This window comes from Flammeovirga sp. EKP202, assembly GCF_014534745.1.
GTDB lineage: Bacteria > Bacteroidota > Bacteroidia > Cytophagales > Flammeovirgaceae > Flammeovirga.
Genome location: NZ_JACVVP010000059.1, coordinates 1 through 45,077, shown reverse-complemented (window position 1 = coordinate 45,077; position 45,077 = coordinate 1). Strand labels below are relative to the sequence as shown.

The window sequence follows — 45,077 nt, the reverse complement described above, 5'->3', positions numbered from 1 at the left end:
ATATCTCTGATAAGTTACTAAATCCAGTGGATAGAGATCAAAATTTTCTAACTACACGTTTTTTGTCATGTACTTAGGTGTAAGTTAGAAAAAACAATCACTCTCAAAGTGATTTAAAGATATATAAGAAAAGAGTAATAGTTAGTTTTTGGGTTATGAAAAGAGTTTGAGGTTTCCTCGAACTCTTTTTTTATATAAATCTTTTTACAGTGCCTTAACGACTTGTCATCACACTCTCTGTCTTTTCATATGAAATCATTTACATATTGTTACAGCAATATGACAAAACAATGAATAAATATTCATTTTTTAATAAATCTTAGAAATAGTATTTATCTTTAATTTTATAGTTAATAGGAAAATTTATTTTATTAATTTGCAGGAAATAAGATATAATGAAGATTTCTTTAATATGAAATCATTTTTAAACTATCATTTGTAACCACCACTATGTCAGCTGAACAAGCAATAACAGAATATCGTCCATTATTGTATGCCGTAGCCTATAGGATACTTGGAGTAGCCAGCGATGCTGAGGATATGGTGCAAGACACTTTTATCAAAATTCTTAAGGTTGATCTATCAAAGATTGCTGACATTAAGAATTATCTAATCAAGACTATCACTAATACGTGTTTAAATCATCTTGAAGCATTAAAAAGAAAAAAAGAACACCTAGTTGATAATTGGGCCAACATTACCCATAATTTCCATTTTGATCCCATCGAGAGTTGGTCATCAGACAAAGCCACTGAAATTTCTGAAGGTTTAAAAAATATGATGAAAAAATTAAATGATGCTGAATTAGGAGTATACCTAATGAAGGAAGCGTTTAATTTGAACTATAATGAGATTACAGAAATCGCAAGAAAAAAAGCGGATCATTGTAGGCAACTTTTCCATAGATCAAAACAGAAATTAGAGGAAGGAAAAGATAAATTTAATGTTGATCCAGAAAGACATTTTCAGATTTACAAAAAGTTCCAACAGGCCAATAAAGACGGTGAAGTGAGAAATCTTGTCGATTTTATTTTTGGAAATAAGAAAAAGTAATAAAAGTTGAAAAAAATATCGTTAATAAGTTCTACTGAGTCAAATGAATTAACAACTTGTTAAAGATCAAACATTAAAAGTATTTTTTTCAAGACAACAAAAGCATTACATTCATAATAAGGGGATTACAGAATAATATATCTGTGATCCCTTTATTTTTTTAGGTAAACTACTGAAATAAAGGTTTTTAATACACTTATATTTGGTTGTAATTTGGGTAAAATTGCCAACAAATAATGATATTTATCATTCCACAAGACAAACTATGTAAGTACGTTTGCAATGTAGTTATTGAGAAGGGCAAACAAGTTTAGCCATCATCATTATCTACCCAACTTTTGAAGAATTATTTATTCAATTTTAATATTTAAATAAAATTATGGCAATTAAAGTAGGTATCAACGGTTTCGGCCGTATCGGACGTTTCGTATTTCGTGCTTCAGTAGAAAGAGAAGATATCGAGGTAGTAGGAATTAATGACCTTATCGACGTTGAGTACATGGCTTATATGTTAAAGTATGATTCAACTCACGGACGTTTTAACGGTACTGTTGAAATTGTTGACGGTAACTTAGTTGTTAACGGTAAAACTGTTCGTGTAACTGCTGAAAGAAACCCTGAAGATTTGAAGTGGGACGCAGTAGGTGCTGAAGTAGTTGTTGAATCAACTGGTTTATTCTTAACTGACGAAACTGCACGTAAGCACATCACTGCTGGTGCTAAGAAAGTTGTTATGTCTGCTCCTTCTAAAGACGCAACTCCAATGTTCGTTATGGGTGTAAACAACAAAGAATATGCTGGTCAAGATATCGTATCTAACGCTTCTTGTACTACTAACTGTTTAGCTCCTATCGCTAAAGTTCTTAACGACAAGTGGGGTATCAAAGACGGTTTAATGACTACAGTTCACGCTACAACTGCTACTCAAAAAACTGTTGACGGTCCTTCAATGAAAGACTGGAGAGGTGGCCGTGGTGCTGGTCAAAACATCATCCCTTCTTCTACAGGTGCAGCGAAAGCAGTAGGTAAAGTTATTCCTGAATTAAACGGAAAACTTACTGGTATGGCATTCCGTGTTCCAACTCCAGACGTTTCTGTAGTTGACTTAACTGTAAACTTAGAGAAGCCAGCTACATACGCTGAAATCTGTGCTGAAATGAAAGCAGCTTCAGAAGGTGAATTAGCAGGTGTTCTTGGTTACACTGAGGATATGGTTGTTTCTAACGACTTCATCGGTGAAGTACAAACTTCAGTATTTGACGCTAACGCTGGTATCGCTTTAACTGATACTTTCGTGAAAGTTGTTTCTTGGTATGACAACGAGATCGGATACTCTAACAAAGTTCTTGACCTTGTAGCTCACATCTACAACGCATAGTTTGTAGAGTAGACACAAGTCTAAATATAAAGGGCAAATCTTCGGATTTGCCCTTTTTTATTATCACATTTGTAGAGATTTTTTGATTCAATTTTTCCTACAAATGCACAAATACCTTTTTATCCTTTTAACCTTTTTTTCTCATTCAATAGTAGCCCAAGAATGTGAAAACGAACTTCTCAAAAAGAACTGGAAATATAGAGTAAACCTAAGTACATTCATCAGTCAAAAAGAGGGAATCGACATCAACCCTAACAAAATATACTATGACTTTATGAGAATGCCTATTGGCGTACCCTTCAACTATATTGACTTTATTCAAATCAAAGATTTTCAATACAAAGAAATTAATGGTGATCAACTCCTCTACCCTGCCTACGAAGCTTACTTGGAAATGAAACAAGCCGCTTTCCAAAACAATATTCACATCAATATAAGATCCTCTTACAGAAATAAGAGAACACAACAAATTGTATTCAATAAACATGGAGAAAGTAGAGCTGAAAGGCCTGGATATTCCGAACATCACCTTTTGACAACAATAGATATAAGGTATGCTGGAGAAAACACAAAACTGTTTCTATGGCTTCTCAACCACGCTTTTGAGTATGGATGGGTGCCTACCTATTATTTCAGAATAGAGAAAAATATTCGACAGGAAGCTTGGCATTGGAGGTTCGTAGGACAAGAAGCTGCCCAATGGTTTAGATGTACATGGCAAAAAGAAATCAATGCTGAAATCAACAGGCTAAGCCATACTTTCGGCAAAATATAGTTAATAATGTAAATATATTTTTTGATAAATATTTATTGTATTACTTTCAACACTAATTAAACGTACTTATCACAATTCAAAAACGTAAATTATTATGTTTAAAAAACTAGCTTCTGATGTCATGGGGTTGAGTGACATTGGTAAAATCATCGATCCTGTTGACTATGACAAAGTAGACTCAGATGACTACATCATGCATGAAGATGGAGAAAAAATCTTTTTCTTGATTAAGTCGAAAACAGATGAATACTGTTTTACTAACACAGCTTTGATACATCTTGATGGTACTTCTGCAATTAATACTCGAAGAACCCTTTATAGATATCCTTATAAGAAATATTTCTTTTCAGGAGTAAAACTCGAAACTGCTGGAAATATTGATCTAGACGTTGAAATTAAATTTCACCTTGGAGATAGTGCCTTCAGTATCGATGTAGATCGCAAACAAATCGAAAAACTTAAAGATCTTTATAAAAGTCTGATTAAAATTGCTTCGCTACAGGAAAGCGATTTTAATGCATTCACTCAATCACAAGAGAGTGTAACATTGGCAATGGAAACTTTAAAAGGTACGTTAGGAAGCAATACTAATGCTGATGAATTCGAGAAATTAAATGATTATATCTTCTCATGGAAAACTAGTAAATACAAGGAATTCCACAGAGATGACTATTCGGAAGTTTTTGATTTATACATCAACAACTAAACCAACGAAAACGGCCAATGATTACTCATTGGCCGTTTTTTATTAAGCTCTATATTAAAGTGCTTTTGTAAAGCATCTTTTTCTTTTATGTTGGATATGATCGTAGTTTTTCCAGTTTTGGATCGCTTTCTGATTTGTCTCGAACATTCCTGTTGTTTCTAAATACTTAATACCATTTTCTTGCATCGTTTTCTGCAATTCACCAACAAGCATCACCCCACCACCAAGACGTTGTAATTTAGGGTGAACAGCTGTTAGAAGAAAATCACAAGTATCGTTTTTCTTTAACGCTTGCATGATGTGATACCAACCAAAAGGCCAAATACTTCCATTTGCTTTCTGAAGTGCTTTCGACAATGAAGGCATTCCAATTACAAAACCCATCATTTCATCATCCTCAGACATTAATACTTTTACATATTTAGGGGATAATAACTTCAAGAATTTCTTTTTATAGTATTCTACCATTTCATGATCAAAAGAAATAACACTATAAAGATCCTTAAAAGATTCACCTAATAAATTAAAAATATCATCAGCGTAGCTCACTAATTCATCAGAACTATTGAAAGAAATAATTTTGGTCTTCGTTCTTCTCATCAAAAGAGCAGCACCTTTTTTACCTTTTTCAATAACTTCCTCATCAAGGGTTAATCTAAATTCGATCCAGTCGACTAATTTATCATAACCTAATGCCTCTAAATGCTCTTTATAATAAGGTAAGTGATATTCTGAAGCTACCGATGGTAAATGCTCGTGCCCTTCAATCATCATCCCTTGATGATCAAGGTTCGTAAAACCTAATGGTCCAACAATACCTGTCATCCCTTTATCTTTACCCCACTTTTCAGCTGTTTCTAATAATTTTTGAACAACTTCTCTATCGTTGATAAACTCTAATCTCGTGAAACGAACATTAGACTCGTCTGCTTTTTCATTATATTTTGAATTAATGATCGCACCTATCCTACCTACACACTTACCATCCTTATAGGCTAACCAATATTGAGTGTCACAAAACTTTTCAAACGGGTTGTTTTCGTCAAAAATGGAAAGTTCATCTTTTTTGATTGGCGGTACCCAAAATTCACTTCCTTTGTAAAGCTCAAATTGAATATCTACAAATTTCTTTTGATCTTTTCTAGTTACTACTTCACGTATCTCAATACTCATGATCTATATTTATTCCTATCGTTCGTTTTGTTGATTCATTTTTAGACGTGCAATATAAAAACCATTTTATTGAATCGGTTAAAAATATGATAGAAAAGTTATTTTCTTGGAAAAAATTAAGGTTAAAATTTACAAATAGAGAACACCTTAAAGAAGAAATAAAAAGGTCACACTCCCTAGGTGGAAATGTGACCTTTTTGTGGTGAATGAAGATTTCAATTATTGAACCATCATATCAGAAATAATCAATGTTACTTCTTTCAAATATTCATCTTTTTTGATGATCTCTTCCCACTTCTCAGCAGATTTAGCGATAACTGAATCGGGTTTTGAAGTTGGGTAATGATCTTTCATCACTGTCACTTCAAACTCATCATGAGTAGTTGTTGCTTCTCTTAATTTCTTCGATTCTTCATCTAATCTCTTTTGCTCAATTTTGAACTCTTCAAGATTCAATGTGTAATATTTCTTTTCATCTTGTTTCTTCAAACGCAATGCATTTTCTTCCACCATTTTAAATACATCATTGTTTGCAACTCTTTGCTCCGATTTTGCTTTTAAATCAGCAATTGGAAGTTGTTGAGGCCACATTGAGTATTTAGAAGGCTCTACCTCATCCCAAGGTAACACATAAGGAAGATCTTCCTCACCTACCTCTAAGTATGCATAAGTATCAGGTAGTTTAATATCAGGTGCCACTCCTCTTACTTGAGTTGCTCCACCATTAATTCTATAGAATTTTTGAATTGTCAGTTTCAATGAACCCAATGGCTTGTATTCATTCAAACGAGACATTCTATCTAAATCAATAAAGCGTTGTACAGTTCCTTTACCGAAAGAGTTAGAACCTACAATAACTGCTCTTCCGTGATCTTGTAAGGCAGCAGAAACAATTTCTGAAGCTGAAGCAGACATTCTATTGATCATTACTACCAATGGACCATCGTACTCAATATTATTTGTTTCAGGTTTTAAAGTTTTAGAACCTGAAATTTTACTCTTCACTTGTACCACTGGGCTTCTACCTACAAAATGACCCACCATTTCAACAGCATCACCAAGTGACCCTCCTCCATTATTTCTTAGGTCAAGAACAATACCGTCAACATTTTGAGCTTTTAGTTTTTTGATTTCTTGGTAAACATCTTTTCCACTTGACCTACCGTTTCGGTCTTGGAAATCTACATAGAAACTTGGTAAATGGATCAAACCAATTTTCTTACCTGATTGCTTATCTTCAATAACTGCTGATTTAGCATAAGATTCTTCAATCACTACAACATCTCTGATAATTGGAATAACAACAATTCTACCATCAGTCTTTCTTACCGTCAAACGAACTTCAGTACCTTTTGGTCCTTTAATTAACTTAATAGCATTTTTTAATGACATACCAGAAATATCCACTGGGTCATCTTCACCTTGAGCTACTTTAAGGATGAAATCATTCGCTTCTAAATCACCTTGTTTCCATGAAGCACTACCCGTGATAACACTTACCACTTTCACTTCTCCGCCAGTTTGTTGTAATCTTGCTCCAATACCTTCAAAATGACCTGAGATCTCGGTATCAAACTGTTCTTTTCTTTCTGGTGGGAAATATTCTGTATGTGGACCATAAATAGAGATCATTGAGTTGATATACAAAGCATAATGATCTTCTTCATCTTGCTTTCTCATGTAATCAAACACATCCTTATAATTGGTCAATACTTTTTCTCTTACGTCTGCTTCAATCTCTTCATAACTCATTGGAGTATAATCTTCTCCTTTCTTTTCAGCATCTTCCTTCTTTGATTCTTCAGTTTTCAACTTCGAATTCATTCTTAAAAGTGCTGCATACTTCAATGACTTTCTCCAACGATCGTATCTTTCCTTTTCATTTTTTGGAAAGTTCATTTCATCTCTATCAAAAAGAATTTCTTCTTTCTTTTTAAAATCAAATGGTTTAGAAAGTATATCCGCAGTAATCTCTTCTACCTCTTGTCTTCTTTGATTAAAAATAGAAACTGAAAGTTCGTATAATTCAGTATTGTAATTATTTTTAATTTCGTCGTCTAATTTATCTTTAGATTTATTGAACTTATTAATATCACTTTTTAGGAAATATCGTTTGTTCGGGTCTAAATTTTTCAAATATTGATCATAAGCCTTTTCACTAAAATCGTCATCTATTTCCACACTGTTATAGTGCATCTGTTTTAAGGCTGTAAATAATAGACTTCTTTTTATTGCGTTTTTATCGCTATCCTCTGGAGCTTCTATCCTTGCTAATAATGAAAACCCAAATAATCCCAACCCAACTAAAAGTACAGGTAAAATGAGTGCTTTTTTTCTGTTTATCATCCTAAATTATTCTCGTTATTTTATTTCTTTAAAATGGGTATATTTTTCAAACTATAAATCTAATCAACTTGACGTTTATATTTTTTTAAAATTTCTAAAAAACTTTTAGAATCTCTGTAACCAACAAAAACTTTTTCTTTCCCCTCAGGATGTATAACTATTATAGCAGGGTAACTGTTTACATCATGTGACAAAGCAAAGGACTCATTGGTATAATTCTTTCCTTTAAATTGAAATGAACCATCTTTCTCCGGATTAAGCTTTACGGCATGGTAGTTTTCTGATACGTAGTCCACCACATCACTATTTTGAAAAGTTTTCTTATCTAAAATTTTACACCAACCACACCAATCAGTGTACACATCGATAAATATTGGTTTTCCATCTTTTACTGAAGAAGCAATGGCCTCCTCTGCTGATTTCCAACTTATTTCATCTTTGACTTTCAAAGTCTTAAATGAATAACTAAAAACTACAGCGAATCCTATTAAAAGAATAAATGATATCTTGTTCATATTAATTAACGGAGATGATTATGAAATATATGAAGAAAATTTTAATCAACGTTATTTTTTATTTATTTCTTTATATTGTTTTAATTTTAAAGCACATTTAGAAATTGTTTAAAACCTTTAATCTAATACACAATTTTAACTCATTTAGTAGGTGAGAGTATCCATTTTATTCACTATAAAACATCTATTCTTACAATATTTATGTTCAAGATCTCTACTTTTGCATAATCTCCTATTGAGGTAGTATTTAACTATTAATTAGGTTCTAAAACATCTTCAATTTTATTTTAAATATCTCAATCATTTTTTATGATGAAAACCAAAAAAACAAATTTAATCTTTCTTATTCTGTTCCTTTTTTCTACGTTTTCACTTTTTGCACAAGATTCGACTTCTGTTAATACTCCCCCTAAAAAGTGGAAACATGGTTTACAGGTAGGTCTCAACTTTTCAAATGTAGGGCTTGTTAATTGGTCAGGTGGTGGCGAAAGCTCCTATTCTTTTGGAGGTCTCTTGAACTACAAAACGATTCGAGAAACCGATAAAGCAATCACTCGCCTTTATACAGACTTGGCTTTTGGTCTCATTAATCAGTCCAATAGCAGATTTCCATTTAAGAAAACAGATGACCAACTAAATCTTGGTGCAGATTACAGCTACAAATGGCATAAAAAAGTGCTAATTACCGCTGCGGGTGACTTTAGAACACAATTCGCAAAAGGTTATAAGTATGAAAATGATGCAAATGGCGTAGAGCAAGAAATACAAATTTCAGACTTTCTCGCTCCTGGTTATTTAAACCTCAATGTTGGTATTACCTATACTCCTGTTAAATATGCTTATATCACTTATTCTCCTGTAGCCAATCGTATGACTTTTGTGAGAGATACTATCTTTTCTGAAATGTATGGTTTAGATGCTGGCCAACAATTCCGAGATCAGCTAGGTATGAATGTAAAAGTTGGTTTCAATAAGGAGATTGTGAAAAACGTCACTCTTAAATCAATTTACAACATGTTTGCTCAATATGACCGCTTATCTGAATGGGTTGTCAACTGGGATTTAACCATTGATATGAAAGTCAACAAATTTATGAATGTGAACTTTACAAGTCAGTTAATCTATGACCCAGATGTGATTGTAACCAGAAATGATGGTACAGAAGGTCAGGCAGTACAGTTTAAACATGCTTTAAATATTGGTTTAGTATATCGACTTGGTATCTCTAAGGAATAATTTACTCTTATTATTATATGAAGAAATTATACTTTATAGAAAATTTCATCTTTTGATGATGAATTGAATTTAGCTCTAAATAATACTAAAAAAGGGATATCATCTGTAGTGATATCCCTTTTTGGATTATTATTAGCCTCATACAGATATCTTCTTGAATAGACTACTCATTGTTAGCCTCATTATATTCCGAAACAATATCCTGTTGATCCTTTGGTCCAGTCATCATGAAAGTCAATAATCCTATTGCAAATAATATGGGCATTGAGATAAGAATAATGCCAATGAATAATTCCATAGTAGTAATACGATAGTTCAAGTGTATATCGTAATTATAACACTTAATTTAAAGTAATACAAACAGCTATAAAATTAATCACAATTGGTATAAGTATACGTTTCATTTATTGATGTTATTATACCTGGAGCAAAGTTAAAAGTCATACTTCCTGTCTTAGGATAATTATTCCCATTCATAGTGTACGTCATATCTTCATCAAAATCAGCTTCTACATATTGAGACCTTTCATAACTTTCTGTTTGATAGTTATAGATACTTAATCGATAAAATTGAGACATACTTGGACTTAATTTTGATGCATTACCGAAAAACATTCCGTCTTCTTCAAAAGAGGTTTCAAAAAGAGAGATTATGAAGAAAATTAATCCTTGATATGGATTCTTCATTGTACCATTATATTGAAAATCATTAATGAGCTCCTTTGTTCCATTTGCTGCAGTTAAGCTAAATTCAACGATATTTCCTAAATTATCATATGTCATTTCATAATGAGAAATTGTAGAAATTTCTCCACCTTGATCTTCCTTGTTATAAACGTATTTTAATCGGTTTTGATCATCATACTCCATTACGAATTCAATTTGTCCTCCTGAACTTGCCTCTGCAAACAAGATGTAAGGTCTTCCATCGACATTTCTAACCCCCAATAGTTCTTGGCCATTATTCTGCACTGAAACTAATTCAGTTCCAGAATATTCAAAATCATAAACAATAAAACCTGATTGTTCTTGACGTTGTCCTGCAGTATCAATGAAACTGAAGTTTACATCATCGCGGTAAGTTTTTAGCAATTCACTTTCATAAGTATAAGTTTCAGTATTCTCATATCTCAGAAAATTAATATTAGCACTATCAATTGATTCAACATAGGAATAGGATCCTAGTTTACAATCGGCAGCTACCGGCAATGTATTGTAAATGGGTCCGCTACTTTCCTCATCAGAACATGAGAACAATGCTATAAATGGGACTAATAGGAATAAGGTTCTTAATTTAATCATAGTAGCATTAAGTTTAAACATTAGTTAAAATTTATGATAACTAATATTAACGATTTTAAAATTAAATTGTAAATAATTGTTACCAAAAAAGTTCCAAAACCGATTTTTTTCACAAAAGACCCTTTAAAAAGTACTATTTACATTTGTACTTGATCAAGATACGTTAAATCTAAGCCGTTATAACTTTTTGTTATTTAATTATAATTTTTGATAATAACATACCCTTTTTACCATAGTTTTTCACCTTTGAAATCCCTTTGCTATTGTTTTTTGTAAATACAAGATGCAAATTTGTAAAACATATCATCACTAAGAATGTTGATATGATTGAAATAGTAAACAAACAAAGATGTCAAATCAGCTTTGATGTTAGCGAACCACTAACCGATTGACTCTTTTTTAAAATAGAAAAACAATATGGCGATTATTATCACAGACGAGTGTATCAACTGTGGGGCGTGTGAACCAGAATGTCCAAATACAGCAATTTACGAAGGTGGAGTAAATTGGTCTTGGGGTGAAGGTACTGAACTTACTTCAATTGAAATGGAAGATGGCACTTCTATCGATGGAGATGAGGAGCAAGAGCCTGTATCGGATGAATTCTACTACATCGTTCCAGACAAATGTACAGAATGTATCGGTTTCCATGAGGAGCCACAATGTGCAGCTGTTTGTCCTGTAGACTGCTGTGTTGATGACCCAGACTACAGAGAAACTGAAGACGAATTATTAGCCAAAAAAGAATGGCTTCATGACGAATAAGAATTTCACTTTTTCTTATTCATTGCAATAAATTAAGGGTTTCATAATTCAAACTATGAAACCCTTTATTTATACATTATTCTTCAACTTCTTCGTCAAACCAACTGCTATACATTACATAGTTATTTGCCGTTCTTTCGAATACAGCCTTTAATTTATCATCTAACGGCTTAATTTTCTTCGCTGGAATTCCTGCATAAAGATAGCCTGACTCCAATCGAGCATTTTGTAGCACAACTGCTCCTGCTGCAATCAAAACATTTTCTTCCACTACTGCATCATCCATTACGATAGCACCCATTCCTACCAATACGTTATCATGAATTGTACAACCGTGCACTAAGGCATTATGACCAATTGATACATTATTACCTAAAGTAGTAGCCGAAGTTTGATAGGTAGCATGAATCACTGCTCCATCTTGGATATTACATTTATTACCGATAGTGATTTTATTTACATCACCTCTTACAACAGCACTAAACCACACACTACACTCCTCACCCATTATCACATCTCCTACTACTGTTGAATTTTCTGCTAGAAAACAGCTCTCAGGAACTACTGGAGCTACGCCTTTTACTTTTTTTATTAATGCCATGTTTATTTGTTTTTACTACTTAAAGGTATAAGTCTGCAATTTGTCGAACAATGTTTAAAATCACTCATGTTAACAGACATATATTCTCAGCAATATTTAATAATATGTACAAAGACAAAATTCTTCAGAATTAATTTTGGATTGGACCTTATTCTGATTTTCTATTTAGAATCCTATTCGTGATTCTTTTTATGGAATAAATACAATCAAATTTTTAATATGAAGCCCCTAATTGTCTTCAATGCTTACTTTTTTCAAAAAGAAAGCGAAATGTTGTGAAGTATTTAGTTTTTGTTGGAGTATTTTTTTGTTAATTTCGCACATTAAATTAATGACAAAAATTTAGACTAGTCAGACATTAAATATGGCAAGAATTCTAACAGGAGTACAAAGCTCTGGAAGACAACATTTAGGAAATGTTTTAGGTGCAATCCAACCTGCAATTGAACTTTCAAAGTCAGACGATAATGAAGCTTTCTTCTTTATTGCTGATTTGCACTCGATGACAACCATCAAAGATGCAGAAGAAAGAAAGAACAACGTGTATGCTACTGCAGCTGCATGGCTGGCTTTGGGTTTTGACACTAAGAAAAATATTTTCTATAGACAATCGAAGATTCCTCAGGTTTGTGAGTTAACGTGGTATATGAGCTGCTTAACACCTTTCCCGATGTTAGCTAATGCGCATTCATTTAAGGATAAATCTGACAAGTTATCTGATGTCAATGCAGGCTTATTCACTTACCCTGTCTTGATGGCTTGTGACATCGTGTTGTACGATGCTGATAAAGTACCAGTGGGTAAAGATCAGAAACAACATCTTGAAATTACAAGAGATATCTGTTCTGCTTTCAACCGTCAATACGGTGAAACTTTCGCTATGCCTGAGGCTGTGATCAATGAAGAGATCATGACAATTCCTGGTACAGATGGAAGTAAAATGAGTAAGTCTTATGGTAATGTCATCGACATTTTCTTACCAAAAGGACAACTGAAAAAGCAAGTGATGAAAATCCAAACAGATTCATTACCATTAGAAGATCCAAAAGATCCTGATACTTGTAATGTCTTTGCATTGTATAAATTAATTGCTTCTGAAGAGCAAATTGAAGAGATGAGAAATAACTACACAGGTGGTAACTATGGCTACGGTCATGCTAAAACTGCTTTATTGAACCTTATCTTGGAAAAATACGCTGAAGCAAGAGAGAAGTTTGACTACTATATGTCAAACCTTGATGAGTTAGAAAAAGAACTTAGCATTGGAGAGGAAAAAGCAAGAGCAATTGCTTTGAAGAAGATGGAAGAAGTTCGTCAAAAAGTTGGTTTCTAAAAATAGAAAAAGAAGATAATGAAATTTATTGCATCCACGTCTACCATTCTGAAGCAAATTCAGATGTTGAATGGTGTTATTCCCAATAACCCCTCTATGCCTATTCTTGAAAATTTCTTATTTGAAATTCAAGGTGGGTTATTAAGAATTACTGCATCAGACATGCAGACCACAATTATTTCTGAAGTAAACGTTGAGGCGAACTCTGACGGTAACGTTGCTATCCCAGCTAAAATGTTGACGGATACATTAAAGAACTTACCAGAACAACCTGTGACTTTTACAATTGATTTTGAAACTTATACTATTGAAATCAGTTCAGATAACGGTCGTTACAAATTAGCGGGTGAAAATGCGGAGGATTACCCTACTAATCCTGATCTTCAAATGTCGAATACTTTGTCCATGACAAGTGAGGCATTAGCTGATGCGATTGGGTATACTTTATTCGCGACAAGTAATGATGACATGAAGCCTAACATGAACGGTGTATTCTTCAATTTAACTGAAGAACACTCTGATTTTGTGGCTACAGATTCTCATAGATTAGTAAGATACAGAAGAAACGATATTCAAGTAAATGGTGTAATGTCTCCTATTATCATGGGTAAAAAGGCATTAACGCAATTGAAAAATATCCTCCCTTCAGAATCTCTTGATATCACTTTAGAGTTCAATGAGCAATACGCTGTGTTTACTTTCGGTAGCATGAAGTTGATTGCTCGTTTAATTGATGAGCGTTTCCCTGATTATGAAAACGTGATTCCATTAAACAACTCTAACCATATCACTTTGGATCGTCAAGCGTTATTAGGTTGTTTGAAGCGTATTGTTATTTATGCTAACAAAACTACTAACCAAGTACGTTTTAAAATCCAAGACAATGAGTTATTCGTTTCTGCTGAAGATTTAGATTTCTCTAATGAAGCAAAAGAGCGTTTATTCTGTGAGCATGATGGTGAAGATTTAGAAATTGGTTTCAACGCTAAATTCTTAATTGAAATCTTAAACAACATCGCTTCTGATCGTATTACATTACAATTGTCTGAGCCAGGTATGGCAGGATTGATTGTCCCTGAAGATCAAGATGAGAACGAAAATATTTTAATGCTTGTGATGCCAATCATGCTTCACAATTTCTCTTACTAATTTGTTGTAAGAAAGCATTAAGCAGCTGCACAATTAAAATCGAAAGTTTTGGATTTCAATTGTGCAACTGCTTGAAAACAAAAAATCCTCTTTTCGATTTGAAAAGAGGATTTTTTTATATCTAATTAAAAATTAGTGTTTTTCGTAAACGATTTCAGGCTCTTTGATCTCTACAATATTTTGATCATTTACCTTCACTAATTCTATATCTTTTAGCTCATTGACTAAAGCAGGATCGTATTTCGCTTCTACTCTAACGTAGTTTTCTGTAAAACCAAACATTTTTCCTTCTTCAATGTCGTGCTCAAATAAAACAGTTCTTTGTGTTCCAATTTGAGATTCGTAGAATGCTCTTTTCTTCTTGTCAGACAAGATTCTCAACATCTTCGAACGTTTTGCTCTTTCCGCTTTAGGAACTACACCATCCATGTGAACTGCATCAGTATTTGGCCTTTCAGAATAAGTAAATACATGAAGGTAAGCCACATCCAATTCGTTCAAGAAATTATAAGTATCCAAGAAGTCTTCTTCTGTTTCACCAGGGAAACCAATAATTACATCAACACCAATACAAGCATCAGGCATTTGAGATTTGATTTCCGTGATACGTGATTTGTATAAATCCGTTCTGTATCTACGTCTCATCAATTCCAACATCTTGTCAGAACCCGACTGCAATGGAATATGGAAGTGTGGTACAAACTTATCCGATTGACCACAGAATTCAATGATTTCCTCGTCCAATAAGTTAGGCTCGATTGATGAAATTCTAAATCTTTCAATCCCCTCCACTTTGTCTAACTCTTTTAAAAGATCAATCAATCTCTCCTGACGTCTACCATCAATGATACCAAAGTCACCGATGTTCACACCTGTCAATACCACTTCTTTTGTATCAGTAGCAGCAATTTCTTCGGCATTTTTAATGATATCAGCAATGGTTGCACTTCTAGACTTACCTCTTGCTAGAGGAATTGTACAGAATGAACATTTATAGTTACAGCCATCTTGTACTTTCAAGAATGTTCTAGTTCTATCATTCATAGAATATCCAGAAACAAACTCTTTCGTCTCCTTAATTTCAGTTGCTAAAACTTTTGGAGCATCGTCTTTCACAAAACCATCTAAAAGCTCCAAGAGTCTAAATTTCTCTGCAGCACCTAATACGGCATCCACTCCTTCTAACTCCGAAATTTCTTTTGGCTTTAATTGTGCATAGCAACCAATAATCGCTACGTAAGAATTAGGAGCAATCTTTTTTGCTTCACGCACAATCTTCTGACACTTTTTATCTGCATTATCAGTAACAGAACAAGTGTTTATAATATATATATCGGGTGTATCCGAAAATTCAACTTTTTTGTAGCCTTTTTCCTCAAACTGACGACCTATAGTAGATGTCTCCGAGAAGTTCAGCTTGCAACCAAGCGTGTAAAACGCAACTTTTCTCATATTAACAGACTGTTAATCACCTATAAGCAACCCATTTGAGCTACTTTAGATTAATTTTGGCTTGTACTTATTTTTTTAAAGGTTACAAAAGTACGGAGAATGTTACTGATTTGGAAATTAATAGACGAACGTATGTTAATTCAAATTAAAATAATTCAATGTCAAATATTTAATACTAAATATGATAGAAATTAGGGAGAGTGTTAATAATAATTTTCAGACTTTATTAAATTTGGAAACTTTATGCCTTGCGAAGTGTGTTTACAAGCAAAAATCACTGTCATAGAGATTTTTGAAGCATGCATATACTCTAATAGTCCTATGTTATAAATTTCGGAATGAAGAATTACTTACTAATACTACTTCTTTTTTTATTTTTTTGTCATACACCTTGTTTTGCACAAGAGGAAACGTTTCAATACCGTTATAAATTAGATTTAAATAAAGTAGAAAATGATAAGGTTGAGGTTAAATTAACGATAAACACCTCACCAAATAGCTCTATTTTTCAATTTCCTGCTATAGTTCCAGGAACTTATAAAGTGTATGACTTTGGAAGATTCATATCCAATTTAAAAGCATTTAATAAAGAGGGAGAACTTTTGGAAGTCCAAAAACTCAACGACAATCAATACAAAATCATTGATATTACCCAACTCGCCACTATTCAATACACCGTGGATGACACTTGGGATACAACAATGCCCAATAAGGTTTTCGAACCTGCAGGAACCAATATTGAAGAACCTGATGTTTTTGTCATCAATAATCATGGCTTTTTTGGGTACTTTGATGGGTTAGAAAAAAGCCCTTTCCATATTGAAATCAAAAAACCTCAGCATCTATTTGGAGGAAGTGCACTTTTTAAAACCGAAAGTGATTCTATAACTGATCATTTTGATGTGATTAATTATCATAGATTGGTCGACAATCCTATTATTTATACAGAAGCAGATACGGTAACTTTGAATATTGGTGCTACCAAAGTATTTGTAAGTATTTATTCCCCTAATAAAAAACTCAATGCTGAATTAGTAGGTCAAAAGCTAATTGATGTTTTAGAGGCTCAAAAAGTCTTCTTAAAAAATCAAATGCCTACAGATCATTATTCATTTCTCATCTACTTGACAGACAAACCGAGCAACTCAGGTGCTATGGGGGCACTGGAACATTGGAATTGCTCCTTTTACTTTCTTCCTGAAGAAAATCCTGCTATACTCTTACCCGTTATACAAGAGATTGCTGCACATGAGTTTTTCCATATCATCACTCCTTTGAGTATTCATTCGGAAGAAATAGCAGACTTCGATTATCTTGACCCAAAAATGTCCAAGCATTTATGGCTTTATGAAGGAGTCACCGAATACTTTGCAGGACTAGCTTTAGTACAAAATGATGTGATTGACGAAGAGGCTTATCTGGACGCACTTAGAGGAAAAATCTTAACGGCTAAGTCAACTTATGAAGATGATCTAGCCTTCACTGAATTAAGTTTAAAATGCCTTGATGAACACAGTAGTCAATACGGAAATGTATATCAAAAAGGAGCTTTAATTGGCATGGCCTTAGACTTGATCTTAATTGAAAACAGCAAGGGTAAATATAATTTAAGAGATTTAATGTTGGAGCTCAGTAGCACGTTTGGATCAGACCGTGCTTTCAAAGATGATCAATTATTTCATATCATTGATAGCATATCTGGTATTCCGGAAGCTACTGCATTTTTAAATCAATATGTGGCCTCATCAGGTCCATTTCCTTATACTGAAACTTTTGAAAAAGTAAGTATTAAATACCTTCCGGAGGAAATAAGTACTTTTGGTACTTTTGGAAACATTGGTATTTCTATCAATGACAACGATGAAATATTTGTAGAAGACACCGTTGACATGGACGATTTTGGTAAGCAAATGGGCTATCAAATTGGCGATGTGCTTTTGAAAATGAATAATACTCCCATTACTATGGAAAATATTGGGGATTTAATGAATAATTACATTAATCACCCTGAAAAATTTCCTAAATTGAAACTCCAAATAAGAAGAAATGGGAAAACTATAAATTTGAAGTCAAAAACACATATTTTAGAAGAAAAGGAGTATGATGTCTTTTATAAAGAAGAAAATCCGACCAAAGAACAACAACTTTTATATAGACAGTGGCTTCAAAAATAATTTTTTAGTAAGTACTTAACCAAAAGTAATTCACAAGTTATTCTTTCCAGAAATTTCGAACATGAAAAGGACTCATCCTACTGACCTCACTTTTTATGTTAGAAACCTTCACCACATAACAAAGAATGAATGTCAATTAGTTTTGTATTCGTATTTTTAAAACAACTAAAGACAAGAAATACAGAGAATGAATTTGAATTTACGTAACCCTTTAGTGGTCTTTGATTTAGAAACTACAGGTACTAATGTTACAAAAGATAGAGTCATTGAAATCTCCATGGTTAAGGCAGATGTCAATGGAAACAGAACAGTGAAAACCCACAGAGTTAACCCTGAGTGTCATATCCCATCATCATCTAGTAAAATTCATGGAATTTATGATGAAGACATTAAAGATAAGCCTACATTTAAGCAAATCGCCAAAGAAATAGCCGCTTTTATGAAAGGGTGTGATATTGGTGGTTACAATGTGCTTCGCTTTGATTTACCCGTATTGACCGAAGAATTCCTAAGAGCAGGTATTGAGTTTGATTTCAGCAATAGAAAAATCGTTGATGCTCAAAAAATCTTCTTCATGATGGAACCTAGAACTTTAGGAGCCGCTTTAAAGTTCTATTGTGGTAGAGAATTGGAAGATGCACATTCTGCAGAAGCCGACACCATCGCAACTTTAGATGTTATTGATGCTCAAGTAAAACATTATGAAGGCGTTACTATCAAAGATAAACACGGCAAAGATTATGAGCCTGTTAAAAATGACATGAACGCACTCCATGATCTTACAGCTAGTAATTTAGTTGATTTTGCGGGAAGAATGGTTTTAAACAATGAAGGAGATGCCATTTTCAACTTTGGAAAATACAAAGGCAAATCGGTGGTAGAAACGTTGAAAAAAGATCCTCATTATTACGACTGGATCATCAATAACGATTTTGCATTAGACACTAAAAACAAATTGACTCAATTAAGATTAAAAAGTCAGTTTTCATAGATAATATTTAAGGTCAATACTTCAAGGTGTTGACCTTTTATTTTTCAAGTAACCTCAAAGCTTCCTTCTTACTCAAATTACTCAGATCAACTTCGGTCGAAACATATTCTATAACCCACTCAGGGTTGGTACGACTATATTCTCTCAAAACCCAACCAATAGCTTTATTAATAAAAAACTCTTTGGAACCTAATAATGGAGTGATGTTATCTACTAACAGATTCGTATCAAGATCTGATTTATATTTCAATTGAAACAATACGGCAGTCCTTTGCAACCAAATGTTATTTGACGCCAACCAACGCTGAGAACATGACTTTTGCATTGAAGGATATTTACTCAATAAAGCCCCTACTTGTTTGTAAGCTAAAAAGTCTACGGTATCCCACCAAGATTTTTGACAAATCAATTTTTCTAAAAAAGCAATATCATCTTCCTTGTATTGCCTCTTATACTTATCTAGAAGATCTAAACAAAAAAGCTGATATTCTCTTTGCGGTTTGTTCCATAAAACTGTGATGATATCAAAGGCTTCCTCTTTTAAAGGCAAGTAGTCTTTTTGGAGAAATGGTTTCTGTAGTTCTTTTCGAATTGGGGAGGTCAAACCATAAAATTCAAACTGATTTCTCATATATGCCTTCTGCTGTAAAGCTCTTTCGTGATCATGATGCTCTTCAAAGACGGCTTCTAAAGTTGTAATATATTCACTCATAAATAAGGTAAATTCGTTGCTAACTTCAATTTTACACTAGTTTTTGGACTATAAATGTTATCAAATGTTAAAAATATAACTTAATTGTAAAAAATACATTTATAATTTGCGTATTAAATACACTTTTGCAATATTTGTACTACCGATAAACAACATAGTAATAACACACAATGCTAATTGAGATTGTAGAAATATAATCTTGATGTTTGAAACACACAATCGCACACACAACACTAAAAAAAGCAGATCATTAATGATCTGCTTTTTTTTGTCCAAATATTTTTGATGCTAGTAAAGTTTATCACAATTCCATTTTTAATAGTTTCAAAATATACTTTCGTTCATATCATTAGGGACCATGTTTCAAGTGTTAAGCGTGAGCGTCACTTGGAACTACTCATTAGCAAAGTCTCCCTACTTCGATAAGAAATACCACACTTTCATTCATATCGAAGTCGGGAGACTTCGCCAATATATCATCACAAGTGACTCCTATCGGCTTAACACTTGCGATATTAGAGGCTTGGAAGTAGATCCTATAAATGCTTGTAGAAAGGCTAATTGAAAGTTGACGATAACTTAATTTCCAATGTAATAAAAAATGCACCCCATTAAGAAGTGCATTCATTTTTTATCGTTTTCTAGATTTAAAGGACCAAGTAAAGTGAAATTTAGAAACTACCGTCCCATCTGGCATTGTTCCTATCGTTTGCATTTTCACAATCTGTCCCTCTCCTGTCTCATATGCTTTTTCTATTGCTTCCTTTACCAAGTGACCATCTTTGCAGACAAAAGTAACTTTATCAACTGCTTTTTTTAAAAACTCAGCCTCCATATCAACAATGATAAAAGCAATTTTCTTTAGATGTTCATTGAGATGCAACATTCCTAAAGCTGCGGTGGATAATTCTGCGGCCATACTTTGTGCTGCAAAATAAGTAGATTTGAAAGGGTTCTTGTTCAAAAACTTATAAGGAAGTGTAGTAGAACATTGGTTTCCATCTAACTCAATAAGCTTCATCCCTGCTATAAAACCAAGTGGCACCTGTGTCATTGTAAATAGTTTAAACTTAAAAGGACTCAGCATTTTTCGCGAAAAAGCTTTTTGCCCTTCAGTCAATTCTATTTTAGAATGATGGGTCTCTAATGTATTCATTTCTGTGTCTAAAGTGTTGTGGTTATTGGTAATAATGAATGATTTGTTTCACAATATAATCAATAAACAAAACTTTCCATATCATAACAACCTTAAATAAAAATATTGAATATATATTCATTTAAGTTTATTAATTAAAATAACCTAACTTTTTTTATCCCAACCGTTTATCAATGTAAAATTATGTTTCACGAAAAAAACTAATATGGCTCCCTATATTACACTCTATTTAGTTATTGCCAACATTGCTATTATCATTAAATGCTACAAAGTATTCTTAAGTAAGATGTTAGTAAAGAATGCTTTTATCATGCTAGGATTGATTATCGTAGGTCTAATTTCAATTGACATGTATTTCTACACTCAAGTGACAGAGGGCTATGGCTCAGAATGGGCTGGATTTCTATCAATTCTATAGTTATTAATCCAAGAATATGAAGTATGTCAATTAGCCTTATCAATAGCCTTTGACATCAATGATAATAGAGATGAAGGGCTTTCCCTTCTCTCTACAAAAGAAAAACTATATTACTCCCTCCCTTATACATTATCATTTCTTTTTAGTAGATAACTGATTAACCTTGTAAAAAGACATCAAACTGATTGAATAATTGATTTCTCAATAAATCTGCATCCCCTGAAAGTGGTATCTCATTCAAGAATTGATGAAATGCCAATACAACCGAACGATTCAATACCAATGTCTTTTCTAAATTTTGATCTACCACTGACACATTGAATCGGCTTTCATATAATTCTATAAGAATTTGATGCGCAATATTATCAGGCAGATTATTTTTGTAGGCCTCGGCTAATCGAATCAAAATGCTTTGCAAAAAGCGAAATTCCAATGTTGTTAGCTTTAATCTATATTTCTTCATCTTCCACTAAAAGGTAAGCATAATAATTTTGCACCAAATTTACATCTACTAAAGGTAAAAATCCAGATTGAACTTTATTGAGATGAACTGAAAGTGGATGTTTTTGTTCCATTTCCTTTTGGAAAGCCACAAAGTCAGTCACTTCGTGTTTTGTCACAATTCTCCACTCAGCTTTCTTATGCAATGGCACTGCTTTTTGTAAGCCTAATGTTATATGCCCCATGGTGTATCTTGGGTTAATTTCTACACATGGATGAATAAACCTTTCTCCATTAGCCCCCTTAAACACCAATGCGTCGATTCCAAAATGGCCTTCTAACCGTTTTTCATCTTTTAATTTAGTTTTTATCAGTGTTATAATCTTCATAATACTTTCCCACTCAAGATCTGAAAAATAACTACGAAAAGTATTTAAACCCGACCCATAATATTGTCCAGTCAACCCCGCCAAGAAAGATGACCCTCCCAAAAATTCAATTGTATTATTATGCTTTTTGAATAACAAAGAAAAATCAAATTCCTTTTCTAGTAAAGGCTCCACCAAAACACTATTTTGTTGATTAAGAGCACTTTCAATCCATTTCTGAACACTTGGAGTTATTTCATTTCTTTTGAGTACTAATATCCCTCTTCCAGAAGAACTATAAGGAAGTTTCATTATTACACCGAACGAATTCTTAATAAACATACCCTCTATTTCGTTGACAACTTCTTGATAATCAAGACAAAACTTACCAATCTTATCACTAGAAATAGAATTATTCACCTCGTTATCAATGATATAGGTCAAAATATTGTATCCAAATTGCCTATGGAAAATATCTTTAAGTTGTCGATCCCATTCGTAGAATTGCTGGTATTTTGGAGGTAAAAAATGAAAATCTGAAACTAAACTAGGTGATTTACCCCATGACTTCACTGCATTAAAAGCAATTTTACTCTCTTTTACCTCTTTAGAGGTTACAAATTTAAAATCAATCCCCACAACACTATGCAATAATTCCTTCCAAGCCTTATTTACCACTTGCTTTTCGATCAAAACACTATCACCATCACCTACTAACCATGCTAACAATACAGAAAGGTCATTTTGCACTTTTTTTATCATCTTAGGTGGGGTATAATGTTGCTGTTCTTTAAGTATAGACAGCTCACAATGAGGGTTAAACAGCCATAAATCACCTTTTATCTTCATACATTTAAGGGATATAAATACAAATAATCAAACAAGATGGTTTGTTAATCTCTCTACTCAAAGTTAAAATAATCAAATTATTTATTGGTATTGTTAAATGTTATTATGATCTTGTAAAAAAATTAATAAGCCAATTTTTCTGTTTAGACTTTTTAAAACTCATCATAATTGATATGCTTAGGTTTTTATTCTCATGCATAGCTACGCTTTATGCAGTCAATTTACTAGCAGGCATAAATGAACACAAACTCACTTTAGAGGAATCAAAACCTTATGTGAATGCTGCTTCAAAAGCTTACTTTTATATTGATCCGACAAACACTATGGACTTTTCTCAAATTTCAAGTCCAACCTTTTCAAAGTTTACAGAATGGGACAATAGTTCTTATGTCAGTTTTGAATACGGTCAATCTACCTATTGGGTAAGAGTTGATATTGAGAATGAAAAGAAAACAATGAAGCCCGACTGGCTCTTGGAGGTAAACTATGCACCTCTGGATTTTGTGGACTACTATGTGGTAAAAGATGGAAAATTGATTGATCATGTGGCAACAGGAGATCATGTAAGTTTCAACCACCGACCAATTCAACATCACAACTATGTATTTCCATTGCAAGTGGAAGGAGAAGGTGTGACAAGTATGTATCTAAAAGTAAAAACGGATGGTTCTGTTAAAATTCCAATGCGATTGTACCGCCCTTGGAAGTTTGCGGAGATTAATTCTAAATATGAAGTTGGTTTCGGTTTATTTTTCGGAATCTTATTAATGATGGCTGTTTTAGGTCTTATCACCTACCTTCCAACGAAAGATATCAGTTACTTGATTTTTCCGATTCCAATTATTGCCAAAATTTTATTTACGTTTTCATTATCAGGGCATACTTTCCAATTCCTATTCCCTAACAATATTTACTTGGCCAATAAAATTACGCCTTTATCTATTGGTATTTGGATGGTGGGTGTCTCGTGTTTTAACTTATACTTTTTAAGGCTCAAAAGGCTCTCACCGATTGCACATAAACTCAACTACGGAGGTTTAGGTATTGGTGTTATCGCTATTTTTGGAGCAATATTTTTACCCTATTACACGGCTATTCAAATTGTAACGGGAACTTCGATTCCATTTACGATGCTTTCTCTAGGCGTTGGTATTACCTCTTATGTAAAAGGCAATCGATTTGCAAGCTATTACATTGCCTCATTTAGTATTTATCTTACTGCACTTTTACTATTTGTCGGTAGAATGAAAGGTGTAATTCCTGACAACCTTCTTACTTCAAGGATTTTGGAATATGGAGATGTAATTATGGTCACCCTATTATTTACAGCTTTGAGTAAAAAATATGCCATTTACCGAGAAGAAAAGAATATTGCAATTAAGCAGATGCTTCAAATGGAATCGGATGCCAAAGCAACATTAGAAGTAAAAGTCACTGAAAGAACTTTGGAGCTTCAAAATGCTACAGCTGAACTTGAGGAACAAAAAGAAGAATTAGAAACACAAGCCACTCAGCTTGTTTCGAAGAATGAGGAAATCATGGCACAATCAGAGACACTACAATCACTGAATAACGCCATGAATGAAAAGAATGATGAGCTAGAGCAACAAAACGAAGAAATTGCAGCCCAAAGAGATATGGTAGAACAGAAGAATATTCAAATAGAAAGAACTACCAAAAACCTCAGAGATAGTATCAATTATGCAAAGCGTATTCAAAATGCTATTTTACCTGCTGATGAAACTCTAAGTAAGGTTTGGGAGGAGTATTTCTTAATGTATAAGCCAAAAGATGTTGTATCTGGAGACTTCTACTGGACCTATGAGAATGAAGCCGAAAATAAGTCAATTCTTATCGTTGCAGACTGCACTGGTCATGGTGTTCCTGGTGCTATGATGTCAATGATTGGTGATGGATTCCTACAACAGATTGTAAAATTGAGAGGCATCACTTCTCCTGCTCGTATTCTATTAGAGATGAATGCCAGCCTTCACAATATGTTACAAATCGATGAAAGCACTAGTATTAGAGATGGTATGGATATGGGTGTGATCGTTTGGGATAAGGCCAATCAGAAAGTACACTTTGCAGGAGCACATACGCCTTTAGTCTTTGTACAGAATAATACTATTTATAATATAAAAGGAGAACGTTTGAGTCTGGGTTCTTGCAATAAAAAATTAAACATCAAAGAGCACATCATTTCTTTAAAAACAACAACTTCATTTTACCTTTTCTCTGATGGATATCAAGATCAATTTGGAGGAGAAAATGATCGTAAAATCTCCAGCAAAAGATTAAGAGAGCTAATTCTTATGGTCGCTTCGAAACCTATGGACCAACAAAAGATCGCTTTAGAAAACTTTTATGAATCATGGGTAAATGCAAATAAAAATTCTACAGGAAAACAAATTGACGATATATTACTTATGGGAGTTAAAATAAAACCATAAAATATTGTATAAATATCTTAAAGAAGCACCCTTTTGTGACTGTTACTTTTTAACATTTGCAAAAGGGTGATTTTTATCGCTGTAATTCTATGAGATAGTTGTGATATTAGTTCAACGAAAAATTTTATATCATTTACTACGCATTAAAAGTGAAAATTCTCATACTTAACTCTGGTAGTTCTTCTATCAAGTTCCAACTTATCGAAATGCCTTCAGAAAAGGTCATCGGAAAAGGATTGATAGAAAAGATTGGCTTACCAGACGCTTCAATTACAGTCAAGAACAGCGAGGGACGTAAAGAAATAATCCGATTAACAATACCAGACCACTCTAAAGGAATCGAATTTTTATTAAGCATCATTACAGATGAAAAGCTTAATATTCTTTCTTCACTAGAAGAATTATCAGCGGTAGGACATAGAATTGTACACGGTGGTTCTACGTTCTCAAAAAGTGTTTTGATCAATGATGACGTAATGCACGGCATCACTTCGTGTATTGATTTAGCACCACTGCACAACCCTGCCAATATCAAAGGTGTGGAAGCCATTGAAAGAGCTATTGGTAAGATCCCACAAGTTGCAGTGTTTGATACAGCATTCCACCACACTATTCCTGAACAAAGAGCCGTATATGCTTTACCGATCAGCTTCTTTAAGAAGTATGGTTTGAGAAAGTACGGTTTCCATGGTACGAGTCATCAGTATGTTTCTGACCGTGCTAAAGAATTGTATGGTGAAGACAGAACTTCTAAAATGATTACATGTCATTTGGGTAACGGAAGTTCACTTGCAGCTATTGAAGATGGCAAATCAATCGAAACTTCTATGGGCTTCTCTCCTACGGATGGCTTGATGATGGGTACGCGTTGCGGATCTATTGATCCAGGTGTTATTCCTTTCATTGCAGATCACGAACACCTTGATGTAAAAGGTATTTCGAATCTTATCAATAAAGAATCAGGTCTATACGGTGTTTCTGGTGTTTCTTCTGATTACAGAGATGTATCTATCGCTGCAAGTAAAGGAAACGAAGATGCTGACCTTGCCTTAAGAATGTTCCATTACGATGTAAAAAAATATATCGGTACTTATATGGCTACATTAGGAGGTTTAGAAACTATCATCTTTACTGGTGGTATTGGTGAAAATGCCATCAACGCAAGAAAAGAAATCCTTAAAGGATTAGAAGGACTTGGTATCAAGCTAGACCATAGTAAGAACGAAGCAATAATGGGTGAAGAAGCTGTAATTTCAGCGGAAGACTCAAAAGTTAGAGTTGCTGTAATTCCTACGAATGAAGAAGTGATGATCGCAAGAGATACCTTCAACTTAGTAAAGTAAACATTCCACTCACATCTATATTAGGCTTTGTACTTTTCATTAAGTATAAAGCCTTTTTTATTTACCAATTCTGATACTCTATAAGCTCATGTTTTTGGGCATAGAAAAAGCTACCCTCATTGCTGAAGGTAGCTCTTATATCATTGACTACTATTGTAGTATTTTTGACTAGCTGTTGGCTGCTGCTGCCTTGTCAATCCATCCTTGAACCGCGTCTTTCGAAGGGTTAGGGATTTGCTTCAATTTCAATTTCTTCTTCATACCGATGAAGTCATTCATCAATTTACCTACTGCTTTATCAGCAAGATCAGAAATCATATAGAAACCTAATTTGTGCATCACGTTGATTAAATCTTTCTCAACACCGATTGCTGCCCACTCTTGCTCCGAAGAAGCTACAGGCCATTTTTCAGGACGCATTTGAGGGAAGAATAAAACTTCTTGGATAGAAGCATTGTCCGTCAACATCATTACTAAACGGTCGATACCGATACCTAAACCTGATGTTGGAGGCATACCATACTCTAATGCTCTTAAGAAGTCTTGGTCGATGAACATTGCTTCATCATCACCCGCTTCCATTAATTTCATTTGCTCCTCAAAACGCTCTCTTTGATCAACTGGGTCATTCAACTCAGAGTAAGCATTGGCTACCTCTTTACCGTTCACCATCAATTCAAAACGCTCTGTTAATTCAGGATTATCTCTATGACGCTTACATAAAGGAGACATCTCAACAGGATAGTCAGTAATGAATGTTGGTTGGATATAGTTACCCTCACATTTCTCACCGAAGATCTCATCGATTAATTTACCTTTACCCATTGTCTCGTCATGCTCAATACCTAACTCGTCACAGAATACACGTAATTCTTCAACAGATTTACCGTTGATGTCTTTACCTGTATGTTCCATGATTGCCTCTGCCATTGTTACACGACGGTAAGGTGCTTTGAAAGAAATATCATTATTGCCAACCTTCGCATCAGTTGTACCATTTGCAGCGATAGCAACGTGCTCTAAACATTGTTCCGTGAATTCCATCATCCAGTTGTAATCTTTGTAAGCTACATAGATTTCAACGGCTGTAAACTCAGGGTTGTGCGTTCTGTCCATACCTTCATTTCTGAAGTTACGAGAGAACTCATATACTCCATCAAAACCACCTACGATTAATCTCTTTAAGTATAATTCGTTGGCAATTCTTAAGTATAAAGGAGTATCTAAAGCATTGTGGTGAGTAATGAACGGGCTAGCTGCCGCACCACCAGGAATACCTTGTAATACTGGAGTATCAACTTCTAAATGTCCATGATCATTAAAGAAGTTACGCATAGCGTTGATGATTTTCGTTCTTTTAACGAAAGTCTCTTTTACTTCTTTATTGACTACTAAATCCACATAACGTTGACGGTATCTTAATTCAGGGTCAGAAAATGCGTCGTGCATTGTTTCATTACCATCCTCGTCTTTTGTTACCTTAACGGCAGGAAGTGGTTTTAAGGCTTTAGATAAAACTTTTAGTGTTTTGGCATGAACAGTAGTTTCACCTACTTCTGTTTTGAAAACAAAACCTTCAATACCGATAAAGTCACCTCTATCTAAAAGCTTCTTAAAAACCGTGTTATATAATGTCTTATCCTCTCCAGGACAGATTTCATCTCTATTTACATAAACTTGGATACGACCTGAGGCATCTTGTAATTCTACAAAAGCTGCCTTACCCATCGCACGAACACTCATAATACGACCAGCAATAGACACTGTTCCATAATCATTAGGACGACGATCGAAATTCTTATGAATATGTGCTGCTGAAACGTTTACATCAAATTTTTCCGCTGGATATGGATCGACGCCCAAGTCCATTAGCTGTTGTCTTTTTTCTCGACGGAGTACTTCTTGTTCGCTAAGAATTTGCATTTTGATTGTTTTTTGCTCAACGTCAGAAATGCATAACCGAAAACCCCTTCGGTTACTATACATTACTGCACAATTTCAAAAGGCGAAAATAATAGAATTTATTGGAACTAGGAGGATTGATTTTGAAAAAAACAGGGAATCATTTAAAATTTAAATCTATTTTCAATTAAATGACAAAATTTGTTTGCTTTTAGTCTATTTGAAGAGCATTTCGTAATACTTAAACAGCAGTTCTTGGCTTCGTTCTCTTTTTGTATTGATGAGGTGTTTCTCCCGTTTCTTTTTTAAAAATATAGTTAAAAGTTGATTTAGAGTTAAAGCCACAATCATAAGCAACAGCTAATAAAGTGAGATCTTGATTTTCGATTTGATGTACTCTTTTCTTGAATTCTTCTACCCTATAGATATTAATAAAGTGATAAAATGATTTTTTAAAACCTTGATTAAGGATAATGGAAACCTTTTTCGTGGAAAAGCCCACTTTCGTAGATAATTTTTCTAAGGTCAACTCATGATCTAAATACAACTCTTCTACCTCCATCACTTTTTGTAGGTATTCCATATCACTCTGTAGTCTATTCGACTTGATAATCGTTATTTTTTCAGGTTCTTCAATCTTCACTTCTTTTGTGAAATGCGTAATTCTCTCATAAAAACCTTTTAACCCTAACCAATAAATCACAAACGCCAAATAGAGAAATAAAATGTAATAATCTGAATAAGGTCTTTCGTAATTAAAGAAAATAAGATCCACTAAAGACAAAACAGCAAATAAGATCCACCCTACAGACCATCCATAGATAATTTTTTTCATCCATATTCTGTTTTGCACATCAGCATCCGAAATCTCTTCTTCTTCATCAATCGTTCTAAAAGTCATAAAAGCATACACACTCATAGAGAAAACACCAACTATCACTTCTAATTTACCATAGCCGTTGAGAACCTCAAAAACGCCCACTTTAAAGTAAAATTGATCAATCATATTGAATACCCTTCCAATAAAGAAAATAAAAGAGGGCAATAAGTGTTTTAAAGAATTAAAATCGAAAACATAGTTTAATGTACAAATAGACCTTGTGTATAAATACAACAGTGGTCCTATCATCAATAAGTAGGTCAACGGAACACTTTCTAATAAAGGATGTTGTTTTAATACTTGCATATCAGACAATACATGACGACCCATAGTCAATGCAATACAAGCAATTAACGCTGATAACAAATAGTTTGAACTTTTACGACCTCTATGAAAAAAAAGTATTACAAGCGAAAATATCACCCCTTGAACAGCACCTACAATGCTCAAGAAGTTATAGATGTTGAAATTCATGTTATGAAATAAAAGTTAGTCTCAAGCACAATGTAATAGAAATATTTGAATTTATTTACATTTTATTCAATTTGAAACAGATTGTAACTAATCCTCATTTTTTGTAACACTTAAGGAGGACTAAAACCTACCTGCTTTACACTTTATAGATGAATACATTCATCATTTTAAGTGAATAGTTTATTACATTATCCACTCAATTTCCAATTACTTTCAAACAATATTCCTACAGTTTTCTATATTCTAATTTTTATTGATCACTTGGGTTAAAAATTGAGGTTCTTTATTATTCTTTATTTAAGAGCAAATTTTCTCTATATCACTTTTTAAAACAGGTAGTAATTCAACTTCAAACCACTCGTTTTTTCTTAACCAAATATTGTTTCTTGGAGAAGGGTGAGGCATCACAAAATATTTTGGGTAATATTCCTTCCAATTTTTGACTGTAGAAGTTAAGTTGGGTTTTCTGAGTTCGCCAAGAAAGTGTTTTTGTGCATACTGTCCTATTAAGAGGGTGAACTCTACATTTTTGAGCTCTTTCATGATTTTTGGCAACCACTTCTGAGCACATATCGGTCGTGGTGGTAAATCACCTGATTTTCCTTTACCAGGAAAACAGAAGTCCATGGGGACAATTGCTACTTTATCTTTATTGTAAAAATCTTCTTCTGAAATACCCATCCATTCTCTTAGTCTTCTACCACTAGCATCATTCCAAGGAATTCCTGATTCTATTGCTTTTACTCCGGGAGCTTGGCCTACAATCAGAATTCTAGATTGTGATGAAAAATTTAGAAGTGGTTTTGAGTTGGGAGGGTCACATCCTTTACAAATATCTGAGTTGATGATTTCATTTAATAATAGTTCAGCTGAGTCCATTTTATTTTTTGGGTTGTTTTGAATTCAAATTAGTTTAAACCTCAACGAAGAAGATAAATCAGTACTTATTTCTATTTAATAAGTACTCCTTTTGAAACTTTTTTATCAGTTTTGAGAAAAGTTCACTTTTGGAGCTAATACATTCTATGTTGCCGAATATAGATGATCCAATTGGGATAAAATATTCTACTTGAGAGCCTGCTTTTATCAGCATCGCATCAAAGTAATGCCGTTCAAAATTTGACGAACAGATTTCATAAATAACATGGTTCTCTTTTAAAGAATCAATAGTATCAAAAATACAATTCACTGTACTAGTAAAAACAACTTGTTCTTCTTCTATTTTAACTTCAAAAAAACATTGTTCACCTTGTGAGTAAAGGGTATAAGATTTCCGACCCATTCCATTAATAGTTAATAGTGTCATCATAAACTTATGATTCAAATCGACTTTATTTAAATCTAAATACTGTAAAGAAAAGTCATTCATTTCTTCTTCTATGATTGTACAACTTTGTGCATTTGAAACTGAAATAGTTCCATATAACACAACTATATAAACAATTAGTATGGAGTTCCATTTTATGATTACTTTTTTCATTACAATAGTTCTTTTATAACTCAATAACTTTATCTCAAAACAATAACATTTATATGGCTTAGCCCTTAAGGTAAATATAACATCACAAAATAATTACCTCTTTACCTTTTACTTCTTCAGCCGTCCATTTTGTTTCTTTTTTTATTCTTATCACAATTTCAAAGATGTTATCTGAGAAAAGCACGTTTATTTTATCAAAGGATACTATTTCACCAAGAATTTGACTTTCAAAGACAATACTTCTTCCATTTATTATTTCACCTGTTGTTTGCTCGCATACAAAGATTAAATTATCAGTGTTACTTAAATCTCTAAACACGCCAGTAAGTTTTAATCTATTACCCATCTTATTTTTTTAAAGAACATTAGTTCATATTGATACTATTCTTGTTTCTGTTCAAGAAATCATGGATATATTTTATTGTAATAAGTTTCAAACTTATACAAGTCTAAAATTCGTAATGACGCCTTTCGGCTTGACATCACGAACAGTTCTATTGAGACAATTAGATAGATCTATTGTTGACTAATAATATGAATTAATTCCTCACATAAACGACCTTTCTCTTCCTCAAAACCTTTAACAGATACCTACACAATCTGCCTAAAATCATATCACCGCCAATATAAATAAACATGGCTCCTATGGGTGGGTTGACAGTTTGGAAGATCCACTGTTTTTGATCCCATTTCCATACTCCATAATACGTTCCGATTATTTCCAAATATAACACCAATGCACTCATCACAAGGTAGAAAGGCATGTAATTTCTTCGCCAAAGGGCCCAGAAGAATAATGCTCCTAGAGCTAAACTTAACGTGTCTTTGAAGTATAGAATTACTATTGCGAAAAGTAAAGTATAAAAACCCATCATCCATTTTTTGAATTGAAGAGCGTTGGAAAGAATAGAGCTTTTCTGGGTGATGTTCCATCCCAATGCAAATATCACTGCATGACCAAAGGGCACATACATCGGAATTTGTCCACCTCTATAATCATACATATCCATCCATACACAGCACAACATTTCACCTAACCATGACAAAGGCACCATGACCGTCATTAAAAATCGAATACGTAATGACGACAAGAAGAATATGATGACAAATATGCTTAAAACAGATACTGTGGAGATTATTTTTCCATCGAAGAAATTTTCATCAAAGTAAGGGGAATCAAAAAATAAAATGGGAATCCATAAAAATGCAATCCCAACAAAATAATAGAAAGATTTACTGTAATTGTTAGTGTTCATAGTAAAGCGTTTGTTTCGCATCGATTGTGTCAATGCTTAATTTCCCAAAATTACAGCTTTTGACTTCTAAGCCTAGATTTTTTGCTTCGTTTTTCATCAATTGAAAAATGAAGAAGTAGTAAGCTTGAAAGTAGATCCTATAAATGCTTACAGAAATGCAAATTAAAAGTTGATGATAATTTAGTTTACAATGTAATTAAAATAGTTTTAGAAAAATATACAGAAAAGGCTGATAGCTCACCAATATCAACACCTATAAAAGTAATCCATATCAGTGGACTATCAGTACCTCAAACCTAAGCCAAAACCTTTTCCTACTCTGCTATGAATTTATTTTAAAGTCACTATTTTTTCTTCATTTATCTCCAATTCTATCTTTTCAAAATCAGCATAATTGTTCCAGCCCATTGCTTTATTTTTTTCTGAGTCAATAAAGACTGTACATGTTGCCTTATAATTCGTTGGATTCTTCACTCGAATACTAACTCCTGCATTATCCAATTTTACAATTGATGCTTCTAGATTATCAAAAACAGTGATGGATGATTCTTTTGTATCAACATAAATACTTGGTACTTGAACCGTTATTTGCATTAGAGCCACCTCCACCCATGGTGATGTATCGTAAAGGTTGCCACCAACTAGGTTTTCACCTTCCCAATTACTAATATTTACACGCTCACAAACATAGCCTGGCTTAAAATGTGGTGCCAACAGTTTTTCTTCGGTAGAGACATACTGCATGGAATTGTAAGTTATATCTTTTAATAATTCAAGATACAATAGATTACTCGTTGCTCTATATAGTTTAAGTAAAGCATCCCCTGAGTAGTTACATATCGCTGGAGCACCGTGCTTATTTTGTGCATTGGCCCAAACTGCTCCTGTTGATTTCGCTTTAATTTTTCCCATTGGGCTATTTTTAGGAAATGGAAAATCATAAGAGGTGGTATAGGTTGCAAAATAAGCCGCAGCATGTTCACCCATCATTGTATATTTTTTATTTCCTGTTAAATCATACAATGCCATATAACCTTCCAATAAAGCAAAAGCTGACTCTGAATCAGGACATTGCATCGCCTCTCCTGGACCACCTGTGGTATAACCGTTTTTCAGATCACGATTGTAATAGAATTCGGCAGCCTCTTCTGCTATTTTAAGGTATTTGTTTTCTTTAAAATATTCTGATGCCAAGGCAAGTGCTGAAATACTTGATGCTCCAGAGGTTGAACCATAAACGACCAATGTACCTGTTTTGGGATCGAAATATTGACCAAACTGACCGTGCTGCTCCCATAGATTTACCAATCCGTCTGCTAGCTTTTGTGCTTTGGCCTCAAACTCAGCAACCTTATTTTGATACATCTTATTATTTTTCAACAACATTAACTCCTGAAGCAAAAAGTAAAGTGCATCACCATTTTTTCGAGTCAAGCCTATGAATGGTTCCTTAAACGGATTTCGGTAATCATCACTATACAACTTTCCATCTTTATACATGCCATACATTAGACCCGATTCGCCTTGCATATTATTCAAGATGTTGTCCATAGTAAGAATAGAACGCTCCTTACTTAATTCGTTTCCAGCAGTAAGTAAAGTTTGCTGTTCCATTAAACCTCCTATCCAACCGAGTTGGACACCACTATACCATTTGCCATGTTCATGGTTGCCTGACTGAATATAACATTGCATCTTGTTATTCCATCGCTCACTATTATGAAGCTTTTCCTGGATTTCAAACATTTTACTAAATGGCACTGAAGGAACGAATTCATTCGTTGCTACCATTGATTTCCTCACCTTGAAATAGTTCGTCAGTAAATCAATTGGTGCATTAGAATTAAACTCAAACATTCGAAAATTGATCTCAAAAGCATCCGATTGTTGATCGTTGTAAACATCGGGTTGTCCATTTGATGACAGAATGATGGAGCCTACTGTGCGATCCTCACTTTCTTTAATTTCGATATTAAAATTTCGACTTGGCTTTATCAATAGCAAGAAGCTTTTCTGAAGTTCAGGACTGTAAAACCCAATTGCAGGTGTACTGGCATCATTGAGTTTTCGAATTAGTTTTGAGGGACCTTCATCACTATTTAAATGCGGGACATAATGAGCAATCCTTGGTGCAATATCATGGTAACGGTCGGCTTCATCCACTACCACAGTTGGCCAATTCATCTGCACTACCTTAAATCGATTACCATTATACACAGAAGCGGGAATGAACACATAGTTTTCTTTACTCCATTTGTCAAAACGAAGTTCTATTCCTTTTTCTAATTGTGAATTAATTTTACGGTCTGGAAAAATGCGTACCTCTGCATCGATCGCCTTATCATTCCCTTCTACCTTTTTGTAATTAATATCGCATTGCCATTTTATATTGTTGGAATTAAATTCGTCTTTGCCTTCTTCTATCTTGAAATAAGAAACATTGGATAAAGTATCAGTTCGGACAAAAGGCTGAAGCTTACCATATACATCAGTTAGCACCTCTGGTTTATTAATACTATTTTTTGTTCCACAAGAGTAGAGTAAAAACAAAAAAGCACTTAACACATGGAAAGTTAGCTGCTTATTTCTATTGTAAAAACCAAGTAATAAATATGTTTTCAATTTCATTTCCTCAAAAGTTTTGTTTGCACTAATGAACACCTATTTGAATCTAAAAAAGCTGGTAGGATATCAATGTATTCAACTATTCTATCTTCCAGTACTTGTATCAAAAAATCTACTTTCAATCATTGACAATAGACGTTCATTTCGATGAATCAAAACTATAGTATGTGATAAAAACATGATTTACCTATTCTTTCAAATCCTTGGAATTTTATGACATAAGGGCTAATAATGAATAATTTGAAAGAATAGGCTAATTCCGAAAATAGCCATTTAAAAAAATAGGCATAAAAAAATGGAGTCATCCCTTTATTATTGTAGTCATAAAATTAGGGATGACTCCTGTTTTAATTATTCTATATTCAGATTGTAAAACTTATTCTTTATTTGAAGAAAAATTACATTTTGATTTTCAGGGGGGATTAAAACTTCCCATTATCATTTTTCCATTCTGATTTTGGTGGGATAGGTTGTATCACATCCCAATGTTCCACTATTTGTCCGTTTTCTAATCGGAATAAATCATAATAAGCTACATGGGCACCTGGTGCTTTGCCAAATTTACCTTCGCTCATCGTCAATACGAAATTGCCTTCTGCTAATACTTTATGTACTTTATCATAAACCATCACCATATCATTTTCAGCAAAGTATTTTAAAGCTGCACCTAAACCATCCAATCCGTCAGCTACGGCTGAGTTGTGTTGGATGTACTTTTTAGGATTGACAAGTGTCGTCAAATTGTCCATTTTCCCATTCAACAAAACTTCATCAACAAATTGCTTGACCACCTTTTTATTAGCTTTTGTTTTATCCTTGTCTGTGATTTCAGTGGCTCCATCAAATTGAGTTCTACCACTTGGATTTGGTGGAGTTACTTCTGTCAAGTTATCCCAATGTTCAACTATTTTTCCATTTTCAAATCGAAAAACATCAAAAGCAGCTTTTGGTCCGAAAAAATCATACTCGGTGTGTGTAAATACATAATCACCATCCTGAAATACCCGTACAACATTGGCCTTAAAACCACCTTCTGGTGCATTTTTCATTACCGCTCCAAAACCTGCCAAACCATCACCAACATCTAAATTGTGCTGAATGTATTTTTCAGGATTGATGTAGGAAATTGGCGTTTGGTCGCCCGTGTTAAAGCTATTCAGTAGGGCTACAGTTTTATCTTTATTTGATAGATCCATATTTAAAAATTTGTAGCGTCCCATGTCTATAGATTTCTGGTCCATTCTTGACATAAAATCTTTTGAAATTGGAGCTTCCATGAAGGGTTGTAAGGAAGCATCTGATAGTGCTTTATTTTCCCAATAAACAGCAACGACTTGTTCTCCTGCTTCATTCACACCTATCAATCGTTGTAAGAAACCTTTCTGTTTTCCAGTAAAATCAGTTTCTACTTTTTGATTAATAAACTGGAATTGAGCAATATCCGTCCCTTTTTTTACATCAAAGGACATAATTTCAACAAATTGGCTATTTTCCGCATTGAAAGATTTATCCATAGCATATCTTGACATTTTCATTGTCGGTGCGTCGATCATTTGGGCATAATTGGCTACAGTGGCATCCCCCATGAATTTACTCATGGATGCATCGGCATCAGCTACACTTTTCCAATACACTACTACAACATAATCTCCTTTCTCATCCACACCACTCTGACGGGTAATAAATCCTTTTTGCTTACTTGTAAAGTCGCTTTCCACCTTTGCATCAAGTGTCGCAAAAGTAGTGGGGCTAGCATCATATTTGATGTTGAAAGTTGTAACTTCCATTATCGTTTTACCTTTCATTGAATTTGAATTTGTAGCAGTTGCACAACTGGAAATATACAGAGACGTTACTAGCAGAAAGAATGATTTTAAAGTGATTTGCATACCATTTAATTTAAAGTGATTGTAAATTTCTGGTCTGGATTAAAGTCATAACCTTCGCTTATCTCCACTACCAATACTTTTTCAGAATCTATTCTGAGCCTTACATTAGGGTTGCTTGAGGTAAAGCCTTTCACATTTTGAGCATTTTCAAAAGTAAGATAATATCGGTCAAATGTACCCGCTTCAATAATTCTCCAGAACCCAGAAAAAGTAGGATCATCTTCTGGAGCAATGACATCGAAGGTGATTGTGGTCTCGCTGATATTAATATCGTACAAACCGATATACGCGGGGAATTCAACAGAGGAAGAAAGGGTTGCGTCGGCAGCAAAATCTCCTGCATTCATGCCTGAAATTACTGCAAAATCCATCTCGTCATCATATCCAAATGCTGGAGATTGAAACGTGTTGTTTACATTTACTTCTGAACCCAAAGTGACAGGTGATACAGTCACATCATCATCGTCATCACAAGAAGTTAAGGTAGCCAACGAAAAAATGGCACCTAAAAACAAGAAATTTAGTTTTAAGAGTCGCATTGAAATAGAGTTTATATAAAAATTGAAACAGAGTCTTCGGTAAAAATCATGAAACAAAGTTACGGGAAAGAAAAACGATATTGATGATCATAATAATCCTAAAAACTGTCAAAATGGGAAAGTTGTCAATAAAGTTTAATGTGCTTGGCGAAAAATCTTTGGTGAGCTATTGGTAAATTTTTTAAAATACTTAAAGAAATTCGTGGCATCGCTAAACCCTGACATGTAAGCGATTTCTTTGATGGAATGATCGGTACTAATGAGTAATCTTTTTATCTGCATGATGCTTCTTTCATCTATAAAAGATTTGGCAGAGACATTCACCACCTCATTCACAATGTTATTGAGTGTTTTAGTGGAAACGCCCAACTTTTCTGAAAAATACTGGACTTTTTTACTTTTGAAACAATCTTCTTCTACCAATTTATGAAAAGCCAGGAATTGGGACATATATTTTTTTCTTTCAACGAAATCCCCTGCTTTATCTTTGATACGAAATAATTTTATAATCAGAACGTGCAAAACACTTCTTGTTATTCCAATCGAAAAAACATCCTTAGCATTATATTCCAATTCCAACTGCTTTACCAAAACCATAAAATCGGAAAACTCATTCTTATTGTTAAATTCTATTTTAGGAAAACTAAGCGATTCGTTGAACAGTTGAAATGCTTTTAAGGCTTCCATTTTGTTCAAATGTCCAATGATAAATTCTTCGGTAAAAATGAGTAAATATCCTTTAACATTAGTACTTCTAAAAAATTTTTGGATTTGATCTTTTCGCACCAAAATCACTGTCCCTTCCTTATAATTATAATCAGTAAAATCAATGGTATGGTAGCCCTCCCCTTCATAGACAAAAAGAATGACATAGAATTTCACAAGGTGATTCTTACAAACATCATGGTCTAAATCCCTCTGTAAAAGTTCTTCAATTTTGAGAATATCAAAATAAGAATTGGGGTTTTCTTGGTTATCGAAGATTACCTTAGGTAATTTTTTTATCCTTTTTTTTGCTTGTAGAGAACAGTTTCGCATACGCTCAGTTTGGGATAGATAGATAAATACATTATTATCTCTAAAACAAAGCTTATATTAAAGTAGTTCAGCTTAATACAGTAAGTACATTGTAAACTAAATTATCGTTTACTTTCAATCAATATTTCTGCTAGCTTTCTAAGGTCTACTTTCAAGCTTCCTTCTTCTTCATTTTTCCATTGATGAAAAACGAAGCAAAAAATCTAGGCTTAGAAGTCAAAAGCTAAATTTCATTTTCCTCGCCTCAATGATTTTAAACTCGCTAAAGCTCAAATTGGAAAATCATTTTTAACGGCTCAATTCATGAAATTCTTAACGCATTCCCTTCAAGGCCGGGGAGAATACTACCAAACTAAAATGGTAAAAAGTGCAATGGCGCGAATGTTAAGCGTCAGCGTCATTCGTGTCCTTCAGATCATCAGAAATCTCCTGATTTCTAAAGACCATGAATATTCGAAAACTTAGTTTACAAAGTAAAACTATCCTTTCAGTTTTAAATTCGTAATTAATGCTTGTGCTTTTAGGTTAAAAAATGATAGGGAAAACGATCTATAAGAAAGTTCTCAACGAAAAAAGACCTCCCGAGTAATCGAAAAGTCCTTCCTAATTTCCATACAGCTGAGTGCATGAAAAATTCACCATCTTTGTTTAACTAAGGTTTTGGATCTGAAGACCAAACTAAGCCCTAATTTTTAGCTTACGTATTTTCATTTAAAAGTTTGTGTTCTACTCCAACCCTCTTATCTGAATATATAATTAAATCTCCTGTCAAACTTATTAATTCATTTTCTATTAAGAATCCTGCGTTACTAATATATATTCTTTCACCATTTTGAAAAGTGATTTTGATAGAACTTACTACATCGACTTTGTTACTTGATTTGACATCACATTTGTAGTAAAAATCATGAACTAGATCGTAAGCAAGAATTATTTTATTCGATATTCTTGACCAAGATGATTTTTGGGTAGTCAAGCACCTATGTGAGTGATGTAGTGATTGATTCTGAATTGAACGAAGCCATAGATTAGAATTATTGTCATCAACAGTAATTTCAAAGATTTGGTAGTTGTCGAATTCTAAAAGTACTGCTCCTTGGGATAGATAGTGAAACCTAAAATCATCCAAGTAGTCGCCAGAACTTCCATATTCATCAATGTAGTATACATGAAGTAATCTTCTGTTTAGAAGAATATCCCATATATTTTCATTTTTAACTATATGTCCATCAATAGGTTTCATTGTGTGTTTTTATCTGTAAGCTAACTTGAATACTAAACTCGTGAGCGGTTGTGCAACCATGATTGGAATTTAGTTGATGTTGAACAAAAACTCCGATATCTAAATCCCTCAATTTCTACACTTTACATCTCATTAAATTCAATACCACCTTAAATTTAGTAAGATAAAAATAAGAACTATACGAAACAGAGCATTTAATGTTCCTGGTTTCAACGAGATGTACAATGAGGTATACCTTTAAGTGGAAAGTCAGAGTCTACTTTTGATGATTGCATCAAGTATATTGCTAAAATTGCTTTACATTTTAACAAAACTCCTCTTGAACTTCCCGATGATGAAATTAATGATTATCTGCTTAAGCTCAAAGAAAAAAGACTTCCAGAGTAATCGAAAAGTCCTTCCTAATTTCCATACAACTGAGTGCATGAAAAATTCACCGCCTTTGTTCAACTAAGGCATTTTTTTTGTGCGCAGTTTTTATTCCGTCAATTTCTTCCAAAAGACAATTTTGTCATCTCCTTTTTCATAAAACTCTGGGATTACTGCTTGTTTTGTATAGTCACATTTAATGTAAAATTCCCGTGTCAACTTAAACTCTGGTTTCCCTGATGTTTCTACTATTAAAATTCGGTTGCCTTTTTCTTTCAACTCATTTTCGATGTATTCCATCATTTTCTTTCCAATTCCTTTGCCTTGTTGATTTTTATGAACTGCAATCGCATAAAGATTATAGGTTCCTTCGGTCAATCTTTCAGGTGCACAATAGCCAATCGAAATGGGCTTTCCTTGTTGGATTGTCGTAAACCAAATATCCGTTGATTTCTCGTTGCTCAAATAATCGCTTATCATATCATCGAGCAAGTAGGATGGGAACAATTCGCTCGAATCAAGTACTTTCTTTAATTCTGGAATGTCCTTTTTCTCCACTTTTCTAATTTGTTCGTTCATTTTCTTTGCTTTTGAGTATAAAAGTAGAATTAAGCAACTTACTATGATTGTAAGATTCTGCTATTGTAGGCTTTTGAAGGACTTACGCCCAAAACAGTTTTAAAGGAATTGGTAAAATGGGCTTGGTCAAAAAATCCACTCTGTATTGAAACGTCTGTCAAGTTAGTGTTCTTACTTAAATACAGATTTATTGCCTGACGTAATCTATTCCAAACAAGATATTTTTTTATTGAAATTCCGATATGTTCTTTGAAAAGGTGGGAAAGTCTGCTGTTTGATAGAAACACCTTTGAAGTCAACTCCGAAATTAAATCTTTGTATTCAAGTTCATTCTCCTCAATGAATTTGATGCTTTCCACAATTCGCTTGTCCGTTGGTGTTTTTAAGTCAATTGTTATTGCAAGGTTTTTTACTTCTGAAAACAGCTCATTTTTATTCACAATGTTAGTCTTTGAAAAAACACCGTTCTTAAACTTTATTCCCTTGTTTCCCAAAAAATCAGTTAATTTCAAATTATGACTCTCTATCATTAGCATTCTGATAGAACAGTCCTTTGAAAATACTTTATGTTCGATATTCGAGTCGATAATTGCAAAAACCAAATTCTTATTTATCTGCCCATTAGATTGTAGTGAAAAAGTTCCATTTGTTGCACTTATGATTTCGACAACAGGATGTGAATGACTTTCTGTATTCAATTCACCAAATTCAAAGCTATAAATCCCTTTCTTTATGTCAAAATCGTGAATTTCCATTGATAGATTTCGGTTATCTTAAAATGTGTATGACTTGGCTAAAAAGCATTTCGAAGAACTTACGTTCTGCTTACTAAATAGCTACAAGCTTTTTATTTTTTTTCAATCTGTAGCAAGCATGCTTAAATGCAATAAACTTAACGCTTTTTTAGCCTTTGTCTGCTATTTTTTTCACTTGAGTTTCCTATAAGTTCAAACTTCCCTTCTTCATCTATACCAAGCAGATTCTGTATCATTTTGGAAAACTCTACTCCCTTAAATTGATAAAGTTTAATGCTTTCAATATCATCTAATTGATAATAATTGTTTTCGTCATCTACATACAAGGCTGAATTGTAATCATCAATATTAGCAAAACAAATTAGTTGCTTATCTAATCCATAACTTGCTCCATTATTTATTCGTTCAACAGTTTCAGGAAATTTGATATTTCTTGGAGTCCAATAATCAGATTCATAAGTTGTGATTAACTCTAATCCTCCAAACTCGGAAAGAATATTCCAAGCATGTTTTAATTCAGGTTGTAAATTTTTTGTTTCAACAGCATTTTTCATTTTCCTACCATCGAACCAGCCTGCTTGTTCTAAAGTCCTATGATACTTGAAATTTTTCAATTCCTCTAAATCAATACATTTTCCCAATAATGGTGATTTGGTTGCATAAACACTATCTTTATCATTAAAATCTACGTTGATCAAGTCAAAAAAGCAATCAGAGCCTAATCTAGATTCTAGCTCTGAGTTATTATATACCCAGGATTCAAATTCTTTTACAGAGACATTACCTGATAGGAAATTTAAAATTTTTCTTTTATCTGCCTCTTCCATTTTATCTATCAATAATAATGTAAAGTAAAGCCTGATCGCTCACTCAAATTAATAATTATAAAAGTAATCAATTTTGGTAAACTATCAGTACCCATTTCTATCAATCACAAGTACAGTTTTTAAATCATATTCTTATAAGTCAAAAGGTAATTTAACTTCAATGTCTTTCTTTAAATTATTCAAATATTCTTCTCCTTCAAAAGAAATGCTAGTTTCTATGAAGTCATGTATTGCACTTTCATTTAATTCTAATGAATTTATATTGAACATGGCAACAAAGTGATTTTATGACTGACCAAAGTCTGCAGTTTCATCATCTTCTTCTGTTTATATCAACCTTACAACTGTCAAAAAATCCAATTCCTTCTCGCCTTTCGACAAGATTTATGAAGCCAAAAGTTGAGATCAGCCACATTCTCAATCGGCAACAATTTTGGAGGACTTCTACTCATTTTCTCAGCAGACAGAAATTCGACCTGCATGCCATGACGCTTTGTAGGACGGCTAAACTCGGAAGGCATATCGACTACTGTGAAAAGTGTAGTGAAGTAAGAATCTCCTACAACAGTTGCAGAAATAGAAACTGTCCGAAATGTCAGGCAACCTATAGAGAAAAATGGATCGCAAAACGGGAGGAGGAAGTGCTGGACGTCCCCTATTTTCATACTGTATTTACAGTACCTCATGAATTAAATGACCTCTTTCTGCATGAGCCTGAATTAATGTATAACCTGCTTTTCAAAACCGTCTGGGAAACAGTCAGAACATTCGGAAGCAAAAGTCTAGAGGGAGAAATGGGAATGATCGCAGTACTTCATACTTGGGGGCAAAATTTGAGTCTGCATCCTCATCTGCATTGCATTATTCCGGGAGGTGCACTTTGCAATGGTAAACATTGGAAGGGCAGTGACAAAACGGGAAAGTACCTTTTCCCAGCGAAAGCATTAGCAAAAATGTTCAGGGCCAAACTTGTAGATCAAATAAGAAAGAATGATACATCAAAAGCGTATATTGACCAAAGTATAGCGAAAAGTTGTTTCGAAAAAGAATGGGTAGTTTACGCAAAAAGACCGTTTGGAGGAGCAAAACAGATCATCGAATATCTTGGTAGATACACGCACAAAACTGCCATCTCAAACCACCGGTTATTGGATTACTCACAAGGAAAAGTCACCTTCTCTTACAAGGATTACAGAACCGGTGCAAAGAAAAAAGAAATGACACTCTCGGATGTAGATTTTATCAAAAGATACAGTATGCATCTACTTCCTAAGGGTTTTAGGAGGATCAGACATTTTGGATTTTACAACGGAGCCATCAAAAAGGTCAAAATAGAGAAAATCAGAAAGTCTATCGGTCAGAAAACTCCAAAAAAAGTAGAATGGGACTGGATCAAACTGTCAAGGGAAAAACTGGGTTATGATCCATTGGTCTGCCCCTGCTGTGGAGAAAGGTCGATGGTCATTATGCCACGGTTCGCTGCTCAAAGAGCCCCACCAAATAAAGAAACGGAAGTAGAACGCAACCTCAATTAGAAACTGACCCTCTCATTTTTTTGCTTATGAAAATAAGCCTGATAGGCTACACCCTAAACTTTCCAAAAGCAGGCGATTCAGTCCTAATTTCATTATTTATTTAGGGCTTTTAGGGTAAAAAATGTGAGGGAAAGTGATCTATAAAAAAGTTCTCTACAAAAAAAGACCTCCCGAGTAATCGAAAAGTCCTTCCTAACTTCCATACAGCTAAATGCAAGAGAACCACACCGCCTTTGTTCAACTAGGGCTTAATTTTTGGGTCTGAAGACCAAACTAAGCCCTAATTATTGGCAAACGTTTTTTAATCTATTCCTAAATCATATCTTATGGAATGTTCCAATTCTATTTCATTAATTGGATTACCCATTTTATTATATATTATTCCGATGATTACCCTTTCAACTTCATATTTATTCGTGATCTTCTCAAGATTTATAAGTTCTTTATAATTTAAAGATACTATCCAATTAATTAACTGTTTAACCGTACCATTTAATATTGGTGTTGAACGTTTTCTAATCTTGATACCTAAAAATTTAACATGTGAATCTAAGTTTGGACTAATATCTAGAGATGTTAATTCTGGTAATTTAAGACCTATTTCTGTTTCAAGTAATTTCCAATTTCTTATTAAATTTTTATTACTGAACAGTTCAAATAATTTTGTTTCAGGTATAATAATAGTTTCGGTAAAGTTCAATTTTTTAATAGCCTTTTTAACTCTATTAAATATTTGATGTGAGAGACATTTTTCATTTCGTTTAGTTATGACTTTCCTATAAACAGAATTTGAAAAGTCTTGTACAGTGTTTATTTGTTCTGCTTCTGACGCATTAAACCGTATTCTAAATGTATCTTCAACAAAAAACAATAATTCTACCGAGTCTAATCCCATTTCTTAGATTTCATTTTATGTTTGCCAACAGTTGAGGTAAGTTTTGTCTCTCAACTATCCTCTAAATTATAAAATGTAGTTCGAATTATAAAACTTACCGAA

41 protein-coding genes are annotated in these 45,077 nt (G+C 33.6%); 14 read left to right on the top strand and 27 right to left on the bottom strand.

Annotated elements, in window-relative coordinates; translation table 11 throughout:
* The first annotated feature begins 450 nt into the window (after window positions 1-450).
* From IC221_RS24885 to IC221_RS24870, 4 genes are all read left to right on the top strand, one after another.
* Window positions 451-1,053 carry a sigma-70 family RNA polymerase sigma factor gene (locus tag IC221_RS24885; RefSeq protein ID WP_188171544.1) on the top strand — a complete coding sequence of 201 codons (603 nt, stop codon included), beginning with the start codon at window positions 451-453 and terminating at the stop codon, window positions 1,051-1,053.
* A gap of 376 nt (window positions 1,054-1,429) precedes the next feature.
* Entirely contained in the window at window positions 1,430-2,431 is a 1,002-nt protein-coding gene (gap, locus tag IC221_RS24880) for a type I glyceraldehyde-3-phosphate dehydrogenase (protein WP_367397785.1), read from the top strand.
* 103 nt (window positions 2,432-2,534) lie between these two features.
* On the top strand, window positions 2,535-3,206 hold the full coding sequence (locus tag IC221_RS24875) for a D-alanyl-D-alanine carboxypeptidase family protein (RefSeq protein WP_188171542.1): 672 nt from the start codon (window positions 2,535-2,537) through the stop codon (window positions 3,204-3,206).
* Between the two features lie 94 nt (window positions 3,207-3,300).
* Complete coding sequence (locus IC221_RS24870) at window positions 3,301-3,912, top strand: PH domain-containing protein (RefSeq protein ID WP_188171541.1); 612 nt, start codon at window positions 3,301-3,303, stop codon at window positions 3,910-3,912.
* Between the two features lie 54 nt (window positions 3,913-3,966).
* Here IC221_RS24870 and IC221_RS24865 read toward each other — a convergent pair whose 3' ends face one another.
* The 3 genes from IC221_RS24865 to IC221_RS24855 all read right to left on the bottom strand — a co-directional run bounded on the left by IC221_RS24865 (window position 3,967) and on the right by IC221_RS24855 (window position 7,946).
* On the bottom strand, window positions 3,967-5,085 hold the full coding sequence (locus IC221_RS24865) for a GNAT family N-acetyltransferase (RefSeq protein WP_044203438.1): 1,119 nt from the start codon (window positions 5,083-5,085) through the stop codon (window positions 3,967-3,969).
* Between the two features lie 219 nt (window positions 5,086-5,304).
* Complete coding sequence (locus IC221_RS24860) at window positions 5,305-7,431, bottom strand: carboxy terminal-processing peptidase (protein WP_188171540.1); 2,127 nt, start codon at window positions 7,429-7,431, stop codon at window positions 5,305-5,307.
* A 59-nt stretch (window positions 7,432-7,490) separates the two neighbouring features.
* Window positions 7,491-7,946: a thioredoxin family protein gene (locus tag IC221_RS24855; RefSeq protein ID WP_188171539.1), complete on the bottom strand. Its 456-nt coding sequence runs from the start codon at window positions 7,944-7,946 to the stop codon at window positions 7,491-7,493.
* A 309-nt stretch (window positions 7,947-8,255) separates the two neighbouring features.
* Here IC221_RS24855 and IC221_RS24850 point away from each other — a divergent pair, with 309 nt between their 5' ends.
* Window positions 8,256-9,182, top strand: a complete 927-nt coding sequence (locus IC221_RS24850) for a DUF3078 domain-containing protein (protein ID WP_188171538.1) — start codon at window positions 8,256-8,258, stop codon at window positions 9,180-9,182.
* Between the two features lie 163 nt (window positions 9,183-9,345).
* Here the strand turns inward: IC221_RS24850 and IC221_RS29785 are convergent, their stop codons facing one another.
* Together IC221_RS29785 and IC221_RS24845 are read right to left on the bottom strand one after the other, a co-directional pair.
* Window positions 9,346-9,480 (bottom strand): hypothetical protein, encoded by a 135-nt coding sequence (locus tag IC221_RS29785; RefSeq protein ID WP_255516167.1) that lies wholly within the window; start codon window positions 9,478-9,480, stop codon window positions 9,346-9,348.
* A gap of 74 nt (window positions 9,481-9,554) precedes the next feature.
* Window positions 9,555-10,484 carry a hypothetical protein gene (locus IC221_RS24845; protein WP_188171537.1) on the bottom strand — a complete coding sequence of 310 codons (930 nt, stop codon included), beginning with the start codon at window positions 10,482-10,484 and terminating at the stop codon, window positions 9,555-9,557.
* A 417-nt stretch (window positions 10,485-10,901) separates the two neighbouring features.
* Between IC221_RS24845 and IC221_RS24840 the strand changes: the two genes are divergently transcribed.
* Window positions 10,902-11,249, top strand: coding sequence for a 4Fe-4S dicluster domain-containing protein (locus IC221_RS24840; RefSeq protein ID WP_188171536.1), 348 nt, complete (start codon window positions 10,902-10,904; stop codon window positions 11,247-11,249).
* A 76-nt stretch (window positions 11,250-11,325) separates the two neighbouring features.
* Here IC221_RS24840 and IC221_RS24835 read toward each other — a convergent pair whose 3' ends face one another.
* Window positions 11,326-11,850: a gamma carbonic anhydrase family protein gene (locus IC221_RS24835; RefSeq protein WP_188171535.1), complete on the bottom strand. Its 525-nt coding sequence runs from the start codon at window positions 11,848-11,850 to the stop codon at window positions 11,326-11,328.
* Between the two features lie 364 nt (window positions 11,851-12,214).
* Between IC221_RS24835 and trpS the strand changes: the two genes are divergently transcribed.
* Both trpS and dnaN read left to right on the top strand, forming a co-directional pair.
* Entirely contained in the window at window positions 12,215-13,183 is a 969-nt protein-coding gene (gene trpS, locus IC221_RS24830; protein WP_188171534.1) for a tryptophan--tRNA ligase, read from the top strand.
* Between the two features lie 18 nt (window positions 13,184-13,201).
* Window positions 13,202-14,332 (top strand): DNA polymerase III subunit beta, encoded by a 1,131-nt coding sequence (gene dnaN / locus IC221_RS24825; RefSeq protein WP_044203427.1) that lies wholly within the window; start codon window positions 13,202-13,204, stop codon window positions 14,330-14,332.
* Between the two features lie 132 nt (window positions 14,333-14,464).
* Here dnaN and mtaB read toward each other — a convergent pair whose 3' ends face one another.
* Window positions 14,465-15,784: a tRNA (N(6)-L-threonylcarbamoyladenosine(37)-C(2))-methylthiotransferase MtaB gene (mtaB, locus tag IC221_RS24820; RefSeq protein WP_188171533.1), complete on the bottom strand. Its 1,320-nt coding sequence runs from the start codon at window positions 15,782-15,784 to the stop codon at window positions 14,465-14,467.
* 338 nt (window positions 15,785-16,122) lie between these two features.
* On the opposite strand from mtaB, the gene IC221_RS24815 reads away from it, so the two are divergent.
* Together IC221_RS24815 and IC221_RS24810 are read left to right on the top strand one after the other, a co-directional pair.
* Window positions 16,123-17,958, top strand: coding sequence for a peptidase M61 (locus IC221_RS24815; protein ID WP_188171532.1), 1,836 nt, complete (start codon window positions 16,123-16,125; stop codon window positions 17,956-17,958).
* A gap of 187 nt (window positions 17,959-18,145) precedes the next feature.
* Window positions 18,146-18,949 carry a 3'-5' exonuclease gene (locus IC221_RS24810; RefSeq protein WP_188171531.1) on the top strand — a complete coding sequence of 268 codons (804 nt, stop codon included), beginning with the start codon at window positions 18,146-18,148 and terminating at the stop codon, window positions 18,947-18,949.
* A 37-nt stretch (window positions 18,950-18,986) separates the two neighbouring features.
* On the opposite strand, the gene IC221_RS24805 is transcribed toward IC221_RS24810, so the two are convergent.
* The 3 genes from IC221_RS24805 to IC221_RS24795 form a co-directional block, all read right to left on the bottom strand.
* Window positions 18,987-19,661, bottom strand: a complete 675-nt coding sequence (locus IC221_RS24805) for a DNA alkylation repair protein (protein WP_188171530.1) — start codon at window positions 19,659-19,661, stop codon at window positions 18,987-18,989.
* A gap of 400 nt (window positions 19,662-20,061) precedes the next feature.
* Window positions 20,062-20,289 carry a hypothetical protein gene (locus tag IC221_RS24800; protein WP_188171529.1) on the bottom strand — a complete coding sequence of 76 codons (228 nt, stop codon included), beginning with the start codon at window positions 20,287-20,289 and terminating at the stop codon, window positions 20,062-20,064.
* Between the two features lie 3 nt (window positions 20,290-20,292).
* Window positions 20,293-20,817 (bottom strand): DUF4442 domain-containing protein, encoded by a 525-nt coding sequence (locus tag IC221_RS24795; protein ID WP_188171528.1) that lies wholly within the window; start codon window positions 20,815-20,817, stop codon window positions 20,293-20,295.
* 205 nt (window positions 20,818-21,022) lie between these two features.
* On the opposite strand from IC221_RS24795, the gene IC221_RS24790 reads away from it, so the two are divergent.
* The gene (locus tag IC221_RS24790) at window positions 21,023-21,235 is read left to right on the top strand and encodes a hypothetical protein (RefSeq protein WP_188171527.1); all 213 of its coding nucleotides are present in this window, start codon (window positions 21,023-21,025) and stop codon (window positions 21,233-21,235) included.
* A gap of 157 nt (window positions 21,236-21,392) precedes the next feature.
* Here the strand turns inward: IC221_RS24790 and IC221_RS24785 are convergent, their stop codons facing one another.
* A complete protein-coding gene (locus IC221_RS24785) occupies window positions 21,393-21,698 on the bottom strand; it encodes a hypothetical protein (protein WP_188171526.1) in 306 nt (101 codons plus the stop codon).
* A complete protein-coding gene (locus IC221_RS24780; RefSeq protein ID WP_188171525.1) occupies window positions 21,685-22,806 on the bottom strand; it encodes a hypothetical protein in 1,122 nt (373 codons plus the stop codon). Before IC221_RS24780 ends, IC221_RS24785 begins: the two co-directional genes overlap by 14 nt.
* Window positions 22,807-23,066: 260 nt before the next feature.
* On the opposite strand from IC221_RS24780, the gene IC221_RS24775 reads away from it, so the two are divergent.
* Together IC221_RS24775 and IC221_RS24770 are read left to right on the top strand one after the other, a co-directional pair.
* A complete protein-coding gene (locus tag IC221_RS24775) occupies window positions 23,067-25,346 on the top strand; it encodes a 7TM-DISM domain-containing protein (protein WP_188171524.1) in 2,280 nt (759 codons plus the stop codon).
* Between the two features lie 149 nt (window positions 25,347-25,495).
* Window positions 25,496-26,689 carry an acetate kinase gene (locus tag IC221_RS24770; RefSeq protein ID WP_188171523.1) on the top strand — a complete coding sequence of 398 codons (1,194 nt, stop codon included), beginning with the start codon at window positions 25,496-25,498 and terminating at the stop codon, window positions 26,687-26,689.
* A gap of 168 nt (window positions 26,690-26,857) precedes the next feature.
* On the opposite strand, the gene lysS is transcribed toward IC221_RS24770, so the two are convergent.
* From lysS to IC221_RS24700, 14 genes are all read right to left on the bottom strand, one after another.
* Entirely contained in the window at window positions 26,858-28,612 is a 1,755-nt protein-coding gene (lysS, locus tag IC221_RS24765; protein ID WP_223241482.1) for a lysine--tRNA ligase, read from the bottom strand.
* Between the two features lie 220 nt (window positions 28,613-28,832).
* Window positions 28,833-29,945 carry an AraC family transcriptional regulator gene (locus IC221_RS24760; protein ID WP_188171522.1) on the bottom strand — a complete coding sequence of 371 codons (1,113 nt, stop codon included), beginning with the start codon at window positions 29,943-29,945 and terminating at the stop codon, window positions 28,833-28,835.
* A gap of 297 nt (window positions 29,946-30,242) precedes the next feature.
* Window positions 30,243-30,824 (bottom strand): uracil-DNA glycosylase family protein, encoded by a 582-nt coding sequence (locus tag IC221_RS24755; protein ID WP_188171521.1) that lies wholly within the window; start codon window positions 30,822-30,824, stop codon window positions 30,243-30,245.
* Window positions 30,825-30,882: 58 nt separating this feature from the next.
* Window positions 30,883-31,425 carry a hypothetical protein gene (locus tag IC221_RS24750; protein ID WP_188171520.1) on the bottom strand — a complete coding sequence of 181 codons (543 nt, stop codon included), beginning with the start codon at window positions 31,423-31,425 and terminating at the stop codon, window positions 30,883-30,885.
* An 82-nt stretch (window positions 31,426-31,507) separates the two neighbouring features.
* Window positions 31,508-31,771, bottom strand: coding sequence for a hypothetical protein (locus tag IC221_RS24745; protein ID WP_188171519.1), 264 nt, complete (start codon window positions 31,769-31,771; stop codon window positions 31,508-31,510).
* Window positions 31,772-31,964: 193 nt separating this feature from the next.
* Entirely contained in the window at window positions 31,965-32,681 is a 717-nt protein-coding gene (locus tag IC221_RS24740) for a hypothetical protein (RefSeq protein ID WP_188171518.1), read from the bottom strand.
* Window positions 32,682-33,011: 330 nt separating this feature from the next.
* Entirely contained in the window at window positions 33,012-35,309 is a 2,298-nt protein-coding gene (locus IC221_RS24735; protein ID WP_188171517.1) for a hypothetical protein, read from the bottom strand.
* Window positions 35,310-35,728: 419 nt separating this feature from the next.
* Window positions 35,729-37,111 carry a nuclear transport factor 2 family protein gene (locus IC221_RS29625; RefSeq protein WP_223241481.1) on the bottom strand — a complete coding sequence of 461 codons (1,383 nt, stop codon included), beginning with the start codon at window positions 37,109-37,111 and terminating at the stop codon, window positions 35,729-35,731.
* Window positions 37,112-37,200: 89 nt separating this feature from the next.
* Window positions 37,201-37,734, bottom strand: a complete 534-nt coding sequence (locus IC221_RS24725; RefSeq protein WP_188171516.1) for a hypothetical protein — start codon at window positions 37,732-37,734, stop codon at window positions 37,201-37,203.
* 135 nt (window positions 37,735-37,869) lie between these two features.
* The gene (locus IC221_RS24720) at window positions 37,870-38,772 is read right to left on the bottom strand and encodes a helix-turn-helix domain-containing protein (RefSeq protein ID WP_223241480.1); all 903 of its coding nucleotides are present in this window, start codon (window positions 38,770-38,772) and stop codon (window positions 37,870-37,872) included.
* A gap of 697 nt (window positions 38,773-39,469) precedes the next feature.
* Entirely contained in the window at window positions 39,470-40,015 is a 546-nt protein-coding gene (locus IC221_RS24715) for a hypothetical protein (RefSeq protein WP_188171514.1), read from the bottom strand.
* A gap of 477 nt (window positions 40,016-40,492) precedes the next feature.
* Entirely contained in the window at window positions 40,493-40,963 is a 471-nt protein-coding gene (locus tag IC221_RS24710) for a GNAT family N-acetyltransferase (RefSeq protein WP_188171513.1), read from the bottom strand.
* A gap of 41 nt (window positions 40,964-41,004) precedes the next feature.
* Window positions 41,005-41,718, bottom strand: coding sequence for an AraC family transcriptional regulator (locus tag IC221_RS24705; protein ID WP_188171512.1), 714 nt, complete (start codon window positions 41,716-41,718; stop codon window positions 41,005-41,007).
* 137 nt (window positions 41,719-41,855) lie between these two features.
* Window positions 41,856-42,545, bottom strand: coding sequence for an SUKH-3 domain-containing protein (locus IC221_RS24700; protein WP_188171511.1), 690 nt, complete (start codon window positions 42,543-42,545; stop codon window positions 41,856-41,858).
* Between the two features lie 287 nt (window positions 42,546-42,832).
* On the opposite strand from IC221_RS24700, the gene IC221_RS24695 reads away from it, so the two are divergent.
* Entirely contained in the window at window positions 42,833-44,080 is a 1,248-nt protein-coding gene (locus IC221_RS24695) for an IS91 family transposase (protein WP_367397784.1), read from the top strand.
* A gap of 301 nt (window positions 44,081-44,381) precedes the next feature.
* On the opposite strand, the gene IC221_RS24690 is transcribed toward IC221_RS24695, so the two are convergent.
* Window positions 44,382-44,975: an acyl carrier protein gene (locus IC221_RS24690; RefSeq protein ID WP_188171509.1), complete on the bottom strand. Its 594-nt coding sequence runs from the start codon at window positions 44,973-44,975 to the stop codon at window positions 44,382-44,384.
* Window positions 44,976-45,077 lie beyond the last annotated feature (102 nt).

Bases quoted from the DNA above. Each gene is read 5' to 3' on its own strand.
- IC221_RS24885 (WP_188171544.1), top strand. From the start codon at position 451: ATGTCAGCTGAACAAGCAATAACAGAATATCGTCCATTATTGTATGCC.
- IC221_RS24875 (WP_188171542.1), top strand. From the start codon at position 2,535: ATGCACAAATACCTTTTTATCCTTTTAACCTTTTTTTCTCATTCAATA.
- IC221_RS24870 (WP_188171541.1), top strand. From the start codon at position 3,301: ATGTTTAAAAAACTAGCTTCTGATGTCATGGGGTTGAGTGACATTGGT.
- IC221_RS24865 (WP_044203438.1), bottom strand. From the start codon at position 5,085: ATGAGTATTGAGATACGTGAAGTAGTAACTAGAAAAGATCAAAAGAAA.
- IC221_RS24860 (WP_188171540.1), bottom strand. From the start codon at position 7,431: ATGATAAACAGAAAAAAAGCACTCATTTTACCTGTACTTTTAGTTGGG.
- IC221_RS24855 (WP_188171539.1), bottom strand. From the start codon at position 7,946: ATGAACAAGATATCATTTATTCTTTTAATAGGATTCGCTGTAGTTTTT.
- IC221_RS24850 (WP_188171538.1), top strand. From the start codon at position 8,256: ATGATGAAAACCAAAAAAACAAATTTAATCTTTCTTATTCTGTTCCTT.
- IC221_RS29785 (WP_255516167.1), bottom strand. From the start codon at position 9,480: ATGGAATTATTCATTGGCATTATTCTTATCTCAATGCCCATATTATTT.
- IC221_RS24845 (WP_188171537.1), bottom strand. From the start codon at position 10,484: ATGATTAAATTAAGAACCTTATTCCTATTAGTCCCATTTATAGCATTG.
- IC221_RS24840 (WP_188171536.1), top strand. From the start codon at position 10,902: ATGGCGATTATTATCACAGACGAGTGTATCAACTGTGGGGCGTGTGAA.
- IC221_RS24835 (WP_188171535.1), bottom strand. From the start codon at position 11,850: ATGGCATTAATAAAAAAAGTAAAAGGCGTAGCTCCAGTAGTTCCTGAG.
- trpS (WP_188171534.1), top strand. From the start codon at position 12,215: ATGGCAAGAATTCTAACAGGAGTACAAAGCTCTGGAAGACAACATTTA.
- dnaN (WP_044203427.1), top strand. From the start codon at position 13,202: ATGAAATTTATTGCATCCACGTCTACCATTCTGAAGCAAATTCAGATG.
- mtaB (WP_188171533.1), bottom strand. From the start codon at position 15,784: ATGAGAAAAGTTGCGTTTTACACGCTTGGTTGCAAGCTGAACTTCTCG.
- IC221_RS24815 (WP_188171532.1), top strand. From the start codon at position 16,123: ATGAAGAATTACTTACTAATACTACTTCTTTTTTTATTTTTTTGTCAT.
- IC221_RS24810 (WP_188171531.1), top strand. From the start codon at position 18,146: ATGAATTTGAATTTACGTAACCCTTTAGTGGTCTTTGATTTAGAAACT.
- IC221_RS24805 (WP_188171530.1), bottom strand. From the start codon at position 19,661: ATGAGTGAATATATTACAACTTTAGAAGCCGTCTTTGAAGAGCATCAT.
- IC221_RS24800 (WP_188171529.1), bottom strand. From the start codon at position 20,289: ATGAATGCACTTCTTAATGGGGTGCATTTTTTATTACATTGGAAATTA.
- IC221_RS24795 (WP_188171528.1), bottom strand. From the start codon at position 20,817: ATGAATACATTAGAGACCCATCATTCTAAAATAGAATTGACTGAAGGG.
- IC221_RS24790 (WP_188171527.1), top strand. From the start codon at position 21,023: ATGGCTCCCTATATTACACTCTATTTAGTTATTGCCAACATTGCTATT.
- IC221_RS24785 (WP_188171526.1), bottom strand. From the start codon at position 21,698: ATGAAGAAATATAGATTAAAGCTAACAACATTGGAATTTCGCTTTTTG.
- IC221_RS24780 (WP_188171525.1), bottom strand. From the start codon at position 22,806: ATGATAAAAAAAGTGCAAAATGACCTTTCTGTATTGTTAGCATGGTTA.
- IC221_RS24775 (WP_188171524.1), top strand. From the start codon at position 23,067: ATGCTTAGGTTTTTATTCTCATGCATAGCTACGCTTTATGCAGTCAAT.
- lysS (WP_223241482.1), bottom strand. From the start codon at position 28,612: ATGCAAATTCTTAGCGAACAAGAAGTACTCCGTCGAGAAAAAAGACAA.
- IC221_RS24760 (WP_188171522.1), bottom strand. From the start codon at position 29,945: ATGAATTTCAACATCTATAACTTCTTGAGCATTGTAGGTGCTGTTCAA.
- IC221_RS24755 (WP_188171521.1), bottom strand. From the start codon at position 30,824: ATGGACTCAGCTGAACTATTATTAAATGAAATCATCAACTCAGATATT.
- IC221_RS24750 (WP_188171520.1), bottom strand. From the start codon at position 31,425: ATGAAAAAAGTAATCATAAAATGGAACTCCATACTAATTGTTTATATA.
- IC221_RS24745 (WP_188171519.1), bottom strand. From the start codon at position 31,771: ATGGGTAATAGATTAAAACTTACTGGCGTGTTTAGAGATTTAAGTAAC.
- IC221_RS24740 (WP_188171518.1), bottom strand. From the start codon at position 32,681: ATGAACACTAACAATTACAGTAAATCTTTCTATTATTTTGTTGGGATT.
- IC221_RS24735 (WP_188171517.1), bottom strand. From the start codon at position 35,309: ATGAAATTGAAAACATATTTATTACTTGGTTTTTACAATAGAAATAAG.
- IC221_RS29625 (WP_223241481.1), bottom strand. From the start codon at position 37,111: ATGAAAGGTAAAACGATAATGGAAGTTACAACTTTCAACATCAAATAT.
- IC221_RS24725 (WP_188171516.1), bottom strand. From the start codon at position 37,734: ATGCGACTCTTAAAACTAAATTTCTTGTTTTTAGGTGCCATTTTTTCG.
- IC221_RS24720 (WP_223241480.1), bottom strand. From the start codon at position 38,772: ATGCGAAACTGTTCTCTACAAGCAAAAAAAAGGATAAAAAAATTACCT.
- IC221_RS24715 (WP_188171514.1), bottom strand. From the start codon at position 40,015: ATGAAACCTATTGATGGACATATAGTTAAAAATGAAAATATATGGGAT.
- IC221_RS24710 (WP_188171513.1), bottom strand. From the start codon at position 40,963: ATGAACGAACAAATTAGAAAAGTGGAGAAAAAGGACATTCCAGAATTA.
- IC221_RS24705 (WP_188171512.1), bottom strand. From the start codon at position 41,718: ATGGAAATTCACGATTTTGACATAAAGAAAGGGATTTATAGCTTTGAA.
- IC221_RS24700 (WP_188171511.1), bottom strand. From the start codon at position 42,545: ATGGAAGAGGCAGATAAAAGAAAAATTTTAAATTTCCTATCAGGTAAT.
- IC221_RS24695 (WP_367397784.1), top strand. From the start codon at position 42,833: ATGACTGACCAAAGTCTGCAGTTTCATCATCTTCTTCTGTTTATATCA.
- IC221_RS24690 (WP_188171509.1), bottom strand. From the start codon at position 44,975: ATGGGATTAGACTCGGTAGAATTATTGTTTTTTGTTGAAGATACATTT.